The organism is Allokutzneria multivorans, assembly GCF_039537405.1.
Taxonomy (GTDB): domain Bacteria; phylum Actinomycetota; class Actinomycetes; order Mycobacteriales; family Pseudonocardiaceae; genus Allokutzneria; species Allokutzneria multivorans.
This window is the reverse complement of the sequence record NZ_BAABAL010000012.1, coordinates 173,014-230,684: the sequence shown is the minus strand read 5'-3', so window position 1 is coordinate 230,684 and position 57,671 is coordinate 173,014. Positions and strand designations below refer to the sequence as shown.

The window sequence follows — 57,671 nt, the reverse complement described above, 5'->3', positions numbered from 1 at the left end:
TGCTTCCGCGCCAAAACCGGGAAGCTCGTCGCGATCCTCAACCCCGCGAGATCAGTGACATCCGACCACCGCGCATCCTCGGCAGCGGCGAAGCGGAACTGTGACCGCGCGAAGCCCAACCGAAGCACCTCCCGCACCGACGCACTGGCATCCACCAACAGATCCTGCCCGGTGATCCCGACGTCCAACGCCCCGCGGCCGACGTACACCGCACAATCCCGTGGCCGCTGAAAGAAAAACTCAACCCCGTTGTCCGGATCAACCAACGACAGCTCCCGGCTGCTGCGCCGCACCCGGTACCCGGCCTCATGTAGTAGGTCCACCGCCGCAGCGCTCAAAGACCCCTTGTTCGGCACGGCAACTCGAAGCAAACTCATGCCGACGATCCTTGCACAGCAACAGATCCGTCGCTTCGTCATTTCCGGTGCCGACCAGAAGTAACCGGGTGAAACCCCCGTTCGGGGCTGGGCCCGTGGATCAAGCCGTGCCGGTATACTGCGGGGTGATCCGGGGTCCTCGCGTGGGCGAGGGTGAGCAGTGGCCCTGAGTGGCGGATCACCTCAGGGCGGCTTTGCCATGCTGTCCCGGAGGAGTCCTACGAGCTATGGCTGTTACCGCGCCCTCGTCTCTCGCCGTGCACGGCCGCGCTGTGTGTGCTGATCGTGTGACGTCCCTGTCACGAGTGGCGTTCATTCTGCGTCGACACCGCGCGAGCCCCGTTCGCCTGCTCGCGTGGGCATGCGATTCGAGCTAGCGCTCCGGCGGTTGGTGTTGCCGTGTCAGGGTTTCCGGCGGCGGCAGCACGGTGGCGTTGGTGGCGCGTGTGCGATCGCGGCACTCTGGCTAGTGGCCGGTCGAGCGCGGAGATTGTCTGCAGCGTGGTGGGAATGTTGGTGCCGATAAGGAGAGAGAACGTTGCCTGCGCGTGGAAAACTGTTGAGTCCCAACGAGCGGGACCTTGTGCTGCCCGCAGTGGCGGACGGCGTCACCCGGTTGTGGTGCAAGGCTTTCGGAGGGATCGATCCCGATCGTGAAGGCATCGAGTCGATCACAGGCGCTGAGGTGATCGACGATGTCGTCTACGCGACGGGCAAGAACGGTGACGTGATCAGCCTGGAACGCCGCGCTGACGGCGCGGAGGAGCTGGTGCTGTGGGACCTCAATCCCTACACCGGTCTGCGGCAGGTCAAACGGTTCGTCGTCGACAACACACCGGGCTCTCGCGACAGCGTGGCGGACGTGGTGCGGCAGTTGGCGCACCCGCACCGGACGGCGTTGCAGGTTCGGGTTCTCGGCGCCCGATTGAGCGAGCGGCGTACGTGTGAGGCGTGCAGGCGCCCGACGTCGCTGACGAACCCGCGCGGGGTGCTGGTGACCGACGAGCTCGGCTTTGCGACGGTGCAGCACCTGGAATGCCCGGAGCCGCCGAAGCCTCCCGTGTCGAACCGGGAGGCTGGGTGGTGCAGGCAGTGCTCGGGCTGGATCGAAGCCGGAGACGGCCTGTGGCTGACGTTGGAGCGGGCCATCTCGCACGACGGGGTTTGCCCGAGTGTGCTCAATCCTGGCCCACCGCAACGCAATTCCTATGGCGAGACCTGCAGCCGCTGCTTCCTGGCAGTCGCTCCCGGGCAGGGATGGATGACCTTGCACCGTCGCCACGGGTGGCAGGTGAAGCACGCGGAATGCCCGTACGACAACGAGATCGCCGCCGCCTCGACGCTCATGCACTACTCGGCGGAGACGCGCTACGGCAAACCGCTGGGGCCGCGCGGCACGATCGCCCGGATCGAGTGGTGGGCTTCGAAGCATCCTGAGTGGGACACCGCCGATGTGCAGGGCCGCACCACCAGCGAGATCGGCCGTGCCCTGGGCTGGGTCACCGTGATCCGCGCCGGGTATGAGCGGCACGAGGACGAGGACACCGACCGAATGGTGACCACGTACCACGCGGACGTGCGACCCGCGACCGCCGCTGAAGTCGCGGCGGAGAAACGACGCCGAGCAGCTCCCGCCGCGCCGGCCGTGGTAGAGCACGAGGTCGAGATTCAGTGGCCGCAGGAAGGCTACGTCGACGAGTACGGCACCGCTCACGCCTGGGATGCCGTCGTGGAAAGCGACGACGAGGACGACCAAGACGACCAGGACGCGGAGCCGTACACCTACAAGGAGCTCGTCGGCAACCGAGCGGAGGCCGCCGGGATGTCGGTGGAGGAATACCTGGGCATCGACGAACCCGACGAGGACGACTGGTGACACCCGACGCCGCAACGACCAGCTCGCCCGGTGCCCGCGCACCGAGCATGCCGGGCACCGGGCGCCGTGGCGAAGAGAACGGCTCACGCCGGCGCGGGCAGACGCGCGCTGCGTGCGGCGACACGAGCGCGCCGCACGCGGGTCGCGGCGGTGCCGGAGTGCGGAGGTTAGGCGGAGTGGACATGAGCAGCGGAGGCACAGTGCCCGACAGAAAGCCCTTGCATGAGGATCTGCCGATCGAGATGGCGTGGATCGAGGGGCGGCGGATCTACATCCGCTGCGCCTACGACTCCGACATCAACCAACGCCTGATCGCCATGAACGCCGAGTGGCACAAGGAGAGAGGCCTGCGCTACGTCGGTACGGTCCGCAAAGCCAAGGTGCTGGAGGTGCTCAGCGTTGAGATCGAGCAGCGGCGGGCACGCCGCGAGACGGAGCAGCGGGCGGTCGGCTCCGGGCTGCGCGTGCTCGTACCGATTGGGTTGCCGACCAGCTTCCACGAGCAGGCCACGCGCATGGGCGCGGTGTGGGACAGCGGCGAACACCTGTACCGCGTGCCGAACACGGAGACCCGGACCGGGCTGCGCGCGCTCGTCGACACGGTGGTGGCCGAGCGCGAGCAGCGGGAGCGTGAGCAGCGCCAGCGCGAGTCCGACGCGCGGCGCGCCCGCGAGAGCGCGACCACCGAGAAGGCCGTGCGCGTACTCGCGCACGCTGTGCAGCAGGCTGCCGAGCAGGCGGTCCAACGCCGCGAGCGCGCCCTCGCCGAGTCCCCGCACCCGGTGACCGGCGAGGTCGAGTACGTGCACGAGGTCGTGCTGGAGCGGCTGACCACCGCGCAAGCGGAAGACCGGGGTTGGCCCCTGGACAGCGTTCAGCAACTGCCTGACAGCCGGCGCGGGGTCGTCCTGACGCGCGCGGTGTGGTTCACCAACGCCGAGCGCGCCAGCGGCTCCGACTGGCATCCCGACGCACCCGACACACCCCACTGGAACATCCTCTACACGCTCGCGATCCTGGACACCGCCGAGAATCCCGACCACCAGCCCACCTGAGTGCCTGCGTTGCGCTCCGGTGGCCGGCCGAGCGCGCTCACTACGGTGATCGCAGAGCGCGTCTTGCCCCTTGAGTGTTGTCGTCACTGCGGATCGGGGTCGGTCTCGGAGCGGGCCTTGCGTGCTGGAGCCTCGACGGTGAACTCTTCGCCCGTGACCAGGTGGCTGCTGGGCCGGAGTTGGAACGCCGCGCCATGCAGAGGCGACTTGAGAGGTTCGCGCTGGCGCGTTCCTCCACGATGCTCTAAAGTCGACCGCTGATGTTCCTTTCCCTGCGCTAGCAGGGGTGAACCAACGTAACCCGATGATGGCTACCACGTCGTGGTTGCCGAGGCAGACGGCCTTCGTGGCCCGTCCCCGCGCTAGCGGGGGTCTTGTTCGCCAGCTCGCTCCGAAACCGGTGAAGGCTGGCCGAACTCGCGCGCGCGTAGACAGGGATGCGTCGTGCGCGGCTTGTGGGAAGGGGTTGCTCGTGGCGGTGCGCTGGGTCGGTCTGCACGAGATCGCTGAGTGGACGGATCTGAAACCGGAGACTCTCCGCCGCTACCTGCGTCGCGGGCGCATGCCGGAGGTCGGTCGCTGGGTGGAGAGCCAGCCGGAGTGGAAGTATCGAGCGGCTCGCGGGTGGGTGACTGACCGGGGTCCACGTCGACGCCGCGCACGCGAGGCCGTGGTGTGCGGAACGACATCGGGCTGGCGCGACGGCTGCGACTGCGATCAGTGTCGGTCCGCCCACAACATCGCCACCCGGGACTGGCGTCGGGGTCTTGCCCGCGTCCCTGACCACATTCGGGAAGCCGTGTTGGCCGACCTTGCCCTGGGCGGCGATCTTGGTGAGGTCGCTGAGGCGCACGACCTGACGCCGCAACGACTCCACGGCCAAGCTGCGGTTGATCCTGTGTGGCGAAAGCAGTTCGATGAGGCGTTGATGGCCGGGCGCGATCCCTCGCTTGCCCACGGCTACGAGATGACGTACCGCAAGGACAAGTGCCGGTGCCCCGACTGTCGACAAGCTCATCACCGACCTGAACCGCACCGCAGCATCCTGGAGGTACGGCCCCGCAAACCCCAGCGGCGGACACCGCGCACGCTCACCTGTCACACCTGCGGCAATGCCTTCGACGCGATCTCGAACCTGTCTCGCTACTGCGGCCCGGACTGCGGGCACGCCGCTCGCCTCGCGCGCGCGACCGTCGCCGAGCAGTAGTTCGGAGCAGGCGCGCCGATGCTCGTCTTCCCCGTCGTGTCCCTTGTGACGGCGCGCTGAAGGACGGCGGCCACTCTTGCATGTGTGGTGAACGCTCGCGTTCGCTCCGCTGCGCAGCGACGTTGGCTGAACACCCGAGACGTTGGGCAGCCTCGTGGCGGGGTAGCTGACTTCGTCAGCAGGGCCGCCGACGCCGCGCGAGCGGCGCTGCACGTGCCACGCCGTGCGAGCTGAGGTCGTTAGAGGATTCGCCGCGACGAGCACAGAACCCGGTCGGGCAGCCGCTCCCGGCAGGGTTCCGACGTCGAGGGGCGCCAGTAGCTGGGGCGCGTCAGCCGGCTGTGCCGCCTCAACGGGTGCCAGCGCTTCCGCCAGGAGACGACTGTCCGCGCGCTCCACATCGCAGTCGTGCCGGAGGCACGCTTCGACCGCGTTTCCCGTCGATGCCACACCTTCCGCGTGTACTGCTGCTGTTGAGTGGTCTGGCAACGCGTTCCGCGTGTCGTGCGGTCAAGCCACCTTCGTCGCCGCGCCTAGTTTGTCCACAAAGGACACCTCAGGTGTCCGCCCACGGCCCGCGATCGAGTTCGACGCAGCGCTGTCGGCGAGGGGGCGCTTGCCGCAGAGGACTTCGACATAGGCTGATGCCTAAGACGTGGAAGAAGGTGGACGTGGTGGCATTGGTGTCGGCGAAGCAGGCCGAAGACGACGCACATGACTTGTGGACGAAGGAATCCAAGGACACGGACCACTCCGATCAATCCAGGTTGACCGCGTGCTCGCTGATGCTGCGGCGAGCCATCGAATCGATGCTGTCCGAGCACGGGGTGACCGCGGAGTTCGGCGGCTTGTGCACGGAGGAGAACGATCCACAGTCGCAGCCGGTTGCGATGATCACGATGCTGTTCCAGGGAGAGCGTGCGGCGGTGCCGGTGTGGCCCTGCGTGGACCGGGTGACCATCTACAGCGCACCCGAGAACGGAAGCCGTCTGACGGGGGAACCGCTCGCACTCGTCGGGAACGGCCAGCGCGCGTGGTCGACGGCGCAGGAGTGGTGCGCCGATGGGCGGCGACCGAAAGCGGACAGGAAACTGAGCTGGGTCGACGCAACAACCTGGACTGAGCGCCTCATTCAGCTGTTCCAGGCTGCTTAGGGCAGTACTCGCGCTTCGGCACGCCCAGCTCCTGCGGAGAAGATCGCGTTGCGCCGCAACAGCATTCGGTCGGGCAGGTCGGTCGGGGAGTGAACGTCTTGTCCTGCCGGTGCTGGTCATCCAGAGTGAACAGGGAAACGCGGGCTCGTTGGATCATCCGCTTGGGCTACGGTGTTTGTGTTCCCCGCACGGCGAAAGTGTCGGCACGCCACGGCGTTGCGAGCTGACGTTTCCTGAGCTGGCAGGGGGCGGTGTGGCTTGGTGTTGCGGCCACGATGCTGGTAGTAGGGCCTCTGCTTGTGTAGAGGCCTGGTCAGCTCATGCCTCTGTTGAGAGTGAAGGAGCCCGAGGTGAACGCCTCCGACGGCGAACGTCAACCGGTCAAGTCGAAGATGATCACGATCCGGGGGACTGCTCGGCGTGTGCACGCCGACGACGTTGATCTTGCCGAGTTGTTGCTCAAGATGACCACCGAACCGCTTGTCTTGAGGAAAGACCTCAACGCACAGTGGAATACGCTGGCATCTGACATCGCGGCCTCGGAGTACGCGGTCGCGTACTCCAAGCGGGATCGCGGCTCGCTGGTGACGCAGGTGCTGCGCGGTGCACTTCGGGAACTGGACAAGCTCGGTGCCATCCAGCGCGTCGCTCAGCCGCCGGCGGTGATCATCCGCGATCGGGCGCTGCTCGTCGAACTCGTCCAAGCCTGGGACGCCGCCGTGGTCGATAGCAAGGAGTAGAGCCGTTGCGGATCACTTCTCGCCGAGCGAAGGCGCCTTCTTGCCCGGCTTCGCGAGATCGATGCAACGCTGGCCGAGCGCGATGGGCCGATCTAGGCCAGGTGGGTTGAGGATAGTCATTGCTTACGCCTGGGTAAGGGATGGCCAACCTCAACCGTTAGCTTGTCGATCATGGAGACTAACGAGGCCGGTCGAGTGGCGCAGGCGGCTGACGGCGCTGAGGGAACCGCCGTGCCGCCGCTGCCCGCGCTGCGACGGGGCGATGAGAGGCGGATCGCGGACGCGCGGCCGGAGCTGTGCGGGTACTGCCAGCGGAATCCGCGCCCGCCGCAAAGTCGCGGAGGTGGCAGACGGCCCGCGTACTGCGTGACGGAGTGGGGACAGGATTCTCTCGGTCGGGAGATCACCTGCGCCCGTCTCGACCTTGCGCATGATGTCCTCGTGTCGGTCTACGGCGGCACCGGACCGTTGGACCAACTCGACCTCGGAGTACAGGCCCACCGGCTGGCCGAACTCCAAGCCACGCTCGCCCCAGTTGCCGCGGAGCTGATCGCGATGCAGGCGAGTGTGGAGCGTGTCCAGCAGGCGCTCGCTGGGGAGGTCACCGCCGCCCGCGAGGCCCAGGCCCGCGCTGAGGCCGAGGCGTTCTACGCCCGCCGCGACACCGAAGAAGCCATGCAGTCGCGTGACATCGCACTTGCCGAGCGCCGCGCTGCCGAGCAACGCTGCGAAGACTCCGCACGCGATGCTACGCAGGCGCGAGTGGATCGCGACGATGCCCGCGCCGCTGTCGTACGCGCCGAGGACCGCGAGCGCGAAGCCAACGCGCGCGCCAAGGCGGCCACGGCCGCAGCTCGCGAAGCGCACGCCAACCTCGCCGAGCTCATGCGCAGCGCGCGCACCAGCGAGCTGACGGCGCCGCTCTCCCCGGTCGCCCGACTCGCCGAACGCGAGCAACAACTCATCCCCGGCACCGCGATCCCCCCGGGCGAGGACGCGGTGCCCGCGTCAGCAGCGCCAAGTGCGGAGCAGCCTCAGCACCAACCTGTCGAGGCGAGAACCGAGGACCCCGTGGCGACGCTCGCCGCCCCCGCCCTTTCGCACGTTCCCGATCTGCTCGGGGACGCGCTCGTGCGTCCGGTCCCGGACGTGAACGGCACGATCGAGGGCCTCCTTACACCGGCGCTGATCCCAGCGATCGTGTCCGCACTGCGTACTTCGTGGTCAATGCGCCAGGACGTCCCCTGGACGGTGATCGCCCACTACATGCCCGAGGGCTCGGTACGCTCCAGAGAACAGCTCCGCGCGGTACTGGCCGAGCTGACTGCCCCGGCCACGATCGAGCAGCGCCAGATCGATCGCCTGTGGTGCTATGACCGGGTGGACCTCTGGGTCGCCGTCAACACCTGGTACTGGTCACAGGGCGCGGAGATCCCAGTCAACATGTGGCTGTCCTACATGGACATCTCCAGGCTGATGGTCCTCCTGCCCGGCTTCGTCGACACCCTCGATCCCGCTGCGCTCCCGCCGAACCAGGCCGCGCTGAAGCAGCTGCTCCGTAGCCAGGGGGTGCGCCCCGGCGCCGAGCTGCCCACGCTGTCCCGGCTGACACCACACCTGGAGATCATCCGAGATTGGCTCACCCCGACCGTGCGCAAGCGGCTCATGCACATGCCGTCGTGAATTCACGGTGACCTAGCGGCGTTCAACCCATGGTGTGCGGCGTTTACCCCACTGGGTCACGCAGACGCTGCACATCCTGGGATAATCGCTGCATGCGACAGGGCGAGGCGCTGCGGATGCTTGGGGATCTGGCGGCGGACCAGTGGGGAATGGTGACCGTTGCGCAGGCTCTCGACGCTGGGGTCGACCGGGGGACCATCGACCGGTTGGTCTCCGAGGACCTGCTGGAACGGCTCGCGCGCGGGGTGTATGCGCTGCCCGGCGCCAGCGAGGCCGAGCGGCACACCGCCGAGCGGACCGCGTGGCTGCGGCTGGACCCAGCGCGGCTGGCCCACGAGCGCGTTGTGCTCGACGAGAAGGGCGGTGTGCTCTCCCACCGAAGCGCCGCGCGCCTGCTGCGACTGGGGGAGTTGCGGGCGGGGCCAGTGGAGCTGACGGTGCCGAGGCGTCGCACGACCCGGCATCGGGACGTTCACTTGCGGGTGGGCACATTGGCACCCGAGGACGTGATGGTCGTCGACCTCCTGCATGTAACCACCGCGGCGCGCACGATCGCGGACCTGCTCGCTGACGGCGAGGACGGCGGGCACGTCGGGGCGATCATCTCCGAGGCGCTGCGTCGTGCCGAGGTCGAGTTTTCCACGTTGGTCGAGAAGCTCGCGCCGTACGCGGCCAAGCGCGGCTACCCGTGGGGCGACGGGCGCGCGTTGGTGCGCGGGCTGCTGACCCAGGTCGACCCGGGCCTGGTGACGCTACTGGAGACACCGGACGCTGAGATCCTGACGAACCTGCGCGGCCCGGAGGAACCAGACATGATTTTCGTCGACGGCGACGGGACGCACTACCTGATCCAGGTGAAGCGCTTCCCTGCCACAGCAACGGATTTCTCGGAGGGCCGTCGCGATAGCGAGGGCACCCGCCGCCTGCGAGATCTGTTTTCCCCGCAGGTACTGGCTCACGTGATGCAGACCCGGGAACGCAACCATCTCCCCGCCACGCAGGAGCCCGCGCACCACGAGCTGTCGCGCACCCCGCACACTCCCGTCACTCCACCTTCACCCACCGAGAACGTCGCAGACGCGCCGGCGACCTCCGAGCGTGGGCACCGACAACGCCGATGGGTCAAGCGCAAGCCTTTGCGCCACACCACCTTGCTGACCCAGGCCGCAGAGCGCGAGAGCGCAGCGCAACCGCCAGCGACCAGGCAAGCGTAAGTGCCCAGACGGGGGCGGTTCCCCGCTTGCGTGCTTGGACGGACCGGGGGCCGCTAGGACGAAACCCTTGCGCGAGCGGAAAGCGGTCGACGAGCGGACGGAGAGGCAGCGAGCAGTGAACAAGAGCCCGAAGGGGATGCGCGGAGCATTGCGTGATCGCGCTCGGGAACAAGCCGCGCGCGACGGAACAGATCAAGCGGACCTGCTGGAACGCTTCTACTTGCAGCGTCTTCTCGCGAGAGTCTTTTCCTCCTCAACCGCCGATCAGTGGGTGCTCAAAGGCGGACAGGCGATGCTGCTGCGCCATCCCAACGCCCGGCACAGCCACGACATCGACCTCTACCACCGGCAGGCCGCCGATGCGGAGGCCGCGGCCGTCGAGCTGCGGTCAGCCGCCGAGCACGACCTCGGCGATATGGTCACCTTCGTCTTCGGCAAGTGTGCGGCGCTGCCGGAGGCGGCCCACGGCACCCGGTTGCTCTTCTCCGCCCGCATCGGCGGCCAAGAAAGCGCACGCGTCAAGGTCGACCTGGTTGTCGGGCTCGCCCCGGTCGCCGAGCCAGTGCTCTACCAGCTGGAGCCGCCCTTTCCCATGCCGCAAGGGTTCCCGGAGCCTGACCCGGTGGTGGCCTGCTACCACCCGATCGATCACCTCGCGGACAAGGTCTGCGCGCTCTTCGAACGGCACGGTCCCGAGCACAACCTCTCGACCCGCGTCCGCGACCTGGTCGACATCATCCTGATCGCCCGCCGCAGTTCCCTTGACGGCGAACTGTTGCGCAGCGCGCTCGACTCAGAAGTCGCCCGCCGCAACGGTCGAGCTGGGATCACCCTGACCTTGCCCCCGGAGTTCGCCGTCCCCAATCCGGCATGGCGCACGAGCTATCCCACCTCCGCCAAGGACGCGCGCGACATCGCCCCCTACGACTCCTGGGAACATTCCCCCGCCTTCGTCGAGACACTGCTCAACCCCGTGCTCGCCCACGATGCTCGCCCGGGAACGTGGTCGCCGACGAGCCTGTCATGGGCCATGCGCTGAACGAAGCTAGCCACCTACCCAGCGAGACCGACCATTGAGCCGAGTTGGCTCACTCCAACCCACAGGTAGTGGTGAGTCAACCCCAACCGATTTCCCTCATCGGGTCGTACCCGCGCACGGGATGGGCGTCGGAATTAGCGGCCAAGTCTTCGTTCACGACCACGCTGCGGATGACGAGCGGGCGGCAAGGGGTTGAGGTTGGTCAACTCCAACATCGGTGTAGGTGATGGCCTACCGCAACCCTCCCAGCAAGGTCCGGTCGCACGCGTTACGGGCGCTCGGGACGGTTGTCCTGATAGAGGCGGTGAGCGTGAGCCTCATCAGTGCTGACCCCAGTGGGGCTTGCCTTTGAGGAAAGCCCATGCCGATGCCGGAGTGGCCGCGTCAGGCAGGAGCACGCGCCCGCGACGCCATCCTGTCCACAGTGGACTCCTCGTATGTGTGGAATACCTCTGGAACTCGCCGGAGTGACATCAACGCGGACGCGGCACCGATGGAGGTGGGCATGTCCCTGCCGCGAGAGGTGTCGCCATAGGGTGGTGCCCGGTGTGTCGCTCTTTGATCAGACCGCCGTTTCGCCGTCACCGACAGCCAGGTCGGGATTGGTGAGGTCGTCGCGCGTGATCGTTACCGTGGTGGCCTTACCCGCCTTGCTGGCGGTGAGGCCCGGGAACGCTCGGATGCCGACGAAGTAGACCCGGACTCCCGCCAGTTCGACGAAGGGAGGCCAGGCGCGAGCGGGCTCGTCGGCGGGGAACTGCAGCAGCTTTTCGGTCATGTTGAACACGACCAGGTAGGCGATGTTCTTCTTGTAGTCGTGGGCGTACTTAATGACCTGGTGAAATCCCCTGGCGATATATGACTTTCCGCGACCGTCAAAAATCTTCCCTTCGCAGATGAGCGGATCGTCGCTGTCGAGTTCGCCGATGAGGTCGGGTTCGCCGGAGGCGGAACGAGCCTTGGCGTGGGTGACGTAATTGCCTTCCTGGAAAAGGTACCGCTGCAAGCTGAGGTTGTAGACTTCCTCGCCGTTCGACTTGTTGGCCACGAAAGCGTCGTGAAGCACGCTGCGGTCGAACCACTCAACGGTGTGCACATACCGCTCAAGGATGTAAAGAACGCTACCTTGATCACCGATCTGCTCATCGAGGAAATCAATCAAGGGTCGGATCACCTGCTCAGGGAATGTTTGCCACATGGCATCCATTCCCCGCTCGCCAAAACCTGTTCCACGTCCATACTTCATCGTGAGATTTTGTCCGTTGCCGGTCGCGTCGGCGGCAGCGTGGTGTTTCATCAACTGCCAGACCAGAGCGACGCGCCCTTCTTCTGTCCTGCTTGGCCACGTCAAGGCGCCACGCATGTGATCAAAGCTCTGGAGGAAGGCATCGGTGTCGATGTCGGGCTCCACCAGCGCAGCATCGGCGAGGATCGCGCGTAGTGCAGGCTGGTTCTCGATCCACTCGACGGTCAGACGGACCTCGTAGGAAGCACAACTGAACGTCGCGGTTGCAATCTTGCGGTACCGCTGCCGGAGCTTCACTTGAAGATCCTGCTGATATCTCACCGGAACAATCCTTTCATTGCCTGGTCAAATTGGCTCTCAAGGTCAGCGCCGAGGGTTTGGGCGCGGCCGTCCTGGTCGACCATGCGGACGAGGGTCCGGCAGCAGGGGCAGCGGATCGTCGTCTCGGCGACTATCTCCGCCCAGTGCATCCAGATCGGGTACGTGCACTCGGGGCAACCGACCTCAAGGTCCACATGCAGGAGTTGAGCGGACCGTGAGCGGTTCATCCCACCATCTTTCCCTCGCCCCGCTCATGATCCGTTGAACGACACGGGGTTTTGCAGCCGCCTTCCAGCGTGTCGGCACTCCACTTGGAGTCCGTCAACCCCCTCGGGGACACCGAGATCGACGGGTAGAAACGGTCACCGACCACAAGAACACCACTCCGCCGTCTACACCCTGCCCCCTCCGGACTGCCCGACGCCCTGGCGAGGCGCGGCACCAGAAGTCTGGCACCTGCCGATGAGTGGTGGACACGTTCTGCTGCAGCAGAAACGGCCGATCGATGACACCGTGGACCGAACCATCGAAGTCCGTGTACATCGATGGTGACATCCTGCACTTGCGCAGCGACGCGAGCCGCTCCTACCTGTACGAGCGGCTCTCCCCAGCCGCGCGAACAGGCAGGTTCTCCAACCGGTCTGCGCTGATCGTCACGGCCCCGCCCGCGCGGTGGAGGACGCCGCGCACGAGCAGCGCCGGACTCCGTCGAGCGGCCTGCTTGTTCCGCGCGGTGACACCCGCGGCAGCGGCGACATTGACGACACCTGTTTCGTCCTCCAGGGAGTAGAAAGTCATTCCGCCTGCTGTGGGTGGGCGTTGTCGGTGGGTGACGAGTCCGGCGACGAGAATCCTTGTGCCGTCAGGGATGTCGTCGAGGGTGGTGGCGGCGCGGGCTCCGATGCGGTTGAGGTAGTCGCGGGCGAATTCCACGGGGTGGGTGTCGGGTGAGATGCCGGTGGCCCACACGTCGGCGACGAGCAAGTCCGCCGCGCTCATACCCGGCAGGCTCGGCGCGGTGTCCCCGGTCGTGGTTCCCGGGAGATGCCCGGGGCGGTGCGCGGCGGCTGGCCCGGCGGCCCAGAGTGCTGCGCGGCGGGAGAGCCCGAAGGGGGTGAAGACTCCTGCTGTGGCAAGGGCTTCGGCTTGGGGTGTGGTGAGTCGGATGCGTTCGGCGAGATCAGCCATGCTGCGGTACGGCCCGTTCCGGTCGCGTTCGGCGGTGATCGCCTCGGCGAGGTCCTCGCTGATCGTGCGCACCGACGCCAGGCCGAGTCGTACGGCGGGTGTGGAGTCTTTGGGCAGTAATGGTTCTAGGGAGGCGTGGGTGGCGCTGAGGTTGATGTCGGGTCGGCGGATGGTGACGTCGTGGTGGCGTGCGTCGGCGACCAGGGACTGTGGCGAGTAGAAGCCCGTCGGTTGAGCGCGCAGGAGCCCGGCGAGAAACGGTGCGGGGTAATGGCATTTGAGCCACAGGCTGGCGAAGACGATGTGCGCGAAAGAGATCGCGTGCGACTCAGGAAACCCGTAGGAGGCGAACGCGGCGAGCTTGTCGAAGATCGCGTTCGCGAGTGTGGTGTTGATGTCGTGCAGGCGGGCGGCGCCGTCGCGGAAGCGCTGCCGGAGCGCTTCGACTTTGGCGTGGGAGCGTTTCGCGCCGATCGCACCCCGCAGTTGGTCGGCTTCGGCGGGGGAGAAGCCCGCGCAGTCGATGGCCATCTGCATCAACTGTTCCTGAAACAGCGGGATACCCAGGGTTTTCTCCAGCGCGCCGCGTAGCGAGGGGTGGGCGTAGGTGACCGGTTCTGTGCCGTCGCGGCGGCGGAGGTAGGGGTGGACGGAGCCGCCCTGGATCGGGCCGGGCCGGATCAATGCGACTTCGACGACGAGGTCGTAGAAGGTCTCCGGTTTCAGCCTGGGCAGGGTGGACATCTGCGCGCGGGACTCGATCTGAAAAACGCCGATGGTGTCGGCTTTCCGGGCAGCGGCGTAGACGTCGGGGTCGGCGAGGTCCAGGCGCGCGAGGTCGATGGCGGTGCCGTGGTAGTCGGCGATGAGGTCGACGGTGTAGTGCAGCGCGGAGAGCATTCCCAAGCCCAGCAAGTCGAACTTCACCAGCCCGGCCCAGGCGCAGCCTTCTTTGTCCCATTGCAGGACGGTGCGTCCGGGCATGGTCGCGTTCTCCACGGGACAGATCTCGCCGATGGGGGTGCCGGTGATGACCATGCCGCCGGAGTGGATACCCAGGTGACGCGGTGCGCCCTCCAGTTGCGCGGCCAGCTCCAGCACGAGCGGCGGAATCCCTTCCGCTTCACCGGCCCCGGGCTCACTGTCCTGTGTGGACTCATCCGTGGGGACAGTGCGGTGATGGTCCAGCTGCTTCGCCCACGCGTCCTGCTGGCCAGTGGCGTAACCCAAGGCCTTGGCGACGTCCCGGATCGCCGAACGCGCTTTGTAGGTGATCAGGTTGGCGACCTGGGCGACGTGCGAACGCCCGTAGGTGCGGTACACGTATTGGATGACTTCTTCGCGGCGGTCGGACTCGATGTCGATGTCGATGTCCGGTGGCCCGTCCCGCGCTGCCGACAGGAACCGCTCGAACAGGAGTTTGGCGGCGATGGGGTCGGCGTTGGTGACGCCGAGGGCGTAGCAGACCGCGGAGTTCGCCGCCGAACCCCGCCCCTGACACAGAATGCCTTCTGTGCGGCAGAATTCGACGATGCGGTTTACCACCAGGAAGTATCCGGCGAACCCGAGGGCAGCGATTACGTCGAGTTCGTGATCGATCTGCGCGTAGGCCTTCTCGTGCTCAGCGCGGGGCCCGTAGCGGTGCGCGGCTCCGGCGTAGGCGAGCACGCGCAGATGGCTGTCCTCGGATTCCCCTGCAGGGACAGGGAAACGGGGAAGTGGTGGGGCGAGGATGGTGAGGTCGAGCGCGCACTCACCGGCGATCTGGGCGGTGCGCGCGACGGCACCGGGGTAGCGGGAGAAGCGGTCGGCCATCTCCGCGCCGGAGCGCAGGTAAGCCGCGGGCGCGGGTGGGAGCCAACCGTCGAGGTCATCGAGGGGGCGGCGGGCACGGATCGCGGCCACCACGGCGGCGAGCCGAAACTTGTCGGGGGTGGCGTAGTGCACGGCGTTGGTGGCCACGACCGGCAGCCGCGCCCGCGCTGCGAGTTCGGCGAGCAGGTCGTTGCGGACGGTGTCCCCGGGGAGGTTGTGGTCGGTCAGCTCGACCGCGACGTTGTCCCGCCCGAACATGACGGTCAACCGCGCCAGCTCGTCGGCGGCGGCCTCGACCCCGTGGTGGGCGAGGGCGGTGCGGACGGTGCCTTTGCGGCAGCCGGTGAGCACCAGCCACTCCCCGCCCGCACGCCCGGCCAGCTCGTCGACGTTGTAGACCGGACGGCCTTTCACCGCTCGGTCGGCGGCGGGCGCCGGGTGGTCGTCGGGTTCGCGGAAACCCGCGAGCTGGGCGGCGGTGATCGTCGCCGCGAGGGAACGGTAGCCGTCGGCGGTGCGCGCCAGGACCAGCAGGTGCTGCCCGCCCGGATCAACTACCCCGCCCTGCGGTGCGTCCAGGCCAAGGGAGAGTTCCGCGCCGTACACCGTTGCCAGCCCACGGTTTCTCGCAGCAGCCGCGAGATACGGGGCGCCGTAAAGCCCGTTGTGATCGGTCAACGCCACCCCGGTCAAGCCCAACCGGACGGCTTCGTCGACGAGGTCCTCGGGGGAGGACACCCCGTCCAGGAAGCTGTAGTGGGAGTGGCAGTGCAACTCCGCGTACGGCACCACCGGTCCATCCGGGCTCGGCGCGCGAGCCGGCGACGCGACACCGGGTCCAGGATCTGGTGGGGGTGTGCGGGTGCCGGAGAGCGCGGCCTCGAACTCAGACCACGGGACGGGTGGGTTGTGCCACGCCATTACTGGTAGATCCCGTCCAGCCACCACCGCTGTCCGTCGCCGCCGAGCAGCACCGCCAGCTCCCCGTCCTCGCCGGTGGTGTCGCAGGTGAGCTGGAGCCGGAAGCTCACCTGCTCGACCTCGGGGGACCAGAATTGTTGCCACAGCGGCCACACGGGTCCCCATGCCAGCACGCGGCGGCGCGGGAAACCCGTGAGCTGCACGGTGGCCGGTGGCGCGTTGAGGGCGCTGCGCACCACCCGCACCGGCGAACCATCGTCGGCGAACAACCCGGCGACGGGTTTACCGGGGACCAGCGTGGTCGGGGTGGGTGGCAGCATCCGGCCCGGCCACGGCAACTCAGCGCGTGGATCGGGGTCACGCGCATCGCCCCACGGCACGAGGGTGGCCGCGTCCTGCGGGGTACGGCCGCCGCCGAGCAGTGGGAGCTGGACGCCGTCGGCGCCGAGGATGCCCTGTACGCGCACCATCGCCCGCCCCGCCCGTTCCGCCGCATCGCTTTCCGTGCTGTTGGTGAGCAGGTCGAGTTGCAGGGCCGTTCCGGCGAGGACTTCGGTGGGTTCCAGGTGCAGGACGGTGATGCCGCTGCCGAGCGCGCCGGGCCCGCTCACTCGCAGCCACCCGTCTAGCTGCCACCGCACCCGATCCACCATCCCCGCCACGGTGAGCGGTTCAGCGCACCGCCAGATCCGCTCCCGCTGTGCGCCCAGCTCGGTGGTCGCGCGGATCGCCAGCCGCGTGCACACCAACCCCCGCCCCGCCAACTCGCCGTGGAGTTGCTCGCCGAGGCGTTTCGCGGCGAACGCGGCGACATCGACCCGTTCCAACGCCGGGTCGAACTCCTCGTGGACGCTGAGATCAGCGGGCGGGGTGCGGCGGTGCGGAGCGTGCTCATCGGCGCCCCGAGCCCGCTGATGCGCTACCGTGCCCTGAGGCCCGAACCGCGTGGACACATCCGAGACCGGGAGCGCGGCGAACTCGCCCAGGGTGCGAATGCCCAAGCGAGACAACAGATCGAGGAACTCTGGCCAGCGTGCGCGCGGCTCGCTCGGCTGATCCAGCACCCGAATCCCCAACGGCGCCAGAAACTCCGGCGTAGTCCCGGGTGGGACGAGCAGACCGTGATGGGCCGCCACCGTTGCGGCGAACACGGTGTCGGCGATCCCCACCTGAACGCTGTCGACCCCGGTGGCCTCCACCGCGTCGACCAGCCGCTCGGCGGCTGCTTCCTCGCTGCCGTAGTAGCGGGCGGGCCCGGAGGCGGCGAGCACGAGCAGGCCAGGGCGCAGGATCTCCACGCCCGCCACTACCTCCTCGACCGCCGCGGCGACCGGCTCGATCGCCGCCGCGTCCCGCTCACCGTCAGCCGAGACCACGACCAGGTCCGGGCACAGTGTCTGCGCCTCCCGCAGTCGCTGCCCCCGCCGGACACCGTGAGCGCGAGCGGAAGCCGTGCACACCACGATCTTGTTCGAATCGGTGACCGCGACCGGCGAGCGCGCATCGTGGCCGCCCGCGTGGGCGGCGGCGACCGCCGGAAAATCCGGGCACCACACCGCGATCAGGCGCATCCCGGCCCCACCACCGCCGCCGCACCACGTCCCCACGTCACCGTGGCCTCGGCGACCAGACCACCCGGGCCTGGCAGCAACGCGCTCGTCGAGCGCGGACGCGCCGCCGCACCCCGACCGCTCGCCCGCACCTCAACCTCCCGTGCGAGCAGGTGGCCGTGCCCTGCGCCGAGCCCGCGCCACCGACCGCCCGCCAGCCGCAGCTCCAGATCCGCGCCAGGCCACCGGTCCTGGGCGTGCACCGACATCAGCACCGTGCCGCGCTGCCGCGCGCGGGCGGTGACCTTGCGGATCTCCTGCGGCCGCAACCCGATGAGGCCAGCGACCGCGACGACGTCCATCCCGTCGACCAACGCGTCCACGACCGCGCCCAGCGCGTCACCCGGTCTGGGGACCAGCGGCATCCGCTCCACCACCACCCCGGCCTCGGCCGCGGCCACCACGCTCACGGTGGGCATGCCGACCACCGCCGCCCAACCACCAGCGGCGGTCACCGGAGCAAGAAGGGTGAACAGCAACGCCATCGAGGACACCGTGATCGTCGCACCACGCCGCAAACCCGGCCACGGCAACACAGGTCGGATCACGGGAGCCACCGGCAACACGCTGCCCGCGACGTCCTCACTGGACGCCGGACGGACACCGGCCAGCACCGGCAACGGCTCAGACACCTGAACTCCTCCAGGGCGCGCGCGGACGCGAGCACACCCGCCGAGGGGAAGTCGGCGATCTGCTCGAACTAGTGTTCGATTGACTGGCCTCAGTTAAACGCTGAGTTGCGGAGTCGTCAAGTCGATCAGGCCATCGTGGACGGCCAGTGACCAGCAGTTACCGACCAGTCACCCCGTGACCGCGTGGGGCTCGCCAGTCGAACTGATCGAGGCCGTCACCGGCTCCTGACACCGCCCATGTGGCCCTGTGGGGTGGTGCACCGGGGTTCACCTGCGCTGACGCGGCAGGATCGGGGCAGCCGAGTTACCGTCGAGCACCCAGGACACCGAGCTGGCAACCCTGCGGGCGTCGCGTCTGGTGGGGCGGCGGAGGTCGGCATGGCAGTCGAGCCGAACACGAGCGAGCGCTCAGGCGTGCCGGAATGGATCGCGCCGATGCTCGCCTCCCCAGGCAGCCCAGATCTAACGGTGGGTCCACAGTGGATCTACGAGGCCAAGCTCGATGGGTACCGAGCGGCGATGAGAATCGCCGCGAACGGGGCGACGGCACTCACCAGCCGCAACGGCAACGACCTCACCACGGAGTTCTCGGCGCTGTGCGGTGTCCTTGCCGCAGGGCTGGAAGGTCGGGAAGCGGTGCTCGACGGCGAGATCGTCGTCTACGACACCGACGGCCGAGTCGACTTCGACGCGCTGCAGGAGCGGCGAGGCCGCTACCGCAAACACGCCAAACGCCATCCCGGTGACCCGTTCGAGGACCCCGTGGAGGTCCGCTACCTCGCCTTCGATTTACTGCGCCTGGGGGCGGATGTGTTGGTGCGCAAGCCTTATGAACACCGGCGGGCGCTGCTGGAGCAGCTTCCGATGCCCGATCCGTACCAGGCATCGGTGGTGACGGCGTTCCCGCACGAGAAGCTGGCCGCTGATCGCGTGACACCACAGGCACTGCTCGACCGTGTCAGCGCCGCCGGGTTCGAAGGCCTGATGGCCAAGCACCGGTCCGGCTTGTACTTTCCCGACCAGCGCTCCGAGGTGTGGCTCAAGCACCCCACAACCCATGTGCAGAGCGTTCTCGTGTGCGGGTGGCGGCAGGGCAAGGGCCGGTTCGCGGGGATGCTCGGCGGACTGCTGCTCGGCGCCCAAGACCCGACCACCGGCGACCTGCTCTACATCGGTGACGTCGGGACCGGGTTCAGCGACGCCGCCCGCCACGACATGCACGCCCGCCTGGTGCCGTTGGCGCGGGCGAGACATCCGTTCGCGGCGGAGCCGCCTCGGGATCAGGTGAGGGGCGCGCAGTGGGTCGACCCGGTCGTGATCGGGGAGGTCAGGTACCGGCGTTTCACTTCCGGGGAACCGCGGCTGCGGCACGCCAGCTGGCGAGGCATCCGAGACGACATCACCGTTGCCGACGCCGTTCTGCCGCGTTCCCACTCATCCCCCGCGCCACCGCGAGCACCAGCTTCCGCGCCGCGAGCACCGGAACCGGTTGTGGGGGAGAGGATCACCGTGCGGGTCGGGACACGACACCTTTCACTGTCCAATCTGGACAAAGTCCTCTACCCCACCGCCGGGTTCACCAAGGCCGAGGTCATCGACTACTACACCCGCATCGCCCCGGTCCTGCTTCCACACCTTGCCGGGCGACCGATCACCATGATCCGCTTCCCGGACGGTGTTGGTGGGCAACAGTTTTTCGCCAAGAACGCACCTTTCGGTGCGCCGAGTTGGCTGCCGACCGTGCGGCTGCCGCACCGCAGCTCACGTACCGAGGGCGAAGACACGATCGACTACCCGCTGATCGAGGACCTGCCCGCGCTGGTGTGGGCGGCCAACCTCGCCGCGCTCGAACTGCACGTTCCTCAATGGACAGTCGGCCCCGGCCCGGTGCGGCGTCCGCCGGATCGGCTACTGTTCGACCTCGACCCCGGCGACGGCGCGACCATCGTCGAGTGCGCCCGAGTCGCCGAGCGCCTGCACGAGATCCTCACCGCCGACGGGCTCACGCCGGTCGCGAAAACCAGCGGCTCGAAAGGACTCCAGATCTACGCTGGGATCATCACCGCCGACCCCGCCCAACCCTCCGCCTACGCCAAAGCCCTCGCGCAGCAGCTTGCTCGCGAGACCCCGGAGCGGGTGGTGGCGAAGATGGCAAAGAGCCTGCGCGTGGACAGGGTGTTCATCGACTGGAGTCAGAACAACCCCGCCAAGACCACCATCGCGCCCTACTCACTGCGCGGACGCGAACACCCCACCGTCTCCACACCGATCAGCTGGGAGGAAGTCCGCGCGTGCCGCCGCGCACGTGACCTGGTTTTCACCGCTGCCGATGTTCTCAACCGCGTCGAGGAACAACGCGACTACTTTGCCGATCTTGCACGCACCCGCGCTCCGCTTCCGCGACGGTGACCGGCGTGCTGACGTGGCAGCACCACCGGCCAGCCCGCCGTGCTGCACGGTTCCAGCGACACACGCCGTTCCCGCGAGCGCCGTGGTCGGCTCGACCCCAACCGGGCCTGGGGAGAGGTGTCACAACGACGGTCACGCCGGTGTCACGCTGTGACACGGCGGCGCTGTCACCTACGACTCTTGCGTGACAGTCAGTCGTGACGAACTTCCAGGCGTGCCATGAGCATCTCGGCCAGGCTCCGTAAGCCGGACGGCACCGTTGAGCGCTGTTGTCGCGCGGCGAGGGCGCTGAGGGAGTGGCGCACAGGGTTGCTGCGGGGGACAATCGACGTGGACGCCTCATCAACTGGCGCCTTCGGCGTCGTGGCGAGAGGAGCCCGATGTCATCCGACTCGTCATCCTTCAGCAGCGCGACGCAAGCGCCTGTGGGTGCCGACGTTCTCGTTGACGAGAGCGAAGGAACACGCGTTCGTCTCGCGGATCGTGTCGTCACCGTAGCGGCGGTCCGGCAGCATCCGGGTCGCTACACCGGCCTGTTTACCCGAGCACGCAACGAAATCGGCTACGCGGTGTGCCTATGTCGTAGCGACGTGTTGGTGCGCTTGGTGATTCGTTGCCTTGGCGGTCGATACCATCTCGCGACGTGGCCTTCCAGCGGGCACCAACACGCACCCGATTGTGCCTGGTACCGAAGCCACTCCGCGCTATCCGGGCGCGGTGAGCATAGCGCGGCCATCATCGCCAGCGACGACAGCACCTCGATCCGGCTGTCGACACCGCTGCTGGTACGCGGTGCCTCCGCGATTCCAGCCAAAGACCGCGCCACACCACCAGAGACGACCGCCGTCGACACGCGCAGTGCGATCGGACCGTTGGCGCTGCTGCACTTCCTGTGGGAGTCCGCGCGACTGCACACCTGGGTTCCCCGTGCACGCCCCCGAACCTGGGGCGACTGTCGCGCCGTGTTGATCGAGCAAGCCCGCGCGTGCCGGATCAACGCCCGAGCAGGGATCGAAGCACTGTGGATTCCACCGGCGTTTCGCCGAGAACAGGCAGAAGCGAACAGCGCCGCATGGGCGCGCTTCCTCACGCGGCTGGCTCCCGCGGGTCGGACGCGATTGCGCGGCCTCGTGCTGGGCGAGATCCGATCGGTGGAGCCGAGCCAGTACGGCGAACGCATCCACTTAGCCCATCAGCGCGGAGGGTTGTTCGCCACCACGCCGTTGATGGAGCGCGTGCGGAGGTCCTACCCGCACGTGTTCGGCAAGTCCGTCGCCGCATCACCGCGTCGTCAGATCGTGCTGTGCGTGATCGAGCGCAGCCGTGGCGGACATGCGAAAGTCATTGCACTGGCGGCGATGTTGACCACCCAGACCTACGTTCCCGTCGATTCGATGCACGAAGCGGACATGGCCGACGCGCTCGTCGTGGCGGGCCGCACGTTCGTCAAACCACTGTGCTACGAAGGCCAAGCCGTCTTCCCGGACTTCGTGCTGATCGACTCCGACCCAGAGACCTACGTCGAAGTGTGGGGCGTGACCGGACGCGACAGTTACGAGAAACGCAAGCGTGCCAAGCAGAAGATCTACCACGACACCGGACGCCGCCTGTTGGAATGGGACGTCGCCGAACCCCTGCCGGAGCTCTCCCTGTAGCCCCGCGCTTCGCAGGCCCCGTCTCCGTGGCAGTGGTCGACGGTGAGGAGACGACCGCGCCGTGCGCTCGCGCGCGTCACGCGTGACAAGAATCGGCCGTCACGTAGGCCTGCTCTGGTCGCGCGTTTCCTCTGTGTGCCAACAGAAGTTCCCGTGCTTCGGCGTAGTGTGGACGCCAGTCCATGCAGTTCAATGAGCAACACGGAGGGCGGCAGCACCACCCGCGAGGTTGATGCGACGTCGGAGCTGTCCGCCCGGTCACGGGGGCGCGATGTCACTTCTGAGAGCAGCCAACGGGTTCGAGCGCATCCACAACGGGATCTACCAGCGCGGCAGGACAGGAGAAGTGCCGCTCCTGCCGACTGATCTCGCCGAGCTGGAGAGCATGGCCCTTGCGGCGTTACAGCCGGAGCACGCGGGATACCTCAACGGCGGCGCCGGGCGTGGACGTACTGTCGCCACGAACCGGGGCGCCTTCGACCGTCTCGAACTGACCCCCGCCGTGCTGAACAACGTTGCCCACCGCGACCACGCAACAACGTTATGCAGCACCAGAATGGCGGCGCCGGTGTTCGTGTCCCCCATGGGAGGTCTGTCGCTGGCGCATCCCGACGCCGACACCGCGATCGTGCGGGCGGCGGCCGAGCGCGGCGTGCCGACGGCGATCTCACCCATGGCCTGCACCCGCGTCGAAGACCTGGCCCGCGCCGCTCCGGACAGCGTGCGTTGGATGGAATTGTTGTGGCACAACAACGATGCGGTGATCGACAGCATGCTCGCGCGCGCCCAGGAATCAGGGATCGACACCCTGATCATCGGCGTGGACCTGCCCACCCTCGGATGGCGGCCCGCCGCACTCGATCACGCCTACCTACCTTTCCTGCACGGTGTCGGCGCCACCAACATCCTCACCGACCCCGCGTTCCTGGCCATGATGAACAACCCGCAGGACCATGACGAGCGAGCGCGTCGGTGGTCAGAGCTGTCCGCCGATGCCAGCCGAACCTGGGAATCGCTGGAACGCCTGCGGGCCCGCTGGCGCGGCCCGCTCATCGTCAAGGGCCTCCAACGCCCCTCCGACGCACGCCGGGCCGTCAACGCGGGCGCCGATGCGGTGTTTGTGTCCAACCACGGCGGGCGCCAGGTCGACGGCGCCGCGGCCACGCTCTCCCTGCTGCCCGCGATCGTGGACGAGATCGACGGCGACGTGCCCGTGCTCGTCGACGGCGGCGTGCGCAGCGGCGCCGACGTCGTCATGGCGCTCGCGCTCGGCGCGGACGCAGTCGGTCTCGGTCGCCTCGTGCTCTGGGGGCTCACGGTGGCCGGACAGGACGGGGTCGGGCACGTGCTGGACTGCGTGCTCGCTGAGATGGACGCCACGATCGCCAACCTCGGCGTCGCCTCCGCCCAGGACCTCCGCGCGGCCGACGTCGTGCGGGAATACTCCGGAGAGCGCAGTATCTGCTGATCAGGATGATCGCTGGCCCACGGGCGGCAGGAAGCGAGGTGCGCGGTGGAGCCGGTCCGCGAACTCATCACGGTCACGGCGACCGAGGTTCGTCTCCGAGAGCACGGCGGACAGCTCGAACGGAACTGGGCTGCCAGCGACCTGTTCGAGGACCTGCTGTACGCGGGCGTGCCGCTGGCCTTCCCCGCCGATGACGCGTCGGAGCCAGCCGGCGAGCCCCGGTTCGAGATCGTGCTCGAACCCGCCACCGAGCAGAGCCAGGTGCGGAGCGGGGCGAACGCGGCGCACCCCAGCTCGCTCAGCGGCGAACCGCAGCGGTTGGTCATGGCCTGGTACCACGAGGTCGTCGACGCCTGCTAACCCTGCTGGCGCCCGTCTCCGCCGTCCGTGACCGAACAGCGAGCGCGGTGATCAGCTCGACCGCCGCCGAAGCCGCGCTGATGCGCGAGGTTCGGGCGGCGAGACCGCCTCGGTGTCCTGGTCTTCGGAGGGCCAGTGAGCGAGCATCTCGGCCAGGCTGGAGTACAACGCCGGGCCGCCATCGACCGGCGCGACTGCGTCATCGGGCAGCCGCCCGGCGATGCGGTGCATCCTGACCTGAAGATGATGCTCGCCCACCACCACGAGCCAGCCCTTGCACAGCCGCATCGCATGCCGCGTTCCCGGCTGATCCGGATGGCACGAGAGCATCCGCGCCTGCATCGGTGCCTCGTTGCCCGGAGTTCCGTTGCAGGCAATGAGCTTCTCCCGATCGCCGCTGGTGAACTTCGCCAGGTCGGCATCGCGTCGCCACGGGCACAGGTCGCACGGCGTCCGGCGGTAGTCGATCACTTCCTCGGGCACGGACCTCTCCTCGTCGGTCGCGACCATCATGGTCATCGAGCCAGATCTCCGCGAGCACGTCACCACCGCCGCAGAGGACGCAAGTGCCTAAACTGCGCGGCGAGCACCACCTCCACGCGATGACCGATGGCTACGCTGCCCGATGTGAACGAGGACCACTTCGGCGAGGACCGCGTCATCCACGCGATCGAGCTGCTCGATCGCGACTCGGCGCGGATGCGCGTCGTGGGAGACAAGTGCGGCACCTGCATCCTGCGCCCCGGCAACCCGGCGATGCTGCGAGCGGGTCGGCTGAGCGAACTGCTGGAGCAAGCCGCCGAGACCTTCGTCCCTTGCCACAAGACCCTGGACCCTCGCCGACGCGTCCAGCCTGCGGTCTGCCGGGGCTTCTTCGACGCTCACCAGGACCGATCGCCGGTCCTCAAGGCCCTCTCCAGCTTCGGTGTCCTGTTCGTCGACGCTCACGAGCTGGAAAAGGAGATCACCGCGCTGGCACTCCGATGATCGAGTCGCCGAACCGTCGCTCGGGATCGACTTCGCAAGCCGACGTTGCGCGACAAACGCCGTGACAGCAACGCATCCGGGTTGGCGTGCGGACAGGTAGCTGCCGCGAGCACGGATCGCGTCAGTAGCATCACAGCGTGCTGAGTCTATTAGTGGATACCTCGGTCTGGCTTGATCTCGCGAAAAACCGCGATGGCCAGTTGACGATCGTTCCGATTCGACTGCTTGTGCTTCAGCAGAGCCTGGAGTTGCTGGTTCCTCAAATAATCACGGACGAGTTCCAGCGTAACCGTCCGCGAGTTGAAGCGGCAGCCACGAAAAGTGTCCACGAACGCTTCAGGCTGCTCCGCAACGACGTGTCCGCCTACGCGAACAGTGAGACGCGGCAGTGGGTCGACGAGATGGCGCATCAGATCCCTTACCTCAGCTCACGCGCCCTCCAGAACTTCTCCGAGATCGCAGACCTGCTGCAGAACGGGCGGCACCTGGAGCCGAGTGCAGACGACCACGCCGCAGTGATCGCCCGATCTCTGGCCAAGCGAGCTCCGTTCCACCTCAACAAGAACAGCGTCGCCGACGCGCTGCTCATGGAGACCTACGCCTCTGCATGCCGCGCCAGCCATGACCCAGCGCACAAGTTCGGCTTCGTCACCGCCAACCACCACGACTTCTCCGTCCCCAACGGTGACCAGCGAAAACCACATCCTGACCTGGATAGCTTCTTTGACGGCGACCGTTCCTCTTATTACCACAATGTCGACGGGCTCACGCAAGCACTGCTTACTCACTTCGGCAACGAGTTCACCGAACTTGTCACTGAAACCCAAAAAGTTCAACAAGAGCCGCGCGCCCTGCAAGAGATTGTTGGAGCCCACAACGAATACCGGCAGAGAATCTGGTACTTCCGGCGAGTTCTTCAGGAGGAGCAAGACCTCGACGAGGGCCTAGATAGCATCGATGACCTTCACGTCGGGCTCGCAGAGCGTGTTGAAAAAATAATGGAGAAAATAGAAGGGTGGTATGAAGAGAGTGAACTGATTCCGGAGAGTGAATTCGACTGGGGTTATTGGAACGGTACGCTCGCGACGCTGAGATGGGTCCTCGGCGACGAGTGGGGGTCACTTGACACCTAGAGTGACACCGTTCCAGCTGGGGCGGACCCTTTAGTCGATAGGCGCCCCAGACGACTTCTCCGTCAACGACGGCAGAAGAGTATCTGGAGCGCTGGAAGATTTTGCGTCTTTGCCTTGTCGGCGGGCTGGCGAGAAGGGTTTCAAAGGCGAGCGAGCGGCCCCGGCCGTCGGGCTCCAGTGCTCCCATGCCGTGCAGATGGTGCAGGAGCGCGTGCGGGTCGTCGGTGGCGGTCAGGGCGGCGGCGCTGCTCGTGGTGACGGTGATGCCTGGGATCGCGCCGAGCTGACAGACCACGTCGCGGACAGGGTTCTCCAGCAGGGAGAGGCTTCTGATCGTGGTGGTGGTGATGGGGTCATCGGCGGAGGACAACATCCCGAACCCGCCCCGGGGATGCCGGGCGAGGTGGGTTGCGTGTACCAGCAGCGGCTCCAGCAACCCTTTACTGGCGTGCAGCACGCGCTCGACCCGGGCGCACCGATCGGCGTAGACCTCAGCGGTGACGGGCAGCGGTGTGCCGTCGCCTACCGCGAGGTCGAAGCCGACCGCATTCCTGGAGCACGACGGTGCGGACTGTGTAGTAGGTGAGATTCTCGGCCTCGACGATGGCCCTGAGTGGGGTCGTGTCGTTGTAGGACTGGGCAATGCGAGCGCGCGTTGCCCAGGAGACTGTAGCGGCGCCGGCCAGCATTCGAACAGGGGGCTGGAGGGAACGGGGACTCATCCCGGTGAGCTGCACCAGCTCACCGATCGGGATGCCGTTGTGAAGCAGACGGGTCACGGTCGCCGCGACCATGAAATCGTCCCCGTACAAGCACACCCGGGCGTCCTCGATCCCATGCTCCAGGAACACACGACGAACGAATGCCGGTGTCCGGTTGATATGCGCCGCGAGGTCGGCGATCGACCACCCCTCGTGCAGGTGTCGGTCAAGCTGCGTGGCGAGCCGCTGACGTGCCTGCTTTCGTCGAGGCGCAGGTCGTGGACGAACGAAACGACGAGCGTCCGGGCAACAGTCATCGCGGTCTGTGGTCGAGTCCGTGGGCGGTGTGATGGTGTTGTGCGGCAACGGTATCGCCACTTCTCCTATGGTCGACTGCTATCGGTGTGTTTGTTGATCTCGTCCCACTTGCGGCCCCATTCCTCCGGGTCCGCGCCGCACGCCGTCGCATAGGCGATCACGGCGCGGCGGGTTGGCATCCGGCGTCCTCGCGCTGCACAGGAAAGCGCGCTCAGCGAGAAAGAAGCCCGTTGCTCCATCATCAGATAGGTCGGTTTCCCGACGCTGTCGCGAAGTTCCCGGAGTTGCCGCGCCATTCGCCCGGCGGGTGTGGTGGAGTCCAGGATGGGAAGCTCCGGCCTGCCGTGTTTCCTTGGTGCACCTTCCTTTTGAGGGCCGTCACGGTTGCCAGGGGGCGCCTGAGCCCGCGTCGAGTCACCGTGCTCGTGATGGATCGGAGGTGCTATGCGGCGCCGTTTCGCGGCTTCGGCGTCGGCCAGAGCCTCGTGGGCTTCGCGCAGGAGGTAGCCGAACGGATCGTCTTCGCGTGCGCGGTGCACGAGGCACGGACTCTCCGTCTGCGGTACGGGGACGGGTGTGGGGATGAGGCTGGCGTGGCCTTCGGTCACCGTGAACCAGCCAGCTGCGGTGAGAGCGGCAGCGAACGGGTCACGGCCGTCGGCACCTGTCGTGCGGAATGGGCTGTCTGCGTACGCGTAGTAGCTGGTGAGGTTGTGTGCGGTGGCGAGCCGGAGGTTCTGGAAGGCGAGTGCTGTCACAGGGTCCTCGATTCGGGGAGGAGTGCGCGCAGTTCGGTGGCGCGGCCGGGTTGGTGCAGGGCGTGGAAGGCATCAGCGGCCGCAGTGAGCAGCGGGGCAGAGGTTGCGGGTGCGGTGTGGTGGGCGTGGAGTGCCTGTGTGGCAAGGACTTCCGCGATTCCTTGATACGAGCGGTGCTCGCGCATCAGCGCCGCGACCGCATCGATGTCCGCGCTGTCGATGCTGGTGGTGCCGGTGGCGAGACGGGCTTGGTGTTCAGCGAGGATCGCCAGGCTGCGCGGGAGGGGTTGGTCGGCGAGCTGGTTGTGGGCGTCGTGGAGGAGCCCGATCGCTGCGCAGTGTTGGCCGAGAAGGTGGCGGCACAAGCCCGCTTCGAAGCCGATCAGTCCGCGGTCGGTCGCGGTGACCGCGTGGGGCCGCAGCGCGGTGAGCAGGGTGAGCGCTTGGTCGCTGTGGCCGCTGCGGCGCAGCGCTTCGGCGCGGCCGAGCCCGCAGGCGAGCGCGTTCGTAGTGTCGCCGAGGTCCTGCCACAGCGTGTGGGCGCGAGTGAACGCGGTGGCGGCGACGGTGGGCCGTCCGGTTCGGAGGTGGAGTGCGCCGAGGCGTTGCTGGGCGCGGGCCTCACCGGGCGGGTGAGGTGCGGAGGTGGCGGCGGTGATCGCGAGGTGCTCGACCACGGCCCACTCGTGTACGCGCGGGTGCTGCTGCCAGAACGGGGCGAGCGCGTCGGCGAGGTCGATGCCCGCGGTCAGGTAGCGGGTGCGGGTGTCGCGGTCCAGGTGTGGGTAGCCGCTGGTGGCCACCAGTTGCCGCATCAGCGCGATCAGAGCTGGCAGCTCCGCCACCGTCCACGACACCGCCCCCGCCGCCTCGACGTCGACCTGGTCCGCGCCGCCGCACGACGAGGCCCGGAGTCCGGTGGTGGTCAAGGCGGCGAGGTGGGCGAGAGAGAACCCGACGAGGGCGTCCAGGACCGTCCCGCCTGCTAGTACTCGGGTGGGTGTGCGTCGCTGAGCGTGGGCGAGCAGGCCGCGCGTCGGGCGCCAGCGGCCCCGGCCAGCGGGCTCCAGCAGTCCCATGCCGTGCAGATGGTGCAGGAGCGTGTGCGGGTCGTCGCTGGCGGTCAGGGCGGCGACGCTGCTGGCGGTGACGGTGATGCCCGGGATCGCGCCGAGCTGACAGACCACGTCGCGGACAGGAATCTCCAGCAGGGAGAGGCTTCTGATCGTGGTGGCGGTGATGGGGTCCTCGGCAGAGGACAACATCCCCAACCCGCCCCGGGGATGCCGGGCGAGGTGGGTGGCGTGCAGCAGCAGCGGCTCCAGCAACCCCTTGCTGACGTGCAGCACGCGCTCGATGTCCTCCGACGCCAACGAACGTCGATGGGCTCGCCCGATCGCGGTCACGATGCGACGAGCCGTATCGGCGGGCAGAGGAGGGACGTCGAGCAGATGAGCGCCGAGCGCGCGCAGTCTGCCGATGCGCGAGGACAACCCCGGCTCCGCACCGGTCTGCATGGAGGCCGTGGTGGTGAGCGTGGCCAGCAGCGCGCCGCAGGTGGGCCGCACGTCGCGGGCTTCGGCTGCGGTGCGCAGTCCGTCGAGCACGACCACAACAGGCCGCGTCGTGGTGATCCTCCGCCACAGGGCCAGCACAGCGTCGTGGTCGGCCGGGATGACGTGGTCGGCGATGCCGAGTGTGCGCAGGAAACCGACTACGACCTGCCCGGTATCGCGGTGTGCGGCGAGGTCGCCGTACAGGCGCGCGGTGCCGGGAGGAAGGCGCGCGGTGTGGAGGATGCCGAGCGCGAGCGCGGACAGACCCGCGCTCGGATGCCCTCGGAGCAGGACCAGCCGGGCCCGGATCGGCAGCAGCGGCGGGGTGAGCAGCTCGTGCACCCGTTCCACCAGCTCGTGCCGGCCCGCCCGCCACCACTGCGACGACGGCTGAGGCACCTCCACTCCCGTCGAGCGTGACACCCCGACATCACCGGCACGGTTGACTCCGGGGGGAGTGAGCATCGTGGTCAGCGCGGTGATCCCGGACAGCGTCCGCCGCCCCGCACCGTCGGGCGTCACCGGCTCACCCCGGTCGGCGCGTCGGGTTCACCGGTCGGCGCGGGCAGGGTGTGCAGACGTTCTTGGAGCCGGACAACGTCGGCATCACCCAGCCCGGCGACCGCGGCCCGGGTCTGGATCGCTTCCACCACGAACGCGCGCTCGCCGAGGACATCACCGGACAGGCGGGCGTGATCGGCGCGGGTCTCGGCCAGATCCGCGCGATGCTGCTGACCGCCCTGCACTCCCAGCACGCTTGCGGCGTCGGCGAGCAGGTGCCCGGCGGTGTCGTGGTGGCCGAGCGCGAGATAGGAGCGCGCCAGGGACACCTGGGCGACAGCGGCGGCGAGAGCGTCCCCGAGCTGCGTGAGTCCGTCGACGGCGGCGCGGAGTTCGCGCAGTGCGGCCTGGTGGTTGCCGGTTGTCTGATGCAGCACGCCGAAGCGGCGGGCGACCAGCGCCGCACCCCGAGCAAGGCCTTCGGCTTCGTAGATCTCGCGGGCGCGCGCCAGATCGGCTGCCGCGCGATGAAGGTCGCCGGTTTCGGTGGCGGCGATGGCCCGGTACTGCGCCACGCTCGCCTCCACCCGCAGATCCCCCGCACGACGGGCCTCTTCCAGCAGCGCGGGCGCGGCGTCGAGGACACCCGGGAAGTCGCGTTGGTTCAACAGGCCGTAGAGGCCTTGGCTGGCGAGCAGAAGCGCGGCATCCACGCGTCCGCAGCGGCGTGCGCTGTCAGGGCCTGCCGGGTAGGCGCGTGCCCACTCGGCGGGGCGGCCGTGCAGCTGGAGGTAGGGCCAGCAGGTTTCGACCAGTTGCCAGCACCACTGGTCCATGCCGGTATCGACTGCGGCGGTGATCGCTGCCAGCAACCCCGTCAACTCGTCGGCGAACCACACCGTCGCTTCCTGCGCGCTGGGCACGGCGTCGCGGTCGAGGGCGGCGAGACCGGCGAAGGCCGGTCCGCGACGCGGGGTGAGCGGGCGCAACGCGTGCGATGCCCGTGCCGCGTGGTGCAGCAGGTGATCGAGCGCGAACCCTAGAACCGGATTGCGGTCCGGGCCACCGGCGGGAACGAGGTCGCCGTCGGCGAGCGCGCGGGTACGGGCGTGGTCGGCGACCAGGTCGTGCACACGCCACCGGCCTGCGGCGAGGCGCGTGCACAGGCGCCGCCGCGCCAACGCCTCCAGAGTCGCCTGCGCGTGGGGTTCGTCGAGCTCGAAGAGCGCCGCTGCGAGGGCGGTGGTGAAGCGGTGGTGGTGCGGCAGCACCCCGAGCCGCCGATAGGCCTGCTGGAGTGGTGGTGGGAGTGCGGTGTAGGCGGTGTCGAGTTCGGCGTCCAGGTGGGAGTCCTCAGTCGGAGGGGATGCCAGCACCCGCATACGACGAGCGGGCGCGGTGGTGGGTGGGGTGTGGGCGAGGGTGGCGGCGGCGACCACGAGCGCGTGCGGCACTCCCGCCGCGCCGCAGACGACGTCCTCGACCTGTTCTGCGGGCAGGGACGGGCAGAGTCCGGTGTCGGAGGCCACGGCGTGCACGAGGTCGGCGGCGATGGTCGGCCCGAACGCGGCGAGGTCCACGACCAGCACGCCCGCCGGGGCCAGAGCGGCGAAACGAACGGGTTCGAGCCTGCTGGTGGCCAGCAGAACACCGGTGCTGGGCCGCAACGCCGTGACCTGCTCGGGCGAGTCAAGGTCATCGGCCACGGCGATCACCGCAGCCTCGGCGGTGAGGCTGCGCCACAGGTGCAGCACCGCCTGCGGTGGCTGTCCCGATCCCGGGACCGGGTAGCCGAGCGCGGCGACCCACGCAGCCAACACAACGTCGCTACCGGCGTGCGCGTCGGCGTGCACCTGTCCCATCGCCGGATGAACGGCTCCGTGATCGTGGGCCAGCTGGAGGGCGAGGGCGCTCTTGCCGATCCCGCCCGGCCCGCACAACACCACCGCCGCGCCACCTTCGCCCCGTTTGCGGAGGAAGGTGTGGGTGCGGTGCTGTTCGCGTTCGCGGTCCAGGAACACCGTGGCGCGCGCCGGAAGCCCGCGCGCCACGGGCCAGGCCGGTGCCGTGGCTGCGGGTGCGGTGAGGGTGATGTTGCCGTGCACCACACCCACCTGGACCGCTGTGCCGGACACGTTCCCGGCTAGGTCGTTGTCGGTCACGACCGTCGATCCTCGCCGTCGTTGAGCGGGTGGATGAGTTGGGCGCCAACAGGATTAGCCACCAGCACGCACACCTCGACCGGTTTCGGGGCGCGCGCACCAGCTTCGGTGAACGCCGAAGCCGCCTCGCACAGGAGCTCGGCGTGCGTGTGTGGAGTGCCGGGCCACGGCTGGAACAGCCCAGCGTCATCGAAAACGCCGGGCGTGAAGATCTCGCGGGTGAACAGGACGGCGAGGGCGTCGACGGCGTGTCGGCTCAGCTGCGCAGAGTCGGTCGCCGGGAGGAGATGTCGGGTGGCAGTGACGGCATCGCAGAAGAACGCGTAGTTCCACCAAAGGGCAGGCTGCTCACCCCATGCGCATGCGGAGAGCAAGTAGTCGGCGAGGTGGGCCAAGGCCTCCGGGCACTCCAACACCGAGCCGAGCTCACCGGCAACCACGCCCCACTGGCCGTCGTGCTGCTCAAATCGCACCGGTTCACGGCTGCCCAGCGGATGATCGGCCCAGGACGAGCGCCAATCCCGCCAGCAAGCGGCGCGCAGGACCTCGGTGACCTGCTTCCAGGACCGAGCCAGGCCGGCGACCGTGACAGATGTCGCGTCGTCGCCAGGGGTGATCGCAGTGATGATCCCGGCGACCGCCGCGCCACCCAATGCCCTCTCGACCTCCACCATCACCGGCCCACCCACAACCAACCCCGCGCCCTGCGCTGGGGAGACGGTGAACCGCAACGGCGCCGCGCCAGCACCGGGCTCGTACTCCACAAGCCCCTCCACCACCGCCTCGGATTGAGGTGCGGTCGTGGAGGTATCGGTGTGCAGGCGCACCGGGAGTCGCTCAGGAAAGCGGGCTGGGTGCGGGTCCCAGGTGTGGACGATCGCCTCGAAGACGCTCGGCGTGGAGCCGACGAGCAGTGGCGCCCGAGTCTGCGACGACGGCGTCTTCAGCTCCACCAACACCAGGTCACCACCACCGCAGATGTGGACCGGCCGCGCGGGGATCGGCGCCAGGTCCCGTCGGGCGGACTCGCACGCCATGCCCACCAGCAGCTCGCGATGCCCGCACAGCGGTGCGTGCGCGGAGAGCACCCAACGCGATTCCACCAGCACACCCACCACACCCAGGTGCCCGCAGCTGGTGCAGGAGATTTCGGCGAGATACCCGCGCCGTAGAGGCAGCACCGGTGCCGCCTTCCCCGAGCCCCCCGTCACCGACACTGCTCCTTCTGCTGGTGGGTCGAGGGCGTAGTTCGCGCGGAGCACTGGATGGCCGTTGACCGGTGGGTGCGAGGGTTCAGGCGAGGTCAGGGAAGCCACGGGCCGCTCCGATCCGAGACCAAGCGGGCATGCCGGGCACGCGCCGCCGTGGCGCGTTCGGGGTCGCGTGCCTGCTCGTAGGCGCAAGCCGCTGTCAGCAAGGCGTGCAGCGCGGTCTCGATCGCGCTGCTGCCGTGCGCCGCGCGGGCGCCCACCTCCACCAGACGCGCACGATGGGTCGGGCTCCCGGCATCGGTGATCGTCGGCCGAATCTCGTCGAGGACGGCAATGGCGTGGTCGCGGTGGCCCTGGTGCAGCAGCAGATCGGCGTGCTCCAGACGGCTCGCGGCAGCCGCACGCGAATCTCCGGCGCCCTCCAGCAGCGCGATGCTGTGCTCGATCGCGGCGAAGGCGGCCTGCGTCCTGTCGGCGGCGCTGTGCACCAATGCCAACCGCCGGAAAGCCAAGCCCAGCGAGCGTGGCCGGTACTCCGGGTGGCTGTAGGCGTTGATCGCGTCGCTGAGAGCAGCCGCAGCGGCCTCCAGCTCACCTTGGCGCAGCGCGATGAGACCGAGGCAGTGGAAGGCATTGCCGAGGACTCGGTGCGCACCAGCACGCCTCGCGGCCTCGATCGCGGCGTGGGCGTGCCGTGCGGCCTCCTCCAGTTCGCCGTGACGCAGCAAGGCTTCGGTGGCTTGGCAGTGCATCTGCGCCACCGCAGCGAGATCTCCGACCTGGGTGGCGGCGGTGATGCCGTGCTGGCACACGACCAACCACACTGCCGGATCAGCGAGAGTCGCGCAGGCGGGCTGGAGGTAGTCCGCCAACCACACCCGCGTCTCGGGCTCGACTGTCGAGTGCTCGCCGAGCAGGTGCAGCAGCGCCGGAAGCTCGTCGGTGAACCACGCGCACGCCTGCTCGCTCGACCATCCCGATGCCTCCACGGCCCCAGGTGTCGGGTTGTCCAGGCGCGGACTGTGCGGGGACAACGCGAGCGCGCACGAGCGTGTGGTGGCTTGGTACCAGGCAAGCACACCTCGCCTCACAGCGTCGTCACCATCACCGTCAACTCCAGCGCTCCCGAGGGTGCCGGGGCCGGTGGTGCGAGCGCGTGCACGCGCGGCAACATCGCAGGCCACCAGCCACCGACCGCTACGGCCCGGCACCGGCTGAATCACCTGCCGTGCAGCGAGTTCGCCCAACGCCACGGTCACGGCGTCGACAGTGGAGTCGCGCTCCAAGACAGAGGCGAGGAGATCCTCACTGAAACTGCCGCCCGGGAGCACGGCCAGCACGGCTTCGGCCTCCGCAACGAGAGCTTCCACGTTCGGTCGAGCAACCATCACACTCCTTCACAAACATCAACGGGGACAACAACATCACTCACCACCGTGCCCACGCGCGCGCCGACAGCGACACGACAGGGGCGGGAAACTGCCCACGAGCTCGCCGCGCCGCGAGTCGGAGACGGGAAGGGCGGGCGGTGGCGTGAACACCGCCCGCCCCGTGCCTGGGCGGTTAGCGGCCTGGGAGCTCCGGAACCTCCGCCGTGGTGCGCGGAGCCTGCGCGCCGAGCGCAAGCGCGGTGGTGTAGATCCAGCGCTTGTGGGCTGCGACGTCGGTGTAGATGTCTGGGGACTGCCCGCACCGGGGTGGTTCAGCGGAGCCGCCGGTCCGGGAGGACAATCCGACAAGTACTTCCCATCGGGAGGTGCCGATGTGCTGCATGAGCCCGCTGCCGGAGTCCCCGCCACACACCCCGACCCCCTGGACACCCTGCGCGCACATCTCGGCCGCGCTGATCTGTCCCGCAGCGCACGCCTGTGCGGGCAGGGTGGACACGGTGGCCTGCATCAGCATCCGGGAGGTGGGTCCGGTGTTGTCCGGGGTGGTGCGGCCCCATCCGGTCGCGGTCACCGCTGTTCCGGGTGTGGTGGGGGTGTGGCCGATGAGCGCGGGCAGCAACGGCATGTGTCGATCGAGTTTCAGCACGGCGATGTCGTTGGTCATCGCGACGGGGTCGAAGGCGTTGCTGGCAGCCGCGATCACCCGCGCGGAAAAACCTCGGGTGTTGTCGCGGGAGCCGATGCGCACGTGCAGGGCCGTGATGGGTGGCGCGCCGATAGAGGCTTCGACGCAGTGCCCGGCGGTGACGACCGCGTCGCGGGAGATCAGGGTGCCGCCGCAGAGGTGAAAGTTCGGGTTGCCCTGGTAGGTGAGCTGGATCGACACGGCGTAGGAGCGGTCCGGGGACGGGTGGCCGCCCACGATCCGCGCCGACGGCGTATCCGCGACCGCAGGCAGCGCGGCCGCGAGCACGAGACTCGTGACGAGGACGGCCCGAGTAGCAGCAGGTGTGTGTCTCAACGAGTTTCCTTGGTGTGAAAGGGAGAAGAAGTCAGGTGAGTGCCCGGGTGGTGAAGGAAAGGTGGCTGGCGCGGTGGGTCAGAGAGGCCAGTCGGGTGTGTGACCGTCGCGGATGAACTTCAGCGACCACGACACGTCGCGGGCGCGGGGAAGAAAGGCTGTGTCGTAGGCGTCGAAGGCGTTCTCCAGGCACTGGGTGGCCAGCTGGACATCGCCTTGTATGTGGGCGAGACGAGCGTGGATCTCCATGGCTCGGCCTCGATCGGCGCCTGCCTCCGGGACCCCGGAGGCGTCGAGAAACCGGTGCGCCGTGTCGAACTCGCCCGCCAGCAGTGCGACGTCGGCCTGTTCGATGAGCGCGAGCGGGTGAGAGGCATCCTCGGGCGGGGTGTTCGCCGATGCGGCGAGCTGCTCGCCGATCGCTGCGGGGATGGGCAGGGTGCCGGGACGCAGGTGCGGTCGCATGCGCGGATTCCGTAGTGCCTGCAACGCATAGTCGGCGATGTCGCGGTGCCCGCAGGCGAGGGCGAGTGCTGCGGCACGGCGCAGCGCGAAGGTCCCGGAGGCGAGGCGACTGTTCGCCGTGATCACGACCTCGCCTGCGAGCGGGGTCTCGGGGACGGGATTGGCGGTGGCGGCGTGCCAGGCGAACCAGCCCTGCCACAGCAACGCCATCGCCCGCGCGTCGTGCCGCCGCACCAACGTCGCTGCCTCGAGTGCCGCGCTGATAGCGGATTCCCAGGAAGAATCCGGGGTGTCACACGCTGGTTGTACGGCTTCGGTCGCGGCGAGGATCAGCAGCGGATCACAGGAACCTTCCCGGAGTGCGCGTTCCGCTTCTTGACACAGTGTGGTGCGGTGCCGCGCGAAGAAGGTGCGTGCCCGCCGCGGCGTGTCCGCGACGTAGGTGTCCAGGTCGATGTCGAAGGGCAGGTCCAGGTCCTGGACCAGGCGAGGCCACGGAGGCGACAGCAGCGTCGAGGCGTGCTGTGCGGCGCGGATCAGAAACAGCTCGGCGCGCTCCAGGGCGGCACCGTGATCCACGCCCGGTGGAGGGTCGAAACCGTCAGGGATGTCCTCGGCGGTGTCGACGGCGTACTCACCGGAGAGGGGGATGGCGAGACCGAGCTCGACCATGGTGGCGAAAGCAGCCTGCACCTGGGCGGCCGGGCGCAGCGCGAGCGCGCAGGCCTCACCGACGCTGAGCACGCCCGCGGGGTTGTAGCGCTGCCACAACGAAAACACCTCGCGCACCGACTCTTCTTGTCCGGCGAAGACCTCCGGCGAACACGGCCATGGTCGCTGCACACGCGTCCCGGGCAGCTGGCGTGCCGGAGCGGGCTCGTGCGGCGGGAGCGCGAGGGCCAGCGCGGGCAGGCCGGTGACGTGCACGCGGGCATCCGCCGCGCGGTCGGCGAGCTCGCGCGCCACAGCGCACCAGCGCTGGTGTGCCCACACCGGGTGCTGTTCCCGAGGACGGCTCGACCACATGTCCCCGAAGCGGGGCGTCGGCGGCGTGGACACCCGGGTCGCCAGGCGAGTCATCAGCGCGTCGATGACCTCCAACACCGCCGGTGTCGTCTCAGCGGCCGCGAGCAACACCTCATCCGCCACCAGGGCGGTGGGGTCGAGGTGGTCGAGCAAGTCGTGGCAAACCTGGGACAGCTGCCGCAGCAGCGCTACCTGCTCACTGCCGGGGGAGACAGGTGTCTTCACGAAAGGTCCTTGTCAAAACGTGATCCACGCGCACGCCAGGACGGTGTGCGGCGTCGATGCTGGGAAAGGAAGGTGGTTTTCTCGATGGCAATCTGGCCTGATGGACACAGACGAGAGGCCAGCAGGAGCGCAGGGGGTGTTCTCTTGTCAGGTGATCAGCTGATCGCAGGGGCCACGGAGTGGTTCCTGGGGTGGCTCCGTGTGGATGAGGGTCATCGCGCGTCCACTGAACACATTTCGGGATTGAGCGATGCCTTCTTCGACCCGCAGGCCAGGCGGGATGACGTTGCCGCCCAGGGTGAACAGCAGCGGGGAATCGCGCACCGCCTTGCGAAATCGTGGGCTCGGCATGAACAGCGGAAGCCAGGAGTGACCGACCATCGCGATAACCCCTAGCGAGGGGCCGCAGGCGAACTGCAACACATCAGGGTTGATCAACGGCAGCGTTGCCCACCGGGCCAGCGGATCGAGGTCATCGACCATGCCCAGGAGTTCCGCGGCCTGTTTCCACTTGCGCGCCTGAGGGCGAGACTGCGGGAAGGTACCCATGTGCGGTACCCACGGGTGCCCGGGGGCATGAGCCACGGCGCAGACCCACGCCTTGTCTCCGTGGAGCAAGCGTCGAAGGTCGGCGCACTCGCGCGGTTCGGACTTCACCGCTGTGTTCTCCTCTGTTGTGCGGGAACGTGATTTGGGGTCGCGGGCAGAGCGCGCACCTGCCGCGAGACGCCCGCGGCGAGGGTGGCGAGGGCGACCACGGCCGCGCAGCCCACCAGCACCGGCGTGTAGCCGTAGGCGGTCGCGAGCGGTCCGGTGCCCGCGAGCACGAGCGGGGTCAACGCGAGGTAGCCCAGCTGATCGACCGCCGCGATACGGCCCTGCACCTCCTCCGGGAAGGACTGGCCGAGCGTGGCGTGCCAGAGCGTGCGGGAGAACACGGTGCCGACACCGACCAATCCCATGGACAGCGCGGTTATCGGGACGGGGGCGTCGAGTGCGAGAGCGATCATCGCGCCGGGGTAGAGCACGGCGCTGCCCACAACCCAGCGCAACGGATACCGGGGCTGGATCATGCGGACGGTCCAACTGCCGATCAGCGCACCGAGTGAGGGGGCGGCGATGATGACCGACCACGCACTCACCCCACCCAACTGGTCGTGCGCGGCAACGGGTCCCAGAATCCCGGTCACGGCCCCGAACACCGCGATGCACGTCGACACCTGCAGCGAGGTCAGCCACACCCACCGGTGGCGGCGGACCGGCGCGAGCCCGTCACGGATCTCCCGCCACAGACCGGGCCGCGAGTGGTCGGTGGCCTGGGCTCGGTGATGGGTGGGGAAGCGGGCGGCAGCGATCATGAGCGCGCTGCCCGCGTAGGAGGCGGCGTCGATCGCCAAAGCCCACCCAGGGCCGAGCGTGCCCACCACAACACCGGACAGCGACAGTCCGAGCAGCAGGGCGAGGCTGGTGGCGGTCTGCATCACCGCATGCACGTCGGTGAGCTGGTCGGCCGGGGTGATCTGGGAGAGGACCGCGCGGCTGGCCGGGTTGAACAGCGGCGCCGTCACCCCTGAGACCCCGGCGAGCATGGCCAGCGCGGTGAGGTTGGGAGAGCCGGAGAACAACTCCCATGCCAGCAGCGCGGAGGTGACGGCGCCGACGACATCAGCGGCGATCATGACCCTGGCGCGCGGATACCGATCCGCCCACACCCCACCAAACGGGGCCACCAGCAGCTGCGGCACGGCCATCCAGACCAACACCACCGCCGCTGCACCGGCACCCCCTCCCGGCAGCGCCAGGACCGCGAAAGCCAACCCGACACGCGAGAGACTGTCACCGAAGGCCGACAGCGCCCGCGCCAGACACAGCCGCCGCAGTCCGCGCACCTTCGGGACCCGGAAGCTCTTCGCCCACAACGATTTCCACCCACGGCGCCGCGCACTAAGCGGCGGGGTGTGAGCGGAGTCGTCGAGACCGGATGGCGGTGGAGGAGAAGTGGTGGGGGAGGACATCGTGGGAAGCGCTGCTTTCAGTGTCAAGGCACGGCACACCCACGCATCTGGGACGTTCGGGCGCGACCGGGCGTGCGGCGTGCAGGGGTGAGGGGCGGGGCTAGGTGGTGCGGCGACTGGGGATCACCGACCGATCCGCCGCCCGCAGCAGTTGGACTTCGGCTAGGCCGTGGTCGGAGCCGTTGCGGCGCAACACCGTCTCCGCCTCCTCCAGTCGCTTGGTGATCGAGGAGTTCGGGTGGTGTGCGAGTTGCGTGCGGCACCGGTACAGCGCCAACTCGGCGCGTTCCAGCTCACCGAACACTCCGAGGCCGGCTGCGGCGGTGAAGGAGGCCAGCGCCGCGCGGTGATCGCCTCGGGCGTGCTGGCAGCGGCCGAGCAGCACCTGGGCGCGCGCACGCTCCCACACGGCAGCACCCGCATACCCCTCGACCACGCCGGAAGCCAAGCTCAGCGCGGTGGTGAGCTCGCCCTGGGCGAGCCGGATCTCGGCCAACAACGCCGCGCACTCCAAGCGCCCCGGGGTGTTGCGCAGCTGCTCGTAGAGAGCCTGGGCGGAGCAGGCAGAGTCCACGGCCAACTGCAGGTTGCCGGTGCTGGCGTGCGACAGGGCCAACCGCAGGTGCGTGCCAGCCTGCAGGGCAGGATCACCCAGAGCGGCGGCGGCGAGGTGAGCCACCGACACCAACCGGGACCGCGCGGGCCGATCCTCGCGTCGAGCCCAGAACTCATCTAGCAACGCCACGAGCGAGATAACCCGGTGCAGCGCCTGGCGCCCACGCTCAACTCCACGCTGGTTGCTGGCCGTCAGGACCTTCTTCTGCGTGGCCAGCCGGATCGCCGCGGACGCATCAGTCACCACCGCGTTCACGAGGGTTGTGAGGTTCGGTAGCTCCTCCTGAATCCAGGACAGGGCAGCCACTGGAGAGGAGAAAACCGAGCTGGGACGAGGCGCTCGCCGCGCCCGAACACGCCGCCCGAGCAGGAGCAGGTCAGCGGCGTGGCCGAGCTGTCCCTCGTAGTGGGCGGTCACCGCCTCCAGCACGCCCGCGCGGGAAACTCCGGTGCGCAGGGCCAGGACGCTGACCGGGCTGGTGATCCTCCACCGTCCCAGAATCGGGCCGTCCAGCAGCCCGCGCTCGGTCAGCTCCGTCAGCACCTGCGGGGCGCCGCCCGCTGCGTGCGGCAACGAATCCAGCACGGACAACAAGGCAGGGGTCAGGGTGACGTCCTCGATCAACGACACACCCAGCAGCGTCCCACGGACGCCAGTGGGCAGCACGGCCAGATGGCTCTCGACCGACCCAGGACGAGGCGTGAGTTCAGGCATCACGATCTACTCCTCACCAACAAACTCAGCAGCAACTGGAGTCGTGCGCAGCCGTCCGGCACGCGGATCACCCGCAGCCTCATACAAGCCCTGCGCCAACGCCAGAAACTCGCTCTCCGCAACGGAATCACCCTCAAGAGCGGCAAGATCAGCGCTGATGTCCGCCCACCTCGCCTGCACCTCCAGCGCGCCCAACACCGCGATCGGGACCTGCGCCGCGTTCAGCGCGATGCGTGCGGCCTTCGGGTCGTTGGTGAGCAGATGGGCGCGAGCCCGTTCGACCTCTGAACGGGCTTCCTCCAACGCCTCGCCGAGGCGACGAAAGACGTACGCGCTCGCCGACAACACACCGCGCGCGGCACGGAATCGCTTACGCGACATCAGTGCGCAGCCGACCTCGCGCCGCCACCGTGCCAACTCGGCAGGGGCGAGTGCCCCGTCGGAGAGCAGATGGAGACGGACGTTCTTGTTCACCGCCCACCCTTTAGCACCTGCGGTGGCCAGTCCGTGCGCCACGAAATGCTCCAGCGCCTTCGACACCGCCTCGGGGCGATGAGAGGTGAGCGCGGTGGCCAGAGCGAGGTCGACCTTGCCCGGTACGGCCGCGAGCATCCGCACCACCGACACCAGTTGTCTGTCCATCGTGGACAAACACTGCTCGATCCTCACCGCGACCCCTCGCCGCGATCGTCCGAGGACGGCGGGTACAGGGGGCGGTCGTCGTGGCAGGTACACCGGCGATCAACCACACCCACGCCGAACCACCGCGCCCCGGACAGGCGCAGCCACGGGGTGCACGCCCTTGCGGGGCAACGGATCTCGCGCAATGACGCGAATGCCCGCCATCCCGACGGCGGGGAAAGTTCAGCGACAGCGGAGCACCAGCACGGGCATCGTCGCGCCACCGCCGATGCCGTACCGGTCGACGTCGGTGCGGGAGTTCCGCAGCCCCCGCACAGCAGATCCACCACGCCTGAGCGCGACACGATCTGATGTTCGATGCCGGAGTCTGCTTGCAGCGCAAGGCGACTGGACTGCGCGTCTTGCAGTCCGGAGCGCAGCACCGCGCCGCGCGCGGTCGGCTGGGCAACCGCTTGGGAGGCGGGCATCACCTGATACCACAACGGAATCGACACCCGACACCGTGCGATCACGCCGATCTCCTCCGTGCTCAAGCTCTGGTGTGCGTCGTGTCGAGGAAGCCGTGCAACGCCTCGGGCCCTCAGGACTGGGGAATCGTCGCGACGGGTCATCGGAGGCAGGCTCAGGACAGCGGCCAGGACCAGGTCCCACGGGCCATCCGCCGACCACGCCACGCGCCATGCCGGACACGAGGCCGCTGCCAGTCCGACGATCGCGGGCGCCTGCTGGCACCGGGCCGCGCGCGCCCGACCCTCGTAGTGCAACTCGACGGAATCGAGATACCCGCGCCCGGCAGGCCGGGTGAAACGCTGCCCGACAACGACGTGCTGTCCTGATCCGATCATCGGAGCCCCCTCCACAAAACCTTTGTCCCGTAGTAGATCCACCACTTGCTCCGCGTGAGCACGCGAGACCATCGGCAACCACGCCGTCACCACCAGCCCCCGCGACGCTGTGCCTCCACCCCGATCGCCGCCGCTACCTCAGCCCGGATGACGATCCCGCCCGCACGGCGCTCGACCGGAGCGTTCGGGGTGAACATGCCCAGCTCCGCCGCCGCGACCACGCCGGGTTCGGTGATGTCACGGCCGATGGAGCGCGCTGAGCGCCATGCCCGCATCGCCGCCGACACCTCACCCACTTGTGCGGCCCACCACCCCTGCCGGATCAGGCACTTCGCCACCCCACGCAAACAGCCCTCGCCGTAGGCCACGTCCAGGACGGTGTTCTCCAGCCACGCCCACGCGCTACAGGACTCCACCCACAGCCACCCCAGCTGCTCGGCCACGTCGAGCGCGTCGCTGTTGCGGCCCGTCTCGACGGCGTGCCGAAACCGCGCGAGCAGCGGACCGCACGCGGCGGGAACAGCTCCGCTTCCCTCGAAGGCTGGGCCCTGCTCGGGCGAGCAACGGGGGACTGGTGCGAAGGTGATGACGTTGGTAGGCAACAGAAAACCTCAACCGTGAGAAGAACCCCTCCGGGGCGCGAGCGAAAGCGCGCCGCACCGAGGTCCTAGCGACAGCGGAGTGCAAGCGACCGCAGTGTCCACACCGGGAAACCCCGTCAGTGACACGCACCGTCCACTCCAAAGAACTCGCGGACGCCCCCAGCTCTAACCCGAAGAGGAGGCCGGTTGCGCCGAATGTGCGGCTGCTCGCCGTCGAGCAGTTCCAGCCGCCGTGGCTGTGCCCGCTCGCGGAGCCGGGATCGCCGCAACAGAGGAGTCCTTCCCGCCGTTGCTCCACGGGTCCTCGGCCAGCTTCTTGCGAAGCTCCTCAACGGACTCGCCCTCCGAGTGCTCACCGCGCGGCGTCGATACCGACCTCCACCGCGACATCACCGCTCCAGACATCAAGCGGCGCAACCAACACGCCCGCTTCGGCCGCGCTCGCGCCGCTCGCAGCGTGGCCACACACGCCGGGCAGTCGCGGCTCTCCAGCGGGCACGCGTTCGGCGCCGTGGTCCCCTCCACGCCGCACGCGCTCACCAGCGCGCGCGAGGGGCTGCGCAGGCACAGTTCCATGACCTCGGGCGTGACCAGGTGTGTCTGGACCGCGCCAGGGCCTACCAGGATCGCCGTCGTGATCACGGCCCGTCGGGCACGAGTTGCCGGATGCTTCGGGACATGGGAGTGAAGCAGCGGCGGCGATGGTTCGGCGAAGCCGTAGGGCGGCAGAGGGACTTGGTGCGTGCTCGGAAAGTCCGGTGCCGCGTTTGCGACTGCCGCCGCCTGCCTACGCAGCAACGCAATGTCAGTCTCGTTCGGGCGTTCCCAGCGCACGTAGCCGTCCATCACCTTCTGCGGCTGTCCGCCAGGGGTCTGTTCGGCGGGAGAGGGCATCACAGCGCCTACCTCTGTCGTCAGCGAGGGGACATGGGTGGCACCTGGACGCCAGAACTTTCGCGGTTGTGCGGGCAAGATTCGAGGAAGAGAAACCCGCCCGCCTCCGTTCGGGGGAGCCGCCAACGTCCAGATTCCTGAGGCCCACTCAAGCTCGCCACTGAACTGTGGGTAAGTGTGTGGCGACGCATTGCCACACAGACAGCCACCTGCGACTACGCTCCAGGGGGGAGCGATCGCGGCGACACTGGACAGGTGAACGAGATGACGCGGGAAGCGGCACCAATCGCCGAGGGCCGCCGCACCCTCGGTAAGCGACTCGCCGGATTCCGCAAGGCCGCCAATCTCACGCAAGCTCAGCTAGGGGCAGCCGTGCACTGCCACCGGTCGACGGTTGCGCACCTGGAGATCGGACGCGGTCGTGCAGATGAAGGCCTGTGGAGGCGTGCCGATCAGGCCTGCCAGGCAGACGGCGCGCTCCTCGCTGCGTTTCGCGAGTTCGAGGCGCAGCGGCAAGCTCACCTGCACCAGGCCAAGATGGTTGAACTGGCCGCCGTGCACGAGCGCCTTGAGACCTGGCGAACGGTGCCGCTTGGCGCGGACGAGCCCCTGTCTGCGAACGGAACCGGTTCGCCTGGCCAGTCACTCGCTGGACTCATCGACGTACTCGGCCCAGCCCAGACGCTCACCACTGCCGCCGAGTACACCAGAGGCATCATCCAGCGGTACGAACTGGAGGGGCCGCACCGCCTCGCCCCGGAGTTGCTTAGCCTGCGGCAGCTCAATCAGGAGCTCGGCAAGCGCATTGAGGACGCCGACCGAGCAGCGCTCACGAAGCTCAGCGCACAGCAGGCCGCGTTGCTGGCCTACATGGCAGTAAACCTCAGCCGGTACGGCGACGCCGATCACTTCGCGTTGGAAGCAGGCCTGCTCGCAACCGCACTCGGCGACACGTCCATGCTCGCGTGGATCAAGGGCACGCAGAGCTTCACGGCCTACTACCGCAAGCAGTACCGCGAGGCGCTGGTCCTTGCCGAGGCTGGCGTGGAGATCGCGGGATCGGATGCTCAACGCATCCGCCTGCTGTCGAACGGCGTGGCGCGGGCAGCGGGCAAGCTCGGAGATCGGCGAACGGTTGAACGCACCGTCACTGAAGCGCTCGATCTCGCTGCCAGGGCAAACGGACCAGTCGGCATGGGCTCGTGTATCGACCTCGAACCGTACGGTTGGGCGCGCACTGCTTCGAACGCTGCAACGGCCTACCTCGCCGTTGGCGACTACGCGCGCGTGCTGGAGTTGACCCAGGAACTCCGGCCGATCGTGGCCGCCTCTGAGTCTGACTGGAGCCGATCGCTGGTCAGCCTGGACGAGGCAACCGCCTTGACGATGAGCGCCCGCGCTGACCTGGAGCACGCGGCAGCAGTGGGTATGGAGGCCCTGGAGATGTCGGCCGCCAAGCCGATAGCTTCGGTCGGTTCTCGGGCGCGAGAGCTAGCGATGAGCCTGCACCAACGCGGCTGGGGACCAGCAAGCGTGAACTTCCTGGACGCAGTACGCGAGTGGAATAAACCAAAGGAGATCGGTCGGTGACATTTCCGGCGCAGCCCCCTCCCAGTCTCGATGACCCTACGGTTATCCAAGCCCACGACTGGGAAGCGTTTCGCAACGCCGGACACATGCAAAACCATTGGAGCCGCGCCGTATGGACAGTTCCGCGCAGAACCTATCACTGGATGCTGTCGTTTCATGACGCACCCCACGTGCGAGAGCTGGCCGCGAAATGTCAAACCAAGATCGACCGCCTCGACTTCGACCTCATTCCGCTGGACCTCATCCATCTCACCATCGGGCGAATTGCGTTCACCGACGAGATCGACCGCGCGACCATCTCGCGGATCGCTGAGGCAGCGCAGGACAGTTGCGCCTCACTGCCCGCGTTTGACCTCACAGTAGGGCCGCTGACAGGCTCGCGTGGCGCACTGCGCTACTCGGTTGCGCCCTGGTCGCCACTGCTCGAACTACACAGCCGCTTAAGTGCTGTGACGAGCGAACAGCTTGGAAGTGTGGAACGGCTGGACACCGCGCGATTTAGGCCGCATATCAGCATCGCCTACAGCAATGCGACGGTGACCGTGGCCGACGTGCTTCCGCTCGTGAATAGGCTGCGCGCCTTCGGGGCGGCGTCTGCCAAAGTCACTGCGGCCTCCTTGGTGGAATTGCGGCTCGACGACCGCGTGTACCGTTACGCAGAGGTGGCACGAATTCCCCTCGTGCTCGTAGGCTAGAGGATTTTGTTGGACTTGGTTTTGAGGGCGATGACGGTGCCGCTGGAGTTGTCGCCGAAGGCGCTGTCCAGCTCCTCGGTGGCGGTCACTCCAGGCATGCCGAAGGTGTGCAATCAGATTTGTCGGATGTAGTGTCCTAGATGATGAGGACTCCGAGTGCGACTGCCACAAACATCCATCCAAATAAGCCAATTAGGAGAGCCAGTATCAGTAGCATGACTGAGGTGGATGTGCTGCGCATGGCTTCGTGTGGAGATTTGCCACTCAGGTGGACTGTGAGATGGCTTCCGATCGTTGGTCGGAGCGCATGGCCCGTGCCCCACACTTTGCGCGCGACGCCGTCATCGCCGATGTATTCTACTAAAGGAAAGTAGCCACTCTCAATCGCCTCGGGTGACCTCGTGATGTCGACCACGGGGCCGCTGATAGTCCATGAGCCCTTCCATTTGAGAATGAGGTCGGCGAGCCCGACCAGCCCTACCGTGCCTATGCATACACAAGCGCTGGTAAACAACGGCAGCTGGATGGCTCCGTAGGTTGTCTCGAACGGCCCCTCGTTAGCGCGAAGCAGTACCACTACCCCTATAACTACCAGTGTCATGCCGGTGGCCGCCAGGCAGTTCAAGAGCATTACCAGCCCGGTTCGGTACGGTCGGACCCGAAAGGGCATGAGCGGGTCGGGATCGGGATACACCCACAATACGTCGCCCGCGTTCACGGCGAATCGTTCCTCTTCTTCGGATAGAAATGGCATGACGCGTGCACCTTGTGGCAGCGTGAGTGGTACCAGTTCGCAGCGCTGCGTGTGTGCCGAATCAGAACTGCGGGCAACTACCTGAAAGCGACGTCGGTGATTAGCTAGCGTGGTGCGCAGCTTCCGTCCGGCGCCCAATGTGACGGCGAGACCGAACAAGATGAAGGTCAATGAGGCTAGCTGCGCGAGTTCCACAGTGCGCGACGCTAGTTATGGAGGCCACCGTTGGCCAGATACTTCAGTAGTGCTCACAACGCGGTGCAACCGGGAACCGTTCCTAGCGCTGCTGCGTCTGAACATTCCTGCGAGCCTGGTTCAGTCGAAGCCCATGCCGGAACGCGCTGCCAACCAGCGAGGTTCCGTCCCTCCTCGCTTCCTACGAGGAGGAGTAGTGCGACAAACCTCTGCCCAGCAAGAGATCCACCGGGTGCTCCGTGTGAGCGCGCGAGACCAGCGGTAATCACGGCGTCACCGCCCGCGCGACGCTGCGTCTCCACCCGGACCGCGTAGACGTCTTGCTTAGTTAGCGTGAGGCGCGATCCCGGAGTGTGGTGGTCACGCTGGGTCAGCGAAGCTTTTGCCACACAACAGTTTCCGGTCGTTTGCCGGTGGTCACGTACTCGTGGACTGCGGCGCGGATCTGGGCCAGGGGGATGACGGCGTTGGTGGGGAAGTCGTGGCCGGTGCCCATGTAGTCGTAGGCCACGATGTCCCAGCCGGAGTCTTGCGGGGCGCTGCTGCACCACACGCCGTCGTGGTCGCCGCACTGCATGACGCCGACGTCAAGGTCACCGCCGAGGCCGACCAGGAGGTCGAGGGTGGGTGGCCAGACGGTGGTGTCTTCGGAGCGGACCAGTGAGGCCATGGTGGCGCCCTCGTCGGCAACCAGGCGGTCGAGGAAGGCGTCGATGGCGGGCCCGTCTTCGAGGACTTCTCCGTCGCGGTTGGTGACGTCGTACCAGACGTGCAGCGCGGTCACGCTCAGCGGTGGTGGGCGCCGCTTCCTCGGTTGGTCGGCGCGGTAGGCCACCGCACTTCCAGGACGACCGCCGTCCCGGCAACGGAGCGGTCCTCGTGCATGGTGATCACCTGGCCGGGTTCGAGGTGCTGCCAGTGTTGCGGGGCAAGAGGAGCGAGCCGTGCGGAGGCCTGCTCGCCGGGGGCGAGGGAGGGCGTGTGCTCGATCCAGAGCCGAGCGATGTGGAGGGCTGGTTCGCCTGCCGGAGTTCGGTTTCCGATGTCCCACATCGGCCGCAGGACGCCGGGGCTGGGGATCGGCTCCTGTCGGCGGGCCTCGGTGGCTGAGCGGAGGGTGAGTTCGGCCCGGACGATGCCGTTGCGGGTTTCGTGGCAGCGCCAGCGGCACCAGGCCGCACTCGTCTCCAGCCGCATCTGCTCGGCGGCGGTGGCCAGGGTTTCCCAGAAGCCGAGGGGGAGCGGTTGGACGTCTCCGAGCTCCTCCAACAGGTCGAGGGCCACCTCCCACTCGTTGTGGTTGAGGTAGTCCCGGACGTCGGCCACCGTGATGTCGAGCTCGGTCACGCTCCCCTCGGGAACGAGCAGGGCAGCGGCTTCCAACAGGTCGGGAACGTCCACGCTCGTGATTCTGGCCCAGACCGCGATCCTGCGCGCACGGTTTGCTCGCCGCGCTCTGACAAGAGGTCCGCGCAACCTCATCAGTGCTGTATGCCGATGCCGTGCGGTGCGCAGAACTTGGCGAGCTTGTCCGGGTCGATGAACGCGTAGGTGGGGTGGTGGGCCGTGATCTCGACGAACCTGCGTTTGTCCTCGTCGTCGTCCGGGGTCAGGAACTCGGCGAAGCCCATGATCTTGACGTAGTCGTACCATCCGCCGTCGACCTCGAAGGAGAAGTAGTAGTTCTCGCCGGCCGACAGGCTGACCTCGACGAGTGGACCTCCAACGGGCCCAACACCCGCTACCGGGTCTGCGGCCTCCTGCGATGGGCCGTCCAACACGGCTACGCACACCCAGGCCAGGGGCCGGACACGCATCGGGCTGTCGGTCCGGGCGGGATCACTGGCGGGATTGAGCGAGTTCCACTTGATCAGCGCAGACACCGTGCTCATGTAAGAACCGTGGGGCGGAGTTGAGCGCCGCGTGGGTCACCAGTTCGCAGTGGTCGGCGTGACCACTGGGCAAGATCGACCCCAGGATCGCGGCGTGGGAGCCCACCGTCGAGGAATGGCGTGTCACGGACGCGGACCCTCGGCTGCTGCCCCTCATGTGGACAGTTTGCAGCGGTGCGTTGTTTTGCCCGCTAAGCCCAGTGGGCGACCCGGCTCAGGCTGCTGTGACTCCGCCAGAGCGCTGCGCTGAGGATGCCTCAGTTGTCGTCCCTGGCGGTGAACCGGCGGAGCATGTCCAGGTCAACGTCGAGCGTGAAAGGCCAGTCGCCGTTGCAGATGATGTCGGCTTCGACGGTGACGTGGTGGCCGTTGATCTCGGTGATCGTGCAGTGGATGTGGGCTTCGCGGGGGTAGCCCTCTCCGAGTTCGAGTTCGGCGTAGTTGTCGAACATGGCGGTCTTTTCCAGCGCCGGGTGGACCGTGCCGTGCCGGTCGGTCAGCTCGACGTGGGCTACTCCTGGCTGCGGGTCTCTGTCCCATCGGACAGCGGGCGCTATCAGCAGGCAGTGCTCGCCCTTGATCGGATTCCATGACATCGCCGAATAGTAGGCAAGCACAGCCTGCGGTCGAAGCGATTTCGGGGAAGGCGCAGACACCGTGCTTGTGCCACAGCAGCGTGGAAAGCCAGCCATCATGGCCTCGGCGGGACCGCGCGGCGTTATCGAGTCGGTGCGTCCAGGCGCGGCTGAGCGGCTTCTCAGGGCGAGCGGGTTCTTGTCCTGGAGACGACCCCGCACGTGCCCATGACCTCCCCGCGGTGCTGCTCAGCGCCCCACTCGACGACCGAGCGATAACCCCCGGACCATCGTCACGGACAGCCTCAACGGCTCAGCGCGTTGAACAAGCACGACGACGGTGACCGAGCGGCGCGGCGCGGAAGTGCGCCGAGGAGCAGAGGCGCGCCGACGAACAGCCTGTGCGAGATCATGGCGTGCGCACTAGCGCGGCAGGGACCGCGAATGCGCCGACACTATCGAGACGCACGGGAGGCACGGTGCACGGTGAGTCCGCAGACGCGCTGCCTGGCAACCCCACGCCAGCCCCGGCGCGTGGGTGCGCGCCGACGGCGCTGTTCCGCTGTCCCTCGTGCGGCTCGGGCCTGAGATCGGATGCCGAGAACCCCGCCGCGCTGTTGTGCGGCAACGTGCAGTGCTCTCACGCCGGATTGGGTTGGCAGCTGTGGCGCGTGCAGGACAAGCGCGTCCGCCGAGGAGACGATGCCCCAGCCCCGGACACTGGGTGGCCGCGTCCCCTCCTCGCCGGGCACGGCGACCCTGACAGGTGCCCGCCGCGCCCGCACCCGTACGTGACGGTGGTCAGCCACGGGCGCGCGTGGTGGAAGCTGTCGCACGGCGGACGCCGGGTGCGCTGCCAACGGGAGTGGTTGTGTCAGGTGTGCGGTGAGCCTTGCCCGCCTCGCGCGTGGCTGGTTCTGGACGGCGCCACGGTCTTGAGTGACGCGCCGGTGTGCGGGCGGTGCCTGCGCCTGGCCAGCACGGTGTGTCCGTACCTCGCTGGCGCCGATCGGCTGCGCGCGGTCGAGGTCAGTCAGGTCGACGTCCTTGTCGACGGCTACCCGTGGGCGCAGGAGGCGGTAATGGACTGGCCGCAGACCTGGAGCGTGCCCGAGGAGATCGCCAGCACTGCGGCGCCCCTGCCCGAGGCCGCGCGCTGTCCTGACCACACGCGCTGACCGACGCGAGCACCCGTATGGGCGAAGCCTCACGGGCGCGGACGCTGGCGGAGGCTCTTCCTCGCACCGGCGTGGGTGCTTAGTGTGTGCCCATGAGCAGCCAGGACGTGCCGGGTGGGCCACGGTGACCGGCGGCGGGCATCCGTCGCGGCCGGTGCGCGCGATCGGTTTGGCCGCCGAGTTGGGGCCGCGGCTGCGGGTGCTGCGGGAGGATTTCGGTATCGACGCCGCAGCGATCGCGTTCCAGGCCGAGGTGGAGCTGGCGACCGTCCACGGGGTCGAGGCCGGTGACATCAGCCCGGACCGGCACACAGTCGAGACCTACCTGCGGATGGTCCCCGGGCAGTCCGTCGTCCACGACGACGTCGTCGCGCGGTACCTGGAGACGTTCTGGGCCAACGGAAAACCCCGCAGTCAACTGCTGATCGGATCGTCGCGGCATGCGCTAGAGGAACGTGCCCGGACACAGCGGCTGCTCACCGGCGCCTCTGACAACGACAGCATCGAGATCGCGCTTCTCGACCCCGGTCGAGAGGCCGTCGGGCGGCCAGAGCCGACAACACCTGAGCAGTGGTGGCCCGACCCGGACCAGGTGCACACCCGCGCGGACTTCGCCGCAGCCCTGTTGCGCATGAAGATCAGCACCGGCTTGAGCTTCGACGCCCTCGCCCGACAAGCGGAGGTGACGCGCTCGGCGTTGCACAGCTGGTGCAGCGGAGAGCGACTGCCCGCCGAGGAAGGCAAAGTCGTCTCCGTGATCCAGGCGTGCGGTGGCAGCGACACGGCCTGCGCGGACTGGGTCCAGGCGTGGCGCCGGGTCAGCACCGCCGCCACGTCCACCGAGGCAGTATCGAACGAGGACGGCCTGCTGCCCGAGAGCACACCGAGCCCGCCGCAAACCACGAACGCTCGCCCGACCACGGCGTGGTGGACGGCGATGAACACCTTCGCCGCCGGGTTCCTCGCCGCCGTGCTCATCGTCCTCGCGACCGTGCTCGTCGTGCTGACCACGGCGTAAGCGGCGCCCCGACAACCGCCGGGGCACCGCTCACCGTGCCGCATCGCCATCGCTACGACGGAGGTCGCAGCCACACCGGAGGGGCAGCGGCCATCACCCCGATCAGGATGCCGACGAGCAGGATGACCGCGATCAGCACGACGACGCTGAGGATGATCGTGACGACGCGGATCCGGACCACTCGCTCCAACAGGGACACCGGCGCCGCCCGCGCCGGAGGCGGATCACCCACCTCCTCCGGTTCGTCCTCGGCGCCCGCCGGGTCGACCGTGGCTGGTGCGACCGGCTCGGGGGCGTGGGCCAGCCGCTGCCAGGCCCGGGACCACTCCGCGAGGTAGCCGTCACCGGCTCCGCAGACCACCACCAGCTGCCGGGCGTACTCCCAGCGCGGCAGGGTCGGCATCGTGCACACGTTGCCGAAGGTCGAGCGCGAGGCAGCAGCCGCAGGCCCCCACATCGCGCTCGCCCGCTCAGCTACCAGCGCCAACGAGTACCCGCTGGCTTCGCGGAGTTGCCGCAGCCCCGCGCCGAACTCCCGCACGGCCGTGAACCCGCTGGGGTCAGGCCACGGCTTCACCGGCGCGGGCCGGCGCGGAACCTGGACGGCCAGACGCGCGTGCGGGCTGGCAACGAGCTCCTGCGGTCGTCGCCGAGGGTCCTCACGCCACCGGCGATCCAGCTCATCGACCACCAGGTGGTGTCGGTCGATCCGGAAGTAGGCCTCCACCAGCGCGCGTGGCGGCCACTGCCTGCCCTCCTCGATCTCGCTGAGCTCAGCTGGACTGAGCGTGCTCCGCTGCAGGACCGTCTCCGGCGCGACGCCGTGGCGCAGCCGCAACCGGCGCAGGCTCAGCCCGACCGGATGCTCAGGCACATCGGCCAGCCAATGCCCGCGAGGCAGCCGACGCGAAGGCGGTGGAAGGCGATCAGGGGTCACCGGCTCACTCCACAGGCGGCGAGGAGGTGTCGCGGCGCTGGAACTGCCGCGCCAGCTGCGCACTCAGCAGCGCCACCGCCGAGAGCATGCCCACCGCCGTCGACAGGTCATGCCCCCGAGCGTCCAGGTACAGCACGACACCGAGCACAACCAACCACAGCAGCACGCGCGCGCCCGCCCTGTCCTGCACGACACGCGTTCCACAGTTCCTGAGTGAGACCAGCACTGATCGTCCTTCTCTGACATTCATCGATGGGTTGACACGCAGAAGAGCTCTGGCGCCCCCCGGAGAGACGCGGCCTGATGCCGCAACCCCGGTTCCAGAACTTTCGATCACATCATTGCCCACTCCATCGAAAACACGAAAATCGGAAACCTTCGCGTCCCGCGTCGCATCACGATGGTCGTCCATGAACACGCTCCGGCCGCCGTGGACGCTGAGTGGACGTCCACCCGCCCGCCTTCACGTGCCCACCATTCGCCCGGTTTGCCCAGGTCAGGGTGGCGTGGACGGGCGTGGACGATCCTGGACGTCCACCTGGCTGGTGTTCACTGTCAAGCTTTGTCACCCTTTCCTGTTCGACTTCCTATCAATATTTCAACTGTCGCGGGAAAACCCTGCGCCGCTGCCGTACTTGCCCCTGGTGTCGCTGTGATCGCTGGCCATCTCCAGTCGTCGACACCGTGCAAGATCAACTTCTCGGGAATGTTGCCGAGGGTGCATGGAAATGCAAGTTGCGTTTGTCGAGATGTCGGGGTGCGGGATCGATGAACGGTCGCAGCCGCCCTCGGCCAGTAAACCGAGAAGCCCGGAATCAGGGGGTCGATAGCGCCCAGCGGTCGCTCGCGCGCGCCGAAACGAATCCAGTCGGGCAGGCGCCGACACTGCGACTGATCGGCGGCGCGACATCCGCCGCTTCACGCCCGCGACCCCGGCGCAATCACCCTTGATCGACGGCCACGCCGCCACCCGCACCGCTTGATGCGGAGACCGCACTCGACGGCGAACCCGCAACCGGACTGCGTTTGGCGGCGTCCATGGACGACCACCTCAGGTGAAAGCCTGAAGCCAGACCCGAAACGGGTGAACCGACTCACCTCGCCCCGCCGCCAACCCGATCCCAGCAAGGCATTCCCGTAACCACCCCGTCCTGCGGACGGCCACCGCCTCACACCCGGACCCAGACGAGGCGAGGCCGAAGAAACCCATGCCAGTACGACAGAAAGCGGTCGCGCCATGGCCTCCTGCGGAGAACTCGCGGCACGCCTGCGAGCCATCGCCGCGTCACTGCCGACACCAGCGCTCGCCGCAGCCGCTCACCGAATCCAGGCAGCCGCACAGCTCCTACGACGCGCCGAGGGCGACACCGAGACCGAGCTCCGTCCCTGCGCGAGCGCGCTGGAGGCCGCCGCCTCCCGTCTGCACGCCTCCGACGACCAACTCCGCCACGCCGCGGAGTGGATGCGGTTGTACTGCACCGACATCCTCGGCGTCCCCGCTCACCACGACCCCACCACCGACAACGGAACAGCCCGGTTCACGCCCGTCACCGAAGCGCTCGCCCAGGCAGACACGGTCGGCGTGATCGCCCTGCCCGACTACCTCGAACAGCACCTCTTCCACGGCCACTCGCGGTACCGCAAGATCACCGGCTACCACCACCGCCACGGCGGCCTCGACCGCGGCCGGATGCGCATCACCGATCGCCAGCAGCCCGACGACCACGGCATCTACCGGGCCACCGTGCTCGGCCCCACCACCACCGGAGCGAAGGTGGCCAAGGCCCGCACCACGTTCTTCCCCGACTCCTGGCCAGCCACCGAAGTCCGCCGCGCCGTGCAGGCAGCCTTCGCGCAGCGGCGTCCCGTCCGCGACCGAGACGGAGCGATCATCCCCGCCAAGTGGGAAGGCACCTATCGCGGCGTGACCATCGTCGGATACCTACACTCCAACGACGTCGACCTCACCACCGCGACCATCGCCGACGTGGGCAGCGCCTTCCCGCTCCGCCGCACCACAACCCCGCCCAGCCCAGGAAGGACACCACCATGACCACGCCACCCATCGAGGTCCTCGCCGACGAGCGCTACGGCGTCCGCGTGGTCGTGCAGCCCGTCCACAAGCCACTGGATCAGCTCGTCCACGACGACCTCGCCGACGACCCCGACTTCCTCACCGAGATGCTCACCGCGGCCGAAAACCCCCAGGTGGCGACGTGGGAGATGAGCGCAGACAACTGTCAGGTCGCCATCACCGACACCCGCGTCACGATCACCAACCCCCACAACGGCCAAACGACCCACCTCGACCGCGCCGAGTTCGCCAGCGTCCTGCGCCGCGTGGCCGAGCGCCTCGACATCGACGTTCCCAGCCCAGGCGCCGGCTCGCAGGCATGAGGGAAGCCGCTGCGTGCTGCCTGTTTCCTGACAGCGTCTCGACCTAGGCGTTGACGACGACCGGCAGCGAGTCACCGGTGGCGGCGCAGCCAACCCGGCCACGAGAAGGTCGAGGCCCCGCTCGGCGACCGCGACCCCGACAGCCGTGTTGATCACCGCAACTGTCGCGTGCGCCAGGGCCGCCGACTCGGTCAGCGTCGTGCCCGAGCAGCGTCGCGGTCCAGCCGGCGGACGGCAGGCGTGCAACTGCTCGATAAGGGCGTGCGCGATCGACGTCGCCAACGCAGCGAAGCGCGACGGCGACAACACAGACAGCAGGAGAAAGCGCCGTGCGCCGCCCGCCCGCGCTCCGACCACGTCCTGCACGGCGAAATCGCTCACTCGCGCGCCAATCGGATGGTCCCCGGTCACCCTCCACGCCAACTCCATGGCAGCGGCCTAGGCATCCCATGACTCCATGACATCTCGACACGGCTCGTTTCTCGACGCCGCCCGCCTGTGTCACGTCACTGTCACTCCGGACACCCTAGAGAAGGTCGCCGGTGACATTCCGGTGATGCACATTTCGGTTCGCCTGGCACCGCTGGTCGGAGAGCCCGGGAGGACCACATCGTTCTGCCTGTTGCCCACTCAATGCCTTGCCAGGCTCTCGACGAAACCAGTCAAGTCGCTGGCGCCCACTCGATACTGCCTGAGGGCTTGTAGCTTGCCTCTCGCGGGAGTTGCTATTCTCAATCCGAGAGAGACTTTCACGCATTCCTCAAGGGGGAACCTCCGTGGCACAGCGCACTTTCGTTCAGCTCATCGACGACCTCGACGGAACCGCGGCCGATGACATTTCCCGCATCGAGTTCGCCGTCGACGGCGTGACCTACGAAATCGACCTGAACGAGGGCAACGCCACCAAGTTGCGGGACTCGCTTGAGCCGTTTGTCGAGGCAGCGCGTCGTGTCGGGGGCCGCGCCAAGCGTGGTACCGCATCGAGTGGCGCCGCCGGGTCGGGGCGCACCAAGGACGAGATCAGGGCGATCCGCGAGTGGGCCAAGACCAACGGACACGACGTGTCCGATCGAGGCCGCATCCCCAGTACCGTCATCGAGGCCTATCAGGCCGCCAACTCGGCCTGAGATTCCACGTCAATGAGTGCTGCTCGCCATCACGGCGAGCAGCACTCATCATGAACGCGCCTCGCTTCAACGGCCATGATCAGTGAGCGCCGCACGGCCTAGACCGTGCCCAGGCACGGGGACGATGTGACTACCCGCCGGTCAGAACCTTCCAGGCAAACACCCGAACCGGACGTGGTGCCCGCGCCAGCGGTAGACGCTGGGGCGAACTCAGCGGCTTCCGCCAAAACCGGTTCCTGGGTGACGCTCACGGAGATCGGCAGCATGTTCGCTTTCGTCGCAGCGCTCGCCTATGCCCTCGGCTACACCGCCCAGGATGCCTTCTACTTCGAGTTCGGGCTCAGCCTCGAACAGGTTGGCATCGACAAAGTGGCCGCGCTGTTCCGGCTGACCCCGCTCGCCTTCATCGTGGCCATCGCCGCGTGCCTGTTCGTCGCGATCACGGTGGCGCTGGTGGAGCTCCTGCTCCGCCGGCGCGGTGCCCGGCTTTTCCGCCACGTGCCCGCTGTCGTCCTCACGCCGGCGATCCTCGGGATCGCTGGACTGCTGGCGCAGCTCTCCTCCATTCCGTTCGTGCGCGGCGTCGGCGTGGCGATCTTCGTGTGGGGCGTGGGTACGGTCGTGTGGTTCATCTTCGATGCGCTCATCGGACGCCTTGTCGCGATCATCGCGGCGGGGGTGACCGTTGTTGCCTGTGCCGGAATAGCGCTCCTGCTCTGGGTTTCTGTCACCGCCGTGGAGATCCGGGATCGCGGGTTCCCTCTGGCTGAGCCCGTCATGCTCAGAATGGTCGGCATCCGCGTGGCCATGGTGGACCTCCGCTGGAAAGACCCAGCCCGCCGACCACCCGCCCTCGCGCAGCCCGCTGGTGCTTCGCCCGGCCAGCAACGGCTCCTGCTCGTCCTCAACGAATCCGGCGGCCGGTTCACGGTCTACGACTGCGTCAGCAAGCAGGTGTTCCGCATCAGCGACAGCGACGCCGACATGGATCGCTACCTCGGCCCGCTCTACGGCGACCGGCGAACCGAACCCGAGTGGGCACCCCGGCTCCCGCCGTGCCTGGTCCGCGACTCCTAGCGGCCGCCCACGACACCGACCTGGCGCAGCCCGAACCGACAACGGGGCAGACGGGGCGCTAACCTCGCGCCGTGGTGATCTCCCTCGATCCCGCCAGGCCCGCGGAGCACGCGTGCTGACCTCCTTCGGCGCGGACGCAATCCCCACCGCGTACCGGGAGCCCGAGCCAGCCCTGGCCGAGCTGTTCGACTGCCTCACCTGCGACACGCCACTGCGCCCTTGCTCAGCAGGTCCCGGCACCCTGATGTGCACCACTGCAGGGTGTCCGCAGGTCTGGGATGTTCAGCACCTGTGGCAGATCCAAGACGAACGTGTCCGCCGCGGCCTCGACCAACCCGCGCCCGGACCAGGCTTGCCCCGACCGCTACTCGCCGGGCACGGCGACCCCGACCACGCGCCCGCGCTGCGGCCGCACCCCTACTTGGTGCAGGTCAGCCACGGCCGCGCGTGGTGGACGCTGCTCCACCGAGGCCGCCACCGCCG

The 57,671-nt window shown here is 68.1% G+C and carries 50 protein-coding genes (2 of these 50 only partly in view); 23 read left to right on the top strand and 27 right to left on the bottom strand.

The genetic code is table 11. The features are described 5' to 3' along the window. Positions 1-371, bottom strand: the 5' portion of a protein-coding gene (gene hisG / locus ABD798_RS17875; RefSeq protein ID WP_344876348.1) for an ATP phosphoribosyltransferase. It extends 490 nt beyond the left edge of the window; 371 of the gene's 861 nt are visible here — the first part of the coding sequence; its start codon is at positions 369-371; its stop codon lies off the left edge, out of view. Between the two features lie 565 nt (positions 372-936). On the opposite strand from hisG, the gene ABD798_RS17870 reads away from it, so the two are divergent. The 8 genes from ABD798_RS17870 to ABD798_RS17835 all read left to right on the top strand — a co-directional run bounded on the left by ABD798_RS17870 (position 937) and on the right by ABD798_RS17835 (position 10,345). Beyond that, positions 937-2,253: a hypothetical protein gene (locus ABD798_RS17870; protein ID WP_344876156.1), complete on the top strand. Its 1,317-nt coding sequence runs from the start codon at positions 937-939 to the stop codon at positions 2,251-2,253. 182 nt (positions 2,254-2,435) lie between these two features. Next, positions 2,436-3,308: a hypothetical protein gene (locus ABD798_RS17865; RefSeq protein ID WP_344876154.1), complete on the top strand. Its 873-nt coding sequence runs from the start codon at positions 2,436-2,438 to the stop codon at positions 3,306-3,308. 472 nt (positions 3,309-3,780) lie between these two features. Beyond that, positions 3,781-4,515 (top strand): hypothetical protein, encoded by a 735-nt coding sequence (locus ABD798_RS17860; RefSeq protein WP_344876152.1) that lies wholly within the window; start codon positions 3,781-3,783, stop codon positions 4,513-4,515. Between the two features lie 665 nt (positions 4,516-5,180). Beyond that, positions 5,181-5,669, top strand: a complete 489-nt coding sequence (locus tag ABD798_RS17855; RefSeq protein WP_344876150.1) for a M48 family metallopeptidase — start codon at positions 5,181-5,183, stop codon at positions 5,667-5,669. 350 nt (positions 5,670-6,019) lie between these two features. Further along, a complete protein-coding gene (locus ABD798_RS17850) occupies positions 6,020-6,409 on the top strand; it encodes a hypothetical protein (RefSeq protein ID WP_344876148.1) in 390 nt (129 codons plus the stop codon). Positions 6,410-6,580: 171 nt separating this feature from the next. Beyond that, a complete protein-coding gene (locus ABD798_RS17845; RefSeq protein ID WP_344876147.1) occupies positions 6,581-8,092 on the top strand; it encodes a hypothetical protein in 1,512 nt (503 codons plus the stop codon). A 92-nt stretch (positions 8,093-8,184) separates the two neighbouring features. Continuing rightward, positions 8,185-9,306 (top strand): type IV toxin-antitoxin system AbiEi family antitoxin domain-containing protein, encoded by a 1,122-nt coding sequence (locus tag ABD798_RS17840; RefSeq protein WP_344876145.1) that lies wholly within the window; start codon positions 8,185-8,187, stop codon positions 9,304-9,306. Between the two features lie 136 nt (positions 9,307-9,442). Beyond that, entirely contained in the window at positions 9,443-10,345 is a 903-nt protein-coding gene (locus tag ABD798_RS17835) for a nucleotidyl transferase AbiEii/AbiGii toxin family protein (protein WP_344876346.1), read from the top strand. A gap of 562 nt (positions 10,346-10,907) precedes the next feature. On the opposite strand, the gene ABD798_RS17830 is transcribed toward ABD798_RS17835, so the two are convergent. The 4 genes from ABD798_RS17830 to ABD798_RS17815 all read right to left on the bottom strand — a co-directional run bounded on the left by ABD798_RS17830 (position 10,908) and on the right by ABD798_RS17815 (position 18,078). Next, positions 10,908-11,912 (bottom strand): hypothetical protein, encoded by a 1,005-nt coding sequence (locus ABD798_RS17830; RefSeq protein WP_344876143.1) that lies wholly within the window; start codon positions 11,910-11,912, stop codon positions 10,908-10,910. 585 nt (positions 11,913-12,497) lie between these two features. Beyond that, the gene (locus ABD798_RS17825) at positions 12,498-15,836 is read right to left on the bottom strand and encodes an error-prone DNA polymerase (RefSeq protein WP_344876141.1); all 3,339 of its coding nucleotides are present in this window, start codon (positions 15,834-15,836) and stop codon (positions 12,498-12,500) included. Continuing rightward, positions 15,836-17,407, bottom strand: a complete 1,572-nt coding sequence (locus ABD798_RS17820) for a DNA polymerase Y family protein (RefSeq protein WP_344876139.1) — start codon at positions 17,405-17,407, stop codon at positions 15,836-15,838. The genes ABD798_RS17825 and ABD798_RS17820 overlap by 1 nt, the downstream gene beginning before the upstream one ends. After that, the gene (locus tag ABD798_RS17815; protein ID WP_344876138.1) at positions 17,398-18,078 is read right to left on the bottom strand and encodes a hypothetical protein; all 681 of its coding nucleotides are present in this window, start codon (positions 18,076-18,078) and stop codon (positions 17,398-17,400) included. Before ABD798_RS17815 ends, ABD798_RS17820 begins: the two co-directional genes overlap by 10 nt. 378 nt (positions 18,079-18,456) lie before the next feature. Between ABD798_RS17815 and ligD the strand changes: the two genes are divergently transcribed. From ligD to ABD798_RS17795, 4 genes are all read left to right on the top strand, one after another. Further along, complete coding sequence (gene ligD / locus ABD798_RS17810; protein ID WP_344876136.1) at positions 18,457-20,487, top strand: DNA ligase D; 2,031 nt, start codon at positions 18,457-18,459, stop codon at positions 20,485-20,487. Between the two features lie 380 nt (positions 20,488-20,867). Further along, the gene (locus ABD798_RS17805; protein WP_344876134.1) at positions 20,868-22,142 is read left to right on the top strand and encodes a DUF1173 family protein; all 1,275 of its coding nucleotides are present in this window, start codon (positions 20,868-20,870) and stop codon (positions 22,140-22,142) included. A 271-nt stretch (positions 22,143-22,413) separates the two neighbouring features. Next, entirely contained in the window at positions 22,414-23,610 is a 1,197-nt protein-coding gene (locus tag ABD798_RS17800; RefSeq protein ID WP_344876132.1) for an alpha-hydroxy-acid oxidizing protein, read from the top strand. Positions 23,611-23,655: 45 nt separating this feature from the next. Then, positions 23,656-23,970, top strand: a complete 315-nt coding sequence (locus tag ABD798_RS17795; RefSeq protein WP_344876130.1) for a hypothetical protein — start codon at positions 23,656-23,658, stop codon at positions 23,968-23,970. Positions 23,971-24,021: 51 nt separating this feature from the next. On the opposite strand, the gene ABD798_RS17790 is transcribed toward ABD798_RS17795, so the two are convergent. Beyond that, positions 24,022-24,453, bottom strand: a complete 432-nt coding sequence (locus ABD798_RS17790; protein WP_344876128.1) for a DUF6283 family protein — start codon at positions 24,451-24,453, stop codon at positions 24,022-24,024. Between the two features lie 144 nt (positions 24,454-24,597). Between ABD798_RS17790 and ABD798_RS17785 the strand changes: the two genes are divergently transcribed. The 3 genes from ABD798_RS17785 to ABD798_RS17775 all read left to right on the top strand — a co-directional run bounded on the left by ABD798_RS17785 (position 24,598) and on the right by ABD798_RS17775 (position 26,676). Next, on the top strand, positions 24,598-24,957 hold the full coding sequence (locus ABD798_RS17785; RefSeq protein ID WP_344876126.1) for a hypothetical protein: 360 nt from the start codon (positions 24,598-24,600) through the stop codon (positions 24,955-24,957). A gap of 137 nt (positions 24,958-25,094) precedes the next feature. Next, positions 25,095-26,090 (top strand): PIN domain-containing protein, encoded by a 996-nt coding sequence (locus ABD798_RS17780; RefSeq protein WP_344876124.1) that lies wholly within the window; start codon positions 25,095-25,097, stop codon positions 26,088-26,090. A gap of 190 nt (positions 26,091-26,280) precedes the next feature. Further along, complete coding sequence (locus tag ABD798_RS17775; RefSeq protein WP_344876122.1) at positions 26,281-26,676, top strand: hypothetical protein; 396 nt, start codon at positions 26,281-26,283, stop codon at positions 26,674-26,676. A 498-nt stretch (positions 26,677-27,174) separates the two neighbouring features. Here the strand turns inward: ABD798_RS17775 and ABD798_RS17770 are convergent, their stop codons facing one another. The 13 genes from ABD798_RS17770 to ABD798_RS17710 all read right to left on the bottom strand — a co-directional run bounded on the left by ABD798_RS17770 (position 27,175) and on the right by ABD798_RS17710 (position 43,501). Next, positions 27,175-27,867 (bottom strand): helix-turn-helix domain-containing protein, encoded by a 693-nt coding sequence (locus tag ABD798_RS17770; protein ID WP_344876120.1) that lies wholly within the window; start codon positions 27,865-27,867, stop codon positions 27,175-27,177. Then, entirely contained in the window at positions 27,864-29,945 is a 2,082-nt protein-coding gene (locus tag ABD798_RS17765; protein ID WP_344876118.1) for a hypothetical protein, read from the bottom strand. The genes ABD798_RS17770 and ABD798_RS17765 overlap by 4 nt, the downstream gene beginning before the upstream one ends. Continuing rightward, a complete protein-coding gene (locus ABD798_RS17760; RefSeq protein WP_344876116.1) occupies positions 29,942-32,086 on the bottom strand; it encodes a hypothetical protein in 2,145 nt (714 codons plus the stop codon). The genes ABD798_RS17765 and ABD798_RS17760 overlap by 4 nt, the downstream gene beginning before the upstream one ends. Further along, on the bottom strand, positions 32,083-33,189 hold the full coding sequence (locus tag ABD798_RS17755; protein ID WP_344876114.1) for a hypothetical protein: 1,107 nt from the start codon (positions 33,187-33,189) through the stop codon (positions 32,083-32,085). Before ABD798_RS17755 ends, ABD798_RS17760 begins: the two co-directional genes overlap by 4 nt. 200 nt (positions 33,190-33,389) lie before the next feature. Further along, complete coding sequence (locus ABD798_RS17750; RefSeq protein WP_344876112.1) at positions 33,390-34,685, bottom strand: hypothetical protein; 1,296 nt, start codon at positions 34,683-34,685, stop codon at positions 33,390-33,392. 175 nt (positions 34,686-34,860) lie between these two features. Beyond that, a complete protein-coding gene (locus tag ABD798_RS17745; RefSeq protein WP_344876110.1) occupies positions 34,861-35,709 on the bottom strand; it encodes a S1 family peptidase in 849 nt (282 codons plus the stop codon). A gap of 78 nt (positions 35,710-35,787) precedes the next feature. Then, a complete protein-coding gene (locus ABD798_RS17740) occupies positions 35,788-37,425 on the bottom strand; it encodes a hypothetical protein (protein ID WP_344876108.1) in 1,638 nt (545 codons plus the stop codon). Positions 37,426-37,572: 147 nt separating this feature from the next. Then, complete coding sequence (locus tag ABD798_RS17735) at positions 37,573-37,974, bottom strand: hypothetical protein (RefSeq protein ID WP_344876106.1); 402 nt, start codon at positions 37,972-37,974, stop codon at positions 37,573-37,575. A 104-nt stretch (positions 37,975-38,078) separates the two neighbouring features. Continuing rightward, complete coding sequence (locus ABD798_RS17730) at positions 38,079-39,344, bottom strand: MFS transporter (RefSeq protein ID WP_344876104.1); 1,266 nt, start codon at positions 39,342-39,344, stop codon at positions 38,079-38,081. 196 nt (positions 39,345-39,540) lie between these two features. Further along, positions 39,541-40,770, bottom strand: coding sequence for a hypothetical protein (locus tag ABD798_RS17725; RefSeq protein WP_344876102.1), 1,230 nt, complete (start codon positions 40,768-40,770; stop codon positions 39,541-39,543). 6 nt (positions 40,771-40,776) lie between these two features. Then, positions 40,777-41,439, bottom strand: coding sequence for a hypothetical protein (locus ABD798_RS17720; protein WP_344876100.1), 663 nt, complete (start codon positions 41,437-41,439; stop codon positions 40,777-40,779). Between the two features lie 904 nt (positions 41,440-42,343). After that, positions 42,344-42,859, bottom strand: a complete 516-nt coding sequence (locus ABD798_RS17715; RefSeq protein ID WP_344876098.1) for a hypothetical protein — start codon at positions 42,857-42,859, stop codon at positions 42,344-42,346. 165 nt (positions 42,860-43,024) lie between these two features. Next, positions 43,025-43,501: a hypothetical protein gene (locus ABD798_RS17710; RefSeq protein WP_344876096.1), complete on the bottom strand. Its 477-nt coding sequence runs from the start codon at positions 43,499-43,501 to the stop codon at positions 43,025-43,027. Positions 43,502-44,017: 516 nt separating this feature from the next. Between ABD798_RS17710 and ABD798_RS17705 the strand changes: the two genes are divergently transcribed. Both ABD798_RS17705 and ABD798_RS17700 read left to right on the top strand, forming a co-directional pair. After that, on the top strand, positions 44,018-45,343 hold the full coding sequence (locus ABD798_RS17705; protein ID WP_344876344.1) for a helix-turn-helix domain-containing protein: 1,326 nt from the start codon (positions 44,018-44,020) through the stop codon (positions 45,341-45,343). Then, positions 45,340-46,038, top strand: a complete 699-nt coding sequence (locus tag ABD798_RS17700; protein WP_344876095.1) for a 2'-5' RNA ligase family protein — start codon at positions 45,340-45,342, stop codon at positions 46,036-46,038. Before ABD798_RS17705 ends, ABD798_RS17700 begins: the two co-directional genes overlap by 4 nt. A gap of 136 nt (positions 46,039-46,174) precedes the next feature. Here the strand turns inward: ABD798_RS17700 and ABD798_RS17695 are convergent, their stop codons facing one another. The 5 genes from ABD798_RS17695 to ABD798_RS17675 form a co-directional block, all read right to left on the bottom strand. Further along, entirely contained in the window at positions 46,175-46,987 is an 813-nt protein-coding gene (locus ABD798_RS17695) for a hypothetical protein (protein ID WP_344876093.1), read from the bottom strand. A 370-nt stretch (positions 46,988-47,357) separates the two neighbouring features. After that, a complete protein-coding gene (locus tag ABD798_RS17690) occupies positions 47,358-47,771 on the bottom strand; it encodes an Imm1 family immunity protein (protein ID WP_344876091.1) in 414 nt (137 codons plus the stop codon). 2 nt (positions 47,772-47,773) lie between these two features. Further along, positions 47,774-48,388, bottom strand: coding sequence for a hypothetical protein (locus tag ABD798_RS17685; RefSeq protein ID WP_344876089.1), 615 nt, complete (start codon positions 48,386-48,388; stop codon positions 47,774-47,776). A gap of 80 nt (positions 48,389-48,468) precedes the next feature. Continuing rightward, positions 48,469-48,879: a hypothetical protein gene (locus ABD798_RS17680; RefSeq protein ID WP_344876087.1), complete on the bottom strand. Its 411-nt coding sequence runs from the start codon at positions 48,877-48,879 to the stop codon at positions 48,469-48,471. A gap of 257 nt (positions 48,880-49,136) precedes the next feature. Next, positions 49,137-49,475, bottom strand: coding sequence for a hypothetical protein (locus ABD798_RS17675; RefSeq protein WP_344876085.1), 339 nt, complete (start codon positions 49,473-49,475; stop codon positions 49,137-49,139). A gap of 914 nt (positions 49,476-50,389) precedes the next feature. Here ABD798_RS17675 and ABD798_RS17670 point away from each other — a divergent pair. Further along, complete coding sequence (locus tag ABD798_RS17670; RefSeq protein ID WP_344876083.1) at positions 50,390-50,632, top strand: hypothetical protein; 243 nt, start codon at positions 50,390-50,392, stop codon at positions 50,630-50,632. Positions 50,633-50,714: 82 nt separating this feature from the next. After that, positions 50,715-51,650 carry a helix-turn-helix domain-containing protein gene (locus tag ABD798_RS17665; RefSeq protein ID WP_344876081.1) on the top strand — a complete coding sequence of 312 codons (936 nt, stop codon included), beginning with the start codon at positions 50,715-50,717 and terminating at the stop codon, positions 51,648-51,650. A gap of 52 nt (positions 51,651-51,702) precedes the next feature. Here ABD798_RS17665 and ABD798_RS17660 read toward each other — a convergent pair whose 3' ends face one another. After that, positions 51,703-52,524 (bottom strand): helix-turn-helix domain-containing protein, encoded by an 822-nt coding sequence (locus ABD798_RS17660; RefSeq protein ID WP_344876079.1) that lies wholly within the window; start codon positions 52,522-52,524, stop codon positions 51,703-51,705. Positions 52,525-52,591: 67 nt separating this feature from the next. After that, entirely contained in the window at positions 52,592-52,813 is a 222-nt protein-coding gene (locus ABD798_RS17655; RefSeq protein ID WP_344876077.1) for a hypothetical protein, read from the bottom strand. 1,011 nt (positions 52,814-53,824) lie between these two features. On the opposite strand from ABD798_RS17655, the gene ABD798_RS17650 reads away from it, so the two are divergent. The 4 genes from ABD798_RS17650 to ABD798_RS17635 all read left to right on the top strand — a co-directional run bounded on the left by ABD798_RS17650 (position 53,825) and on the right by ABD798_RS17635 (position 57,188). Then, positions 53,825-54,640: an EndoU domain-containing protein gene (locus tag ABD798_RS17650; protein WP_344876075.1), complete on the top strand. Its 816-nt coding sequence runs from the start codon at positions 53,825-53,827 to the stop codon at positions 54,638-54,640. After that, positions 54,637-54,984: a hypothetical protein gene (locus ABD798_RS17645; RefSeq protein WP_344876073.1), complete on the top strand. Its 348-nt coding sequence runs from the start codon at positions 54,637-54,639 to the stop codon at positions 54,982-54,984. The genes ABD798_RS17650 and ABD798_RS17645 overlap by 4 nt, the downstream gene beginning before the upstream one ends. Before the next feature lie 776 nt (positions 54,985-55,760). Beyond that, positions 55,761-56,111, top strand: a complete 351-nt coding sequence (locus ABD798_RS17640; RefSeq protein ID WP_344876071.1) for a histone-like nucleoid-structuring protein Lsr2 — start codon at positions 55,761-55,763, stop codon at positions 56,109-56,111. A 177-nt stretch (positions 56,112-56,288) separates the two neighbouring features. Further along, positions 56,289-57,188: a hypothetical protein gene (locus tag ABD798_RS17635; protein WP_344876069.1), complete on the top strand. Its 900-nt coding sequence runs from the start codon at positions 56,289-56,291 to the stop codon at positions 57,186-57,188. A 364-nt stretch (positions 57,189-57,552) separates the two neighbouring features. Here the strand turns inward: ABD798_RS17635 and ABD798_RS17630 are convergent, their stop codons facing one another. Beyond that, positions 57,553-57,671 carry the 3' portion of a hypothetical protein gene (locus tag ABD798_RS17630; RefSeq protein ID WP_344876067.1) on the bottom strand. Its footprint extends 10 nt past the window's final position, so 119 of the gene's 129 nt are visible here — the last part of the coding sequence; its start codon lies off the right edge, out of view; the stop codon is at positions 57,553-57,555.

Excerpts from the sequence above, each read along its gene's own strand:
- ABD798_RS17865 (WP_344876154.1), top strand. The coding sequence starts at position 2,436 with ATGAGCAGCGGAGGCACAGTGCCCGACAGAAAGCCCTTGCATGAGGAT.
- ABD798_RS17845 (WP_344876147.1), top strand. The coding sequence starts at position 6,581 with ATGGAGACTAACGAGGCCGGTCGAGTGGCGCAGGCGGCTGACGGCGCT.
- ABD798_RS17840 (WP_344876145.1), top strand. The coding sequence starts at position 8,185 with ATGCGACAGGGCGAGGCGCTGCGGATGCTTGGGGATCTGGCGGCGGAC.
- ABD798_RS17835 (WP_344876346.1), top strand. The coding sequence starts at position 9,443 with ATGCGCGGAGCATTGCGTGATCGCGCTCGGGAACAAGCCGCGCGCGAC.
- ABD798_RS17825 (WP_344876141.1), bottom strand. The coding sequence starts at position 15,836 with ATGGCGTGGCACAACCCACCCGTCCCGTGGTCTGAGTTCGAGGCCGCG.
- ABD798_RS17820 (WP_344876139.1), bottom strand. The coding sequence starts at position 17,407 with ATGCGCCTGATCGCGGTGTGGTGCCCGGATTTTCCGGCGGTCGCCGCC.
- ligD (WP_344876136.1), top strand. The coding sequence starts at position 18,457 with ATGGCAGTCGAGCCGAACACGAGCGAGCGCTCAGGCGTGCCGGAATGG.
- ABD798_RS17805 (WP_344876134.1), top strand. The coding sequence starts at position 20,868 with ATGTCATCCGACTCGTCATCCTTCAGCAGCGCGACGCAAGCGCCTGTG.
- ABD798_RS17800 (WP_344876132.1), top strand. The coding sequence starts at position 22,414 with ATGTCACTTCTGAGAGCAGCCAACGGGTTCGAGCGCATCCACAACGGG.
- ABD798_RS17750 (WP_344876112.1), bottom strand. The coding sequence starts at position 34,685 with ATGGTTGCTCGACCGAACGTGGAAGCTCTCGTTGCGGAGGCCGAAGCC.
- ABD798_RS17735 (WP_344876106.1), bottom strand. The coding sequence starts at position 37,974 with ATGGGTACCTTCCCGCAGTCTCGCCCTCAGGCGCGCAAGTGGAAACAG.
- ABD798_RS17725 (WP_344876102.1), bottom strand. The coding sequence starts at position 40,770 with ATGCCTGAACTCACGCCTCGTCCTGGGTCGGTCGAGAGCCATCTGGCC.
- ABD798_RS17705 (WP_344876344.1), top strand. The coding sequence starts at position 44,018 with ATGACGCGGGAAGCGGCACCAATCGCCGAGGGCCGCCGCACCCTCGGT.
- ABD798_RS17680 (WP_344876087.1), bottom strand. The coding sequence starts at position 48,879 with ATGAGCACGGTGTCTGCGCTGATCAAGTGGAACTCGCTCAATCCCGCC.
- ABD798_RS17675 (WP_344876085.1), bottom strand. The coding sequence starts at position 49,475 with ATGTCATGGAATCCGATCAAGGGCGAGCACTGCCTGCTGATAGCGCCC.
- ABD798_RS17650 (WP_344876075.1), top strand. The coding sequence starts at position 53,825 with ATGGCCTCCTGCGGAGAACTCGCGGCACGCCTGCGAGCCATCGCCGCG.
- ABD798_RS17645 (WP_344876073.1), top strand. The coding sequence starts at position 54,637 with ATGACCACGCCACCCATCGAGGTCCTCGCCGACGAGCGCTACGGCGTC.